This is a genomic window from Clostridium sp. UBA1652 (genome assembly GCF_002320975.1).
Taxonomy (GTDB): Bacteria; Bacillota; Clostridia; order Clostridiales; family Clostridiaceae; genus Clostridium_T; species Clostridium_T intestinale.
This window is the reverse complement of sequence record NZ_DCLI01000067.1, coordinates 1-57671: the sequence shown is the minus strand read 5'-3', so window position 1 is coordinate 57671 and position 57671 is coordinate 1. Positions and strand designations below refer to the sequence as shown.

Annotated in this window: 55 protein-coding genes (1 of these 55 running past the window's edge); 48 read left to right on the top strand and 7 right to left on the bottom strand. The window is 31.1% G+C overall.

Features of this window, described 5'->3' with window-relative positions; genetic code table 11:
- The 26 genes from fliF to B3N22_RS13650 all read left to right on the top strand — a co-directional run.
- Positions 1–1522, top strand: partial view of a flagellar basal-body MS-ring/collar protein FliF gene (fliF, locus tag B3N22_RS13780; RefSeq protein ID WP_286908007.1) — the 3' portion only. It extends 41 nt beyond the left edge of the window; only the last 1522 of its 1563 coding nucleotides appear in the window; the start codon falls outside the window, past its left edge; it ends in the stop codon at positions 1520–1522.
- A 4-nt stretch (positions 1523–1526) separates the two neighbouring features.
- The gene (fliG, locus tag B3N22_RS13775; RefSeq protein ID WP_073018650.1) at positions 1527–2540 is read left to right on the top strand and encodes a flagellar motor switch protein FliG; all 1014 of its coding nucleotides are present in this window, start codon (positions 1527–1529) and stop codon (positions 2538–2540) included.
- The gene (locus B3N22_RS13770) at positions 2524–3288 is read left to right on the top strand and encodes a FliH/SctL family protein (RefSeq protein WP_286908006.1); all 765 of its coding nucleotides are present in this window, start codon (positions 2524–2526) and stop codon (positions 3286–3288) included. Before fliG ends, B3N22_RS13770 begins: the two co-directional genes overlap by 17 nt.
- A gap of 8 nt (positions 3289–3296) precedes the next feature.
- The gene (gene fliI, locus B3N22_RS13765) at positions 3297–4601 is read left to right on the top strand and encodes a flagellar protein export ATPase FliI (protein WP_286908004.1); all 1305 of its coding nucleotides are present in this window, start codon (positions 3297–3299) and stop codon (positions 4599–4601) included.
- A gap of 11 nt (positions 4602–4612) precedes the next feature.
- Complete coding sequence (gene fliJ / locus B3N22_RS13760) at positions 4613–5053, top strand: flagellar export protein FliJ (protein ID WP_286908002.1); 441 nt, start codon at positions 4613–4615, stop codon at positions 5051–5053.
- A gap of 7 nt (positions 5054–5060) precedes the next feature.
- Positions 5061–6614 (top strand): flagellar hook-length control protein FliK, encoded by a 1554-nt coding sequence (locus B3N22_RS13755; protein WP_286908000.1) that lies wholly within the window; start codon positions 5061–5063, stop codon positions 6612–6614.
- An 11-nt stretch (positions 6615–6625) separates the two neighbouring features.
- Positions 6626–7300 carry a flagellar hook assembly protein FlgD gene (locus B3N22_RS13750; protein WP_073018661.1) on the top strand — a complete coding sequence of 225 codons (675 nt, stop codon included), beginning with the start codon at positions 6626–6628 and terminating at the stop codon, positions 7298–7300.
- Between the two features lie 12 nt (positions 7301–7312).
- The gene (locus tag B3N22_RS13745; RefSeq protein WP_073018663.1) at positions 7313–7699 is read left to right on the top strand and encodes a TIGR02530 family flagellar biosynthesis protein; all 387 of its coding nucleotides are present in this window, start codon (positions 7313–7315) and stop codon (positions 7697–7699) included.
- A 78-nt stretch (positions 7700–7777) separates the two neighbouring features.
- Positions 7778–10072, top strand: coding sequence for a flagellar hook-basal body complex protein (locus B3N22_RS23640; RefSeq protein WP_414632234.1), 2295 nt, complete (start codon positions 7778–7780; stop codon positions 10070–10072).
- A 111-nt stretch (positions 10073–10183) separates the two neighbouring features.
- Positions 10184–10375, top strand: coding sequence for a flagellar FlbD family protein (locus B3N22_RS13730; RefSeq protein ID WP_021800938.1), 192 nt, complete (start codon positions 10184–10186; stop codon positions 10373–10375).
- A 10-nt stretch (positions 10376–10385) separates the two neighbouring features.
- On the top strand, positions 10386–11195 hold the full coding sequence (locus B3N22_RS13725; RefSeq protein ID WP_286907994.1) for a motility protein A: 810 nt from the start codon (positions 10386–10388) through the stop codon (positions 11193–11195).
- Positions 11195–11917, top strand: coding sequence for an OmpA family protein (locus tag B3N22_RS13720; protein WP_286907992.1), 723 nt, complete (start codon positions 11195–11197; stop codon positions 11915–11917). The genes B3N22_RS13725 and B3N22_RS13720 overlap by 1 nt, the downstream gene beginning before the upstream one ends.
- Entirely contained in the window at positions 11904–12365 is a 462-nt protein-coding gene (locus tag B3N22_RS13715; protein ID WP_286907990.1) for a flagellar basal body-associated FliL family protein, read from the top strand. Before B3N22_RS13720 ends, B3N22_RS13715 begins: the two co-directional genes overlap by 14 nt.
- Before the next feature lie 10 nt (positions 12366–12375).
- A complete protein-coding gene (locus tag B3N22_RS13710; RefSeq protein ID WP_286907988.1) occupies positions 12376–12726 on the top strand; it encodes a flagellar biosynthetic protein FliO in 351 nt (116 codons plus the stop codon).
- A complete protein-coding gene (gene fliP / locus B3N22_RS13705) occupies positions 12726–13478 on the top strand; it encodes a flagellar type III secretion system pore protein FliP (RefSeq protein WP_286907986.1) in 753 nt (250 codons plus the stop codon). The genes B3N22_RS13710 and fliP overlap by 1 nt, the downstream gene beginning before the upstream one ends.
- 9 nt (positions 13479–13487) lie before the next feature.
- Positions 13488–13757 carry a flagellar biosynthesis protein FliQ gene (fliQ, locus tag B3N22_RS13700; protein ID WP_286907984.1) on the top strand — a complete coding sequence of 90 codons (270 nt, stop codon included), beginning with the start codon at positions 13488–13490 and terminating at the stop codon, positions 13755–13757.
- Between the two features lie 11 nt (positions 13758–13768).
- Positions 13769–15598: a fused FliR family export protein/FlhB family type III secretion system protein gene (locus tag B3N22_RS13695; RefSeq protein ID WP_286907982.1), complete on the top strand. Its 1830-nt coding sequence runs from the start codon at positions 13769–13771 to the stop codon at positions 15596–15598.
- Positions 15599–15617: 19 nt separating this feature from the next.
- Complete coding sequence (gene flhA, locus B3N22_RS13690; RefSeq protein ID WP_286907980.1) at positions 15618–17681, top strand: flagellar biosynthesis protein FlhA; 2064 nt, start codon at positions 15618–15620, stop codon at positions 17679–17681.
- A complete protein-coding gene (gene flhF / locus B3N22_RS13685) occupies positions 17682–18836 on the top strand; it encodes a flagellar biosynthesis GTPase FlhF (protein ID WP_286907978.1) in 1155 nt (384 codons plus the stop codon). It begins immediately after the preceding gene.
- The gene (locus B3N22_RS13680; protein ID WP_286907976.1) at positions 18830–19684 is read left to right on the top strand and encodes a MinD/ParA family protein; all 855 of its coding nucleotides are present in this window, start codon (positions 18830–18832) and stop codon (positions 19682–19684) included. The genes flhF and B3N22_RS13680 overlap by 7 nt, the downstream gene beginning before the upstream one ends.
- A gap of 8 nt (positions 19685–19692) precedes the next feature.
- Positions 19693–20331 (top strand): flagellar brake protein, encoded by a 639-nt coding sequence (locus tag B3N22_RS13675; protein WP_238902562.1) that lies wholly within the window; start codon positions 19693–19695, stop codon positions 20329–20331.
- An 18-nt stretch (positions 20332–20349) separates the two neighbouring features.
- The gene (locus tag B3N22_RS13670) at positions 20350–21075 is read left to right on the top strand and encodes a FliA/WhiG family RNA polymerase sigma factor (protein WP_286907973.1); all 726 of its coding nucleotides are present in this window, start codon (positions 20350–20352) and stop codon (positions 21073–21075) included.
- Positions 21076–21086: 11 nt separating this feature from the next.
- On the top strand, positions 21087–21563 hold the full coding sequence (locus B3N22_RS13665; protein ID WP_286907971.1) for a hypothetical protein: 477 nt from the start codon (positions 21087–21089) through the stop codon (positions 21561–21563).
- Positions 21564–21598: 35 nt separating this feature from the next.
- Positions 21599–21757 (top strand): hypothetical protein, encoded by a 159-nt coding sequence (locus tag B3N22_RS13660; RefSeq protein WP_021800952.1) that lies wholly within the window; start codon positions 21599–21601, stop codon positions 21755–21757.
- Positions 21754–22536, top strand: a complete 783-nt coding sequence (locus B3N22_RS13655; RefSeq protein ID WP_286907969.1) for a flagellar hook-basal body complex protein — start codon at positions 21754–21756, stop codon at positions 22534–22536. The genes B3N22_RS13660 and B3N22_RS13655 overlap by 4 nt, the downstream gene beginning before the upstream one ends.
- Before the next feature lie 18 nt (positions 22537–22554).
- Positions 22555–23328 (top strand): flagellar hook-basal body complex protein, encoded by a 774-nt coding sequence (locus tag B3N22_RS13650; protein WP_286907967.1) that lies wholly within the window; start codon positions 22555–22557, stop codon positions 23326–23328.
- Between the two features lie 31 nt (positions 23329–23359).
- On the opposite strand, the gene B3N22_RS13645 is transcribed toward B3N22_RS13650, so the two are convergent.
- Complete coding sequence (locus B3N22_RS13645) at positions 23360–25003, bottom strand: putative manganese-dependent inorganic diphosphatase (protein ID WP_286907965.1); 1644 nt, start codon at positions 25001–25003, stop codon at positions 23360–23362.
- A 186-nt stretch (positions 25004–25189) separates the two neighbouring features.
- Here B3N22_RS13645 and B3N22_RS13640 point away from each other — a divergent pair, with 186 nt between their 5' ends.
- Positions 25190–27736, top strand: a complete 2547-nt coding sequence (locus tag B3N22_RS13640; protein ID WP_286907961.1) for a calcium-translocating P-type ATPase, SERCA-type — start codon at positions 25190–25192, stop codon at positions 27734–27736.
- Positions 27737–27922: 186 nt separating this feature from the next.
- Here the strand turns inward: B3N22_RS13640 and B3N22_RS13635 are convergent, their stop codons facing one another.
- Entirely contained in the window at positions 27923–29257 is a 1335-nt protein-coding gene (locus tag B3N22_RS13635) for an aminotransferase-like domain-containing protein (protein ID WP_286907959.1), read from the bottom strand.
- A gap of 176 nt (positions 29258–29433) precedes the next feature.
- Here B3N22_RS13635 and B3N22_RS13630 point away from each other — a divergent pair, with 176 nt between their 5' ends.
- From B3N22_RS13630 to B3N22_RS13560, 15 genes are all read left to right on the top strand, one after another.
- Complete coding sequence (locus B3N22_RS13630; RefSeq protein WP_286907957.1) at positions 29434–30747, top strand: 6-phospho-beta-glucosidase; 1314 nt, start codon at positions 29434–29436, stop codon at positions 30745–30747.
- Between the two features lie 156 nt (positions 30748–30903).
- Positions 30904–32517: a Na/Pi cotransporter family protein gene (locus B3N22_RS13625; protein WP_286907955.1), complete on the top strand. Its 1614-nt coding sequence runs from the start codon at positions 30904–30906 to the stop codon at positions 32515–32517.
- 309 nt (positions 32518–32826) lie between these two features.
- Positions 32827–34071, top strand: coding sequence for an ammonium transporter (locus B3N22_RS13620; RefSeq protein WP_021800960.1), 1245 nt, complete (start codon positions 32827–32829; stop codon positions 34069–34071).
- Positions 34072–34084: 13 nt separating this feature from the next.
- The gene (locus B3N22_RS13615; RefSeq protein WP_073018703.1) at positions 34085–34447 is read left to right on the top strand and encodes a P-II family nitrogen regulator; all 363 of its coding nucleotides are present in this window, start codon (positions 34085–34087) and stop codon (positions 34445–34447) included.
- 203 nt (positions 34448–34650) lie between these two features.
- Entirely contained in the window at positions 34651–36057 is a 1407-nt protein-coding gene (gene trkA / locus B3N22_RS13610) for a Trk system potassium transporter TrkA (protein WP_073018704.1), read from the top strand.
- Positions 36008–37450, top strand: coding sequence for a TrkH family potassium uptake protein (locus B3N22_RS13605; RefSeq protein WP_238902553.1), 1443 nt, complete (start codon positions 36008–36010; stop codon positions 37448–37450). Before trkA ends, B3N22_RS13605 begins: the two co-directional genes overlap by 50 nt.
- 308 nt (positions 37451–37758) lie before the next feature.
- Complete coding sequence (locus tag B3N22_RS13600; RefSeq protein WP_286907951.1) at positions 37759–38085, top strand: ATPase; 327 nt, start codon at positions 37759–37761, stop codon at positions 38083–38085.
- Entirely contained in the window at positions 38072–40024 is a 1953-nt protein-coding gene (locus tag B3N22_RS13595; RefSeq protein ID WP_286907949.1) for a V-type ATP synthase subunit I, read from the top strand. The genes B3N22_RS13600 and B3N22_RS13595 overlap by 14 nt, the downstream gene beginning before the upstream one ends.
- 17 nt (positions 40025–40041) lie before the next feature.
- Positions 40042–40530 (top strand): V-type ATP synthase subunit K, encoded by a 489-nt coding sequence (locus tag B3N22_RS13590; RefSeq protein ID WP_238902551.1) that lies wholly within the window; start codon positions 40042–40044, stop codon positions 40528–40530.
- A 16-nt stretch (positions 40531–40546) separates the two neighbouring features.
- The gene (locus tag B3N22_RS13585; RefSeq protein ID WP_286907946.1) at positions 40547–41146 is read left to right on the top strand and encodes a V-type ATP synthase subunit E; all 600 of its coding nucleotides are present in this window, start codon (positions 40547–40549) and stop codon (positions 41144–41146) included.
- Between the two features lie 13 nt (positions 41147–41159).
- A complete protein-coding gene (locus tag B3N22_RS13580) occupies positions 41160–42161 on the top strand; it encodes a V-type ATP synthase subunit C (RefSeq protein WP_073018714.1) in 1002 nt (333 codons plus the stop codon).
- Positions 42154–42465 (top strand): V-type ATP synthase subunit F, encoded by a 312-nt coding sequence (locus B3N22_RS13575; protein ID WP_073018928.1) that lies wholly within the window; start codon positions 42154–42156, stop codon positions 42463–42465. The genes B3N22_RS13580 and B3N22_RS13575 overlap by 8 nt, the downstream gene beginning before the upstream one ends.
- A gap of 18 nt (positions 42466–42483) precedes the next feature.
- Positions 42484–44259, top strand: coding sequence for a V-type ATP synthase subunit A (locus B3N22_RS13570; protein ID WP_286907945.1), 1776 nt, complete (start codon positions 42484–42486; stop codon positions 44257–44259).
- Positions 44252–45634, top strand: coding sequence for a V-type ATP synthase subunit B (locus tag B3N22_RS13565; RefSeq protein ID WP_286907943.1), 1383 nt, complete (start codon positions 44252–44254; stop codon positions 45632–45634). The genes B3N22_RS13570 and B3N22_RS13565 overlap by 8 nt, the downstream gene beginning before the upstream one ends.
- 3 nt (positions 45635–45637) lie before the next feature.
- A complete protein-coding gene (locus B3N22_RS13560; protein ID WP_021800972.1) occupies positions 45638–46279 on the top strand; it encodes a V-type ATP synthase subunit D in 642 nt (213 codons plus the stop codon).
- A 47-nt stretch (positions 46280–46326) separates the two neighbouring features.
- Here the strand turns inward: B3N22_RS13560 and B3N22_RS13555 are convergent, their stop codons facing one another.
- Positions 46327–46734, bottom strand: a complete 408-nt coding sequence (locus tag B3N22_RS13555; RefSeq protein ID WP_021800973.1) for a hypothetical protein — start codon at positions 46732–46734, stop codon at positions 46327–46329.
- 154 nt (positions 46735–46888) lie between these two features.
- A complete protein-coding gene (locus B3N22_RS13550) occupies positions 46889–47101 on the bottom strand; it encodes a DUF1450 domain-containing protein (protein WP_238902547.1) in 213 nt (70 codons plus the stop codon).
- 194 nt (positions 47102–47295) lie between these two features.
- Between B3N22_RS13550 and B3N22_RS13545 the strand changes: the two genes are divergently transcribed.
- Both B3N22_RS13545 and B3N22_RS13540 read left to right on the top strand, forming a co-directional pair.
- Positions 47296–47922 carry an NUDIX hydrolase gene (locus B3N22_RS13545; RefSeq protein WP_286907940.1) on the top strand — a complete coding sequence of 209 codons (627 nt, stop codon included), beginning with the start codon at positions 47296–47298 and terminating at the stop codon, positions 47920–47922.
- An 80-nt stretch (positions 47923–48002) separates the two neighbouring features.
- Positions 48003–49103, top strand: a complete 1101-nt coding sequence (locus tag B3N22_RS13540) for a patatin-like phospholipase family protein (RefSeq protein WP_286907939.1) — start codon at positions 48003–48005, stop codon at positions 49101–49103.
- 17 nt (positions 49104–49120) lie between these two features.
- Here the strand turns inward: B3N22_RS13540 and nadC are convergent, their stop codons facing one another.
- Genes nadC through nadA form a run of 3 tightly spaced genes read right to left on the bottom strand, consistent with a single transcriptional unit; the run spans position 49121 to position 52222 of the window.
- Complete coding sequence (gene nadC / locus B3N22_RS13535) at positions 49121–49978, bottom strand: carboxylating nicotinate-nucleotide diphosphorylase (RefSeq protein ID WP_286907936.1); 858 nt, start codon at positions 49976–49978, stop codon at positions 49121–49123.
- Positions 49953–51260, bottom strand: coding sequence for an L-aspartate oxidase (locus B3N22_RS13530; protein ID WP_286907935.1), 1308 nt, complete (start codon positions 51258–51260; stop codon positions 49953–49955). The genes nadC and B3N22_RS13530 overlap by 26 nt, the downstream gene beginning before the upstream one ends.
- 59 nt (positions 51261–51319) lie before the next feature.
- Positions 51320–52222 (bottom strand): quinolinate synthase NadA, encoded by a 903-nt coding sequence (gene nadA, locus B3N22_RS13525; RefSeq protein ID WP_286907933.1) that lies wholly within the window; start codon positions 52220–52222, stop codon positions 51320–51322.
- A 239-nt stretch (positions 52223–52461) separates the two neighbouring features.
- Between nadA and B3N22_RS13520 the strand changes: the two genes are divergently transcribed.
- From B3N22_RS13520 to B3N22_RS13505, 4 genes are all read left to right on the top strand, one after another.
- On the top strand, positions 52462–53349 hold the full coding sequence (locus tag B3N22_RS13520) for a DUF4003 family protein (protein WP_238902541.1): 888 nt from the start codon (positions 52462–52464) through the stop codon (positions 53347–53349).
- A 12-nt stretch (positions 53350–53361) separates the two neighbouring features.
- Complete coding sequence (locus B3N22_RS13515) at positions 53362–54405, top strand: DNA polymerase IV (protein WP_286907930.1); 1044 nt, start codon at positions 53362–53364, stop codon at positions 54403–54405.
- 104 nt (positions 54406–54509) lie between these two features.
- Complete coding sequence (gene deoC / locus B3N22_RS13510) at positions 54510–55184, top strand: deoxyribose-phosphate aldolase (RefSeq protein WP_286907928.1); 675 nt, start codon at positions 54510–54512, stop codon at positions 55182–55184.
- A gap of 159 nt (positions 55185–55343) precedes the next feature.
- On the top strand, positions 55344–57626 hold the full coding sequence (locus tag B3N22_RS13505) for an AAA family ATPase (protein ID WP_286907926.1): 2283 nt from the start codon (positions 55344–55346) through the stop codon (positions 57624–57626).
- Positions 57627–57671: the final 45 nt, after the last annotated feature.

The following is a 57671-nucleotide window of genomic DNA, read 5'->3' as shown; positions in this document are numbered from 1 at the left end:
ATTTAAGTCTCTTTCAAAAGGAGTTAAAATTTCTCTGATTATTGCCCTAGTTGCATTAGTAGTTGGTATTATAAGCTTTAGTTTTTACTCTAGTAAAAATAAGTATGGTATTTTATTTAGCGATTTGGAAGCAAGTGATGCACAAACTATAACAGCTAAGCTTAAAGAAGCAAAAGTTGATATGAAGATAGACGGGCAAAGCATTTTAGTACCAAAAGAGAAGGTAAGCGAACTTAGATTAGAACTAGCAACAGAAATTAAGTCCGGAAGTAAAGGCTATGAACTTATGGACCAAAGTAGTTCTTTTGGTATGACAGATGAGGAATTTCAAGTAAAGAAAATACGAATGCTTCAAGGGGAATTAGAAAAAACTATAAAAAGTTTTTCTCAGATTGAAGCTGCGAGAGTACATATAACCCCTGCACAAAGTTCAGTATTTGTTAAGGATAAAACACCTGGCAAGGCTGCTGTTTATATACAGTTAAAAGCAGGAAAAACCTTAGAAAGTGATCAAGTGAAAAGTATAGTAGCATTAGTTTCAGGAAGTACAGAAAATATTCCAAACGAAAATGTTGAAGTTATGGATTCAGATATGAATCTTTTATCTAAGGGATTGTTTGATGATAATGGAGTTGAAAGTGCAACTTCAGTAGATAAACAAAGAGCAGCTGAAAAGCAGTTTGAAAAAGAACTACAACAAGCAATTATAGCTTTATATGAGCCAGTTTTAGGTAAAGGAAAAATATCAGCTCAAGTTAATGCTGATTTAGATTTTGATTCAAAAGCTCAAACACAAACGATTGTAGATCCAAACAAGGTTATAGTGAGTCAAGAAACATCTAAAGATGTTAACCAAAATGGAACTACAACAGATGGAGCAAGTCCAGTTGATAATAATACAAGTAACACAATTGATACAAATAATGGTTCGGGTACTTCATCAAGTGAAAAACAAACCACAAATTATGATTATGGGAAAACAGAAACTAAAACTGTAAGTGCACCAGGTGGAATAAAAAGAGTTACAGCATCTGTTATGGTAGATGGAAACTTAGATGCAGCTACTCAAGAGCAGATGAGCAAATCTATAGCTAATGCTATAGGGCTTAAAGCAGATAGAGGAGATGAAATATCAGTTATCGGTATGACATTTGATCCAAGTGCAAACCAAGAAGCTAAAGCTCAACTAGATGCTATGCAAGAAGAGATAGCTAAACAAGAAAGAATGACTTTAATAAGAAATATTGCTATAGGAGCTGGTATAGGAATTATAGCTATAATAGCACTTATCCTATTCTTAAGAAGCAGAAGAAAGAAAGATGCTACTGATGAACCACATATCCTAGACATTGTTGTAGGAGAACAAATAAAACCTAAAGAACCAGTGGTTTATAATCCAATCGATTTTGAACCTAACGATGAAGCAAGTCACATAGAAAGTGAAGTTAAAAAATACGCAAAGGAAAAACCAGAACAAGTAGTTGAAATACTTAAGTCTTGGCTTAATGAAAGAGAGAGGTGATTGAGTGGCTAAAGATACAAAACTAACTGGAGTTCAAAAGGCTGCAATACTTTTTATTACTTTAGGACCAGAGGCATCCTCATCCATAATAAAAAAGTTGCCAGAAAGTGAAATTCAAAAAATAACTTATGAAATAGCTAACATAACCTCAGTTACATCTGAACAAAGACATGGTATATTAGACGAATTTGTAGAGATGAATAAAGCTAGAGACTATCTTTTAGAAGGTGGTATGGATTATGCAAGAGTACTACTTTCTAAAGCTTTAGGTGCTCAAAGAGCTGAGGAGATATTAGAGAAGGTTTCTGATGCTACAGCTCAATATAGACCTTTTGCAATAGCAAGAAAAGCAGATTCACAACAGCTTTTAAATGTAATAATCAATGAGCATCCTCAAACTATAGCTTTAATATTATGTTATCTTCAGGCAGATAAGTCAGCTCAAGTTTTAGCTGAACTACCAGAAGAGATACAATCAGAGGTTGCGTATAGAATAGCTACAATGAGTAATACTTCTCCAATGGTAATTAAAGAAATCGAAAAAGTTCTAGAAGGTAAGTTATCATCTGTAATTAGAACAGAAATGACTACCTTAGGTGGAGTAGATACCCTTGTTGATATATTAAACCAAGTTGATAGAACTACTGAAAAGAATATTACAGAAAGCTTAGAGAGAGAAGATGCAGAGTTAGCTGATAGAATTAAGAGTTCTATGTTTGTATTTGAAGATATCATTACTCTTGATGATGTATCTATTCAAAGAGTTCTTAGAGAAACAGATGCTAAAGAACTTGCACTTGCTCTTAAAGGATGTTCAGAAAGCGTTGCTGAAGCTATATTTAGAAATCAATCTAAGAGAGCCGCTGCTTCATTGAAAGAAGATATGGAATTCTTAGGACCAGTAAGACTTATGGATGTTGAAAAGGCTCAACAAAAGATCGTTTCAGTAATTAGAAGACTAGATGAAGCCGGAGAGATAATAATTTCAAGAGGTGGAGAAGATGCGCTCATCTTATAGTGTAATAAAAAAAGATAACTTAAAATCAGGTGAACAAAAAGTAATAACAACTAGCTATACTTCTGTTTCTAGAGCTTCCTTTAGTGAGGATGGCTCTGGAGCGGACAATAGAGATGACATAATGCAAAGCTTCAATTCTATAGGAGAAAACATTGTAAAAAATGCTAGAAGAGAAAGAGACAATATTTTATATAAGGTTATGGAAGAGGCAAAAACTATAGAAAAAGAAGCTTATGAAAAAGGATATGCACAAGGCGAAAGTAATGGCTATGAAGATGGTCACGAAAAAGGCTATAGAGAAGCTTATGATGGAACTATAGTAAAGGCACAAGAAGAAGCAAACAGATTAATAAGTGAAGCTAACGAAGTTCTTTTAAAGTCTAATGATGTTTATACAACGTATTTGGAAGATAAGAAAAAAGAAATAGTCAATCTGGCTATAAATATTGCAGAGTCAGTTTTAAAAAGAGAGTTAGGAAAAGAAAGTGGTATAGATGAATTAGTCAAAGAATACATAGAAGCTTCAAAAGGAAATAAAGTCTTTTTAATAAAGTGTAATAAAAAACATAGTGAAAGTATAAAAGCTCATGTTCAAGAGTGGAAAAGTTATTATGGTATTGAAGAAATTCATCTAATTGAAGATGAAAGTATTCCAGAAGGAAATGCTGAGATACATAAAGATAACGGTAAATGTATAGTTGGAATTGATATAGGTATGGAAAAGATTAGAGATGCTTTAATTGGGTAGGTGAATATATGATTTCAATAGATTTTGAGCTTTTAAATAAAAAAGTTAAGGGATTATCCCCTACATACATAGAAGGAAAAGTTAAAAAGATTATAGGATTAACAGTTGAAGTTGAGGGCATTAAAGCCTTTGTAGGTGAACTTTGTACAATCTATAATGAGAGAAATATTCCTATAAAGTGTGAAGTTGTAGGATTTAAGGATAATGAAGTTATACTTATGCCACTTGGAGAACTTAGTGGGATATCACCAGGCTGTAAAGTGGTTCCAGAAAGAAAACCTCTTAGTGTAAAGTGTAGCGACAATCTTTTAGGTAAGGTATTAGATGGATTAGGAAATCCTCTAAATGAAGATGAAATAGGTTTTGGAGAAGATTATCCTTTAGATAATTCTCCACCAGATCCATTAAAAAGAAGAAGAATAAAAGATGTTCTTCCAACTGGAGTTAGAGCTATAGATGGATTCTTAACTTGCGGAGAAGGTCAAAGAATTGGAATATTTGCAGGTAGTGGAGTTGGTAAAAGTACAACCTTAGGTATGATAGCTAGAGAAGCTAAGGCAGATGTGAATGTTATAGCATTAATCGGAGAAAGAGGTAGAGAGGTTTTAGACTTTATTCAAGCTGACCTTGGAGAAGAAGGAATGAAAAAGTCAGTAGTAGTATGTGCAACCTCAGATAAACCTGCACTTATAAGATTAAAAGGAGCACTTACAGCTACAGCAATAGCTGAATATTTCAGGGATCAAGGTAAAAAGGTTATCCTTATGATGGACTCTGTTACTAGATTTGCCATGGCTCAAAGAGAAGTAGGGTTAGCTATAGGAGAACCTCCAGCAACTAAAGGCTATACTCCATCAGTTTTTGCGAAACTTCCTATACTTATGGAGAGATCAGGAACTTCAGATAAAGGTTCAATAACAGCTTTTTATACAGTTTTGGTTGATGGTGATGATTTTAATGAACCTATTGCCGATGCGGTAAGAGGTATATTGGATGGACATATAGTTTTATCTAGAGCGTTAGCTCATAAAAATCACTACCCAGCTATTGATATTCTTAACTCAGTTTCAAGACTTATGCCATCTATTGCAGACGATAATCATAAAGATGCTGCATCGAAGGCTAGGGATTTGTTAGCTACTTATAAGGAAGCGGAGGATCTAATCAATATAGGTGCCTATGTCAGTGGAAGTAACAAAAAAATTGACATAGCAGTTCAATATAATCCTTACATTGAGAAGTTCTTAAAGCAAGGAATAAAAGAAAAATGTGGGTTTGATGAAAGTGTTAGAACATTAACATCAATGTTCTAGATGGAGGAAAGATGGCTGATAGATTTGTTTTTGGTCTAGAAAAATTGTTAGACATAAGAGTTAAAAAAGAAGAAGAGTCTATAAGAGAGTTTCAAGAGGTAACAAGACAAAAGAAGATTGTTGAAGACCATCTAACTTCTCTCAAAGATGATTATGAAAAACATAAGGGAATTAAAAAAGGCGAAAGTGTAGTATACCAAAAGATAAAAAGAAACTATCTAATGGCACTTACTCAAGGAATAGACCAAACTGAAAGAGAGTTAGTTGATAAAAGTAAACAAGTTGACTACAAAAGAGAGATAGTAAAACAAAAGACCGTAGATAGAAAAACTGTAGAACTACTAAAGGATAAAAAGTTTCAAACCTTTAAACAAGAGCAAGATAGGATAGAGAGAGTTAGTAATGATGAATTCGCTCTATATTCATATTTTAGAAATAGTGAAAGGGGGTGAGAAATAAGTGAATATTAGTCAAATAAACTATACGCCAGACTTTAAAGTTGATAATACTTCTTATAAGGCAACTACTGAAAGTAGTGACAAAAAGAGTTTTAAGGATACTTTAGATAAAAGCACAGGTGTAGATAAAACTACTAAGAAGGTTGAAAACAATGAATCAAGTAAACCTAAAGATGTTGAAAGTACAAATGAGGCTAAAGAAGCAGTTAAAAATGATGAAACTAAAGTAGAAAACAACGTTGAAAACAAAGTTGAAACAACATCAAATAAAAAATCAACAGAAACTTCAAAAACAGATGAAGTTTCAAAAGAAGAAATCAAACCAGATTTCCTGGGAAATAAAGATGAAGAAGTTAACGATGTTGTGATATCTACTTTAAGCAGTTTATTGAACCTACTTAATACAATTAAAAATCAAATTACTACTTCGGAAATAAAACCGGGGGAAGTTTCTACAGAGTTAAGTAGTTTAGTAACCAACATAGTAAAAGGAGAAGTAACTTTAAAGGATGTATTATCTAATCCAAAACTATCATCAGATTTAAAAGAAGTGTTTAAAGCTAACAACTTTGACAACCTACTTAATGAAAAAGATGGCAAGTTAGGTCAAGAAGCTATGAAACTTTTTAACTTAGAATTAACTGATGAAGTTAAAACAAGTGATATAAAAACTATAGTGAATAATTTAGTAGCTAAGGTTTCAGAAGTTTTGGATAATGCTTCAACTAATAAGATGGTTAAAAACTTAGATCAAAAACCAACAGTATTAGATAAGTTAACTACACTAATTAGTAAAGAGTTAGAAGTACCTGTAACTAAAGTTGAAACTAATACTAAAACAAATGAACTTCAAAGTTTGTTAAATGAACAACCTAAAAAAAGTGATTTTGATGTATTAGAACCAAAAGTTCAATATAGAACTACTGAAACTAACTCAAACTCAGTTAAAGTTAGCCAAGAAGATAAAGCTAGCTATACAAAGTCAGAAACTACTGCTAAAGAAGATAAGTTTTTAAGTGGACTTCTTAGTGATAACAGTAAAGATGAAAAAGCTTTACCAAAAGTAATTCAATTTACGCCAATTAGCAGTACAACTACAGTAAGTAATGTTTCAAATGAAACACCTGTAGTATCTAAAAATACAGTTGTACAAGATGTAATAAAGACTTTTAAGTACATGGAAGACAATAGTTTAAAAGAACTTACTGTTAAGATTAAACCTAAAGAGTTAGGAGAAATAACTATAAAATTAATAACTCAAGGTGAAATTATGAAAGCAAGTATAAATGCATCTAATAAGGAAACTTATGATTTATTAAGTTCCAAAGTTCCAGAAATAAAGCATGCATTAAATACTCAAAACATTAAAATTGAAGATGTAAATATAGATTTTAATGATAGTTTTCAATCATTCCAATCCGGAGAAGGTAATTTTTCTAGAGAAGAAAGGAACAGTTCACAAAACACTACTAAATACTCTGCTAAGGATAGTATAGAAGCTACAGATGCAGAAGATGATTTAGAAACTTTAAATAATTTAAATATTTTAGCATAGGAGGGAAAAGAATGGCTTCAACAAGTGCAATTGGATACAATGGATCAGCTACTGCAACGGATAGAGGAACTAAGATAGTGAAAGCTGGTAGTGATTTAAATAAAAACTCGTTTCTAAAGATATTAGCAGCAGAGTTATCCAATCAAGATCCAACAGCTAATGTAGATTCAACTCAATACATATCACAGATGGCTCAGTTTACATCAATGGAGCAGATGGCAAATCTTAATACTACAATGTCAGGCTTTGCTAATCAATCATTAGTTGGAAAAGGTGTAACAGTAAATGTATTAGATAGTGAAGGTAATCCTTATACAGGAGTTGTTAATGCGGTTACGACTCAAAATGGCTCTACAACATTGTCTGTAACAGTAAATGAAAAAGGAACTAATGTTGAAAAGAATTTTGATTTAAACACAGTGGTAAGTGTTGTAAATGTACCAGACTACTCATTACCTGTTCTTACTAATTTAAATGGAAACATGAGCTTCTTATTAGCATCAGGTTTTATAGGTAAAAATGTTGAGTTAACTGAAAAAGATAGCAGCGATAAAAATATTAAAGGAACAGTTATTGGTGTAAGTAAAGACAATGGAGTTGTAAATATAAAGCTAAAAGTAGATGGCAGTGATGAAATATTGACAGTAAGTGTTGATAAAGTAAGCAAAGTAGAAAATAAAGAATAGAAGTGATTAAAGATGGGCTATAGAATAATTAATGGCAGAGCCTATCCTGTAGGAAATTTCCCAGAATATAAAGATCCTGTTACTAAAAGTAGTAAGGTAACTGGAGAAACTTTTAAAGAAGTTTTAGATAGACAAATAGAAAAAACAAGTGGAGGGTTTACACTTTCCAAACATGCCGCAGAAAGATTGGACAATCTTAATTTTACAAAAGATGATTACAAGGAAATAGAAAGAGGATTAGGTAAGGCTAGAGAAAAAGGCTCAAAAAATACTCTTATGCTTTATAAAGATGTTGCTATAATAGCTTCAGTTCAAAATAACACCGTAATAACTGCTGTTGATAAAGAAAGATCAAAAGAAAATGTATTTACAAACGTAGATAGCGTAGTAATTTTATAGGCTGGACCTTAAATAAGGAAGCCTTCACCTGCTGAATGATAGATGCAGGAAAATAAAAAAACTTGGAGGTAAGAAAATATGTTAAGATCAATGTATTCTGGAATATCTGGAATGAAAGCAAATCAAACAAAATTAGATGTTATAGGTAATAATATATCAAACGTTGGAACAACTTCATTTAAAGCTTCAAGAGCTAAGTTTCAAGATATGTTATATCAAAATGTTAAAGATGCTATGACTCCTTCAACAAATCAAGGTGGAGTTAACGCTAAGCAAGTAGGACTTGGAGTTCAACTTTCAAGTATTGATAGAATAATGACACAAGGTATGATGCAACCTACTAATAGAGCACTAGATGTTGCAATAGATGGTAATGGATACTTCATGGTAAGTAGTGGTCCAGCTGTTTTAGGTGATAATACTTTAGAAGTTTCACATACAGCAGGCTCACATAATATAACTGATCAATCTTTATCAAGTTCAGGATCTAAGATAATGTACTCAAGAGATGGTGCATTTACATTAGATGAAAGTGGAAACTTATTAACTTCAGATGGATATAGAGTATTAGGATATACATTAACTAATGATGATAATGCTCAAGCTGCTACAGCTATATCTCCAGATGGAATGAATTTATCAAGTATAAACTTCAGCTTTGGTCCAGGATCTCAGCTAAATGGTTATAAGATAGCATTTGGAAAGATTTCACCAGGAACAGTTGCCTCAGCAGAAGTTGATAAAACAAATAAAGTAATAGTTATAAATGGAGATTTTTCAGAAACCTCAACTTTAACTACTGCTCAAGTGGAATCAGCAGTTAATAAAGCTGTATCATCAGCAGGAATATCTCAAAGAGTAAAAGCTTCAGGTGAAATACCAGCTTATGCTTCTATAGGAACTAAAGCTATAGAAGGTGGTTCAGATGCTACAGCACCAGATTCAGTTAGACTAGTAGGAGTTCAGATAAACTTTGAAAAAGGTGAAGAACTTAACGGATACTCATTTAAAATTGACCAAATAGCTAATGGTGGTACAACTACAGCTGCAATAGATACAACTAACAAAGTTATAACAATTTCAACTGATTTATCTAGTGCAACCCCAGATGATATAGTTAATGCTATTAATGCACAGTTAAGTTCTACAACTAACCCAGAAACAACAGCATTATTTGCACAAAGACTTAAATCAGGAACAGGAGTTGTTTCACCAATATCAGGTACAGAGGTTACTGCAGCTGGTGCAACAGCAACAACAGCTCCAACAGCTACAATACAAGGATTAAATATAACTTTACCTACTGGAACCTTAACTGATTATAAGATTTCAATTAATAGAGTAAATGGACCTACTCCAGCTACAGCAGCAGTAGATGCAACTAATCATGAAATAGTTATTAACGGAGATTTCTTAACACCGTCAACTACCTTAGCAGCTGATCTTCAAGCAGCAATTGCAGCTGTTTTACCTGGAAGTACAGTTACTGGAAATGGGAAAGCTTTAACAGGATTAGATAGTACTAATATACAAGGTGGAGCAAAAGATAGTAAACCATCTGATCAAGAAGCTTTTGGTATGAAGTTTACTTTTGCAGAAGGTGGATCTTTAAATGGGTATAAGATTCAAATAGGAAAAATAACTAAGGGTACAGAACTTTCAACTGTGGTAGATGAAAAGTCAAAAACAATAACAATAAATGGAGATTTTACAACAACTCCATCGACAATAGACAATACTAAAATACAAAACTCAATCCGTAAATCACTTACTGATAAAGGAATAACTCAATTAGTTACTGTAGCTAATGCACCTAAAACTATATCAGAAGCTATAACAGCAACTGACATTACAGGTGGAACACCAGTACAAAGTTTAAATGCTGATGGAACAATATCATTTGTTGATGCTACTAAAGACTTAAAATCCTATGATGGAGCTTTAAAATCTTTGAAAATTCCAGAAACGGTTGTAGTTCCAGGAACTGATCAAGAATTAAAGGTTAAGTCTTACACTATTGATAAAACTGGAGTAATAAGTGCAATTTTAGAAGATGGTTCAGTTGCAGCTTTAGGACAAATTGCTATGGCAAGTTTCAGAAATCCAGAAGGTCTAACTTCTTTAGGTAAAAACCTTTATGAAGCTTCAGCAAACTCAGGTGGAGCTACTATAAAGAGCGGGCTTGAAACTACTGGAGAAGATAACTCTAAAGGTTATGGAGACAATGTTCAAGGTATGCTTGAAATGTCAAATGTTGACCTTGCTGAACAATTTACAGATATGATAGTAACAAACAGAGCTTTCCAAGCAAGTGGAAAGATGATAACAACTGGAGATGAAATTCTTCAAGATATAATAAACCTTAAGAGATAATTAATTAGTTGAGAATTGAAGGTTGAGGGTTGAGAGTTAATGAAGAAATTCAAGTATAACTCTCAACTCTCCACTATACACTCTCAACATAACTAAATTGGAGGGCGTTATATGGTTAATTTAACAGGTATGAATGGAAAAGAACTTATACTTAATGCAGAACACATAGAGAAGATTGAAGAAGTTCCAGAAACTATAATTACTCTAACTAATGGGAAGAAGTATATTGTTTTAGAAACACCAGAAGAAGTAGTGGATAGAGTAATCAGATACAAGAATAGAATTTTTAATATGAAGCTGTAGGAGGAACAACATGAAGAGGACAGATATATTAACCATAGCAGGGCTAGTGGCTGCTATAGTTTTAACTATATGGGGAATGGCTATGGGAGGAACCAACATGATAATTTTCTGGGATGCAGCGTCAGTTGCTATCACAGTGGGTGGTTCCTTTGCAACAGTAGTAATTACTGCATCTTCAGAAGACTTTAAAAATTTGTCTAAGGTTTTTATGCAAAGTTTTAAAGAATCAAAAGAATCAAGAATTGATTTAGTTAGTAGATTTTCTGGACTTTCCAAAAAAGCTAGAAGAGAAGGTCTATTATCTCTTGAAGATGAAATAAATGGAGTAGAGGATGAATTTCTTAAAAAAGGGCTTCAGATGGTTGTAGATGGAATAGAGCCAGAGGTAATAAAAGAAATAATGGAGCTTGAAATAGGAGAAATGGAAAACAGACATGAAAGAGGAATAAATTTACTTCAACAATGGGCGGCTTATGCGCCTGCATTTGGTATGATAGGAACTTTAATAGGTCTTATTCAGATGCTTGCAGCTCTTGATGATCCTTCAAACATAGCTTCAGGTATGGCAAAGGCATTAATAACAACATTTTATGGATCAGTTTTGGCTAATATATTCTTAGTACCTATAGCAAATAAGTTAAGTACAAGAAGTGGAGATGAAGCATCTTTTAGAGAAATGATGATTGAAGGAGTTTTAGCAATTCAATCTGGAGTAAACCCTAGAATAATAGAAGAAAAGTTAAACACATATCTTACACCTAAGGAGAGACTAGCGTATTTACAAAAATCAATAAGTGCTAATGAAGGAGTTGCTGAGTAATGGCTAGAGAAAAAAAACCTAAAAAAGAAGTTAAAACTGATGCATGGCTAGCAACTTATGGGGATATGGTTACCCTAGTATTAACTTTCTTTGTTTTAATGTATTCTTTTTCTAGTGTTAATGAACAAAAATTAAAAGATATAAGTATTGCTTTGACAGATCTATTAGGTGGAGGAACGTCTGGTAAATCAATTTTAGATGGTGGAAATGGAGTATTAGAAGAGGTGGTTCCAGAAGGTGGAGATGTAGAAGGATCTACATTTAGTAAGGTAAGTGAATTTCTTGAGGATAATGGACTAGAAGATATTGCACAAATAAAAACTGATGAAAGAGGAGTAATAATAGAGCTTAATGATAAAATACTTTTTGAATCTGGAAAGTCAGAATTAATTCCTGAAAGTAGAGAGGTACTTGACAAAATAAGCGGATTATTAGCTACTTTAGATAACACTTTTATAATTGAAGGGCATACAGATAACGTACCTATAGATACTTATAAATTTAATGATAACTGGGACTTGTCTTCTTCAAGAGCTAATAGTGTAATTAGATATTTTACTAAGGTAAAAGGACTTGATGTTAATAAATTCAATTCAGCGGCTTATGGCGAGTTTAAACCTCTAGTAGATAATTCCACAGAAGAAAATAGAGCAAAAAATAGAAGAGTAAATATATTAATTGTGGCTACTGAAAAGGAGAATAAAGAAAATGGCGGAAAATAAGGATAAGAAAGAGAAAAAAGGTGGAAAAGGAAAGTTTCTAATAATAGGACTACTTATTATTGTTTTTGGTGGAGGAGGAACCTTTGCTGGAGTTTATTTTTATATGCAAGCTAAAAATGCTGCTGTAGAAAAGCATGTTGAAAAGGCTTATTTTGTTTGTGGTACAGATGCACTTTTAATAAACCTTAAAGATGCTGGTGGTAAAAGATATGTTAAAGTAAAGGTGACCTTAGGTTATGATTCTTCGGTTAAAGAATTACCTAAAGAGCTTGAAACTAACCTTTCATTAATAAGGGATAGAATAATTACAAGCTTTAATGCAAAAACTGCTGATGAAGCATTAGGAAATAAAGTTGCTATCCAAAAAGAAATAATGGACAGTATAAATTCAGAACTTAAAAAAGGTCAGATATTAGAAGTGGTTTTTTCTGATTTTACAGTTCAGTAAGGATGAGTATATGGAAAGTGTGGATCTAATATTTAGATTTATAATTGTTTTACCTATAATTATTTTTCTATTAATATTAACTTTAAGGTTTTTAAACAATAAATCTGTATCTTTAGCTAAGGCTAATTATTTAAATGTAATTGAAAAAATTCAACTTACGAAAGAGTGTACTTTAGCTATTATAAAAACAGGGGAAGATGCTTTAGTTGTAGCTATAACTTCTGGTGGGGTAGAGACTTTAAGAAAGTTATCTAAAGATGAACTACAAACTATCTTGGATAATAAAGAAGAACATAGAAAAGATCTAGTAGAAAGTTATCAAAAATATTTAGATAAGATTAAGTATAGAGGAAAGAAGTAATGAAGAAAAAAAGAGTAATTATATATACAATTATGTTTTTAGCAATATTTTTTACAATTAGTCAGAAGGCTTTTGCAGCACCGAATTTAAGTGTTTCTCTAGATGGTGGAGGTACGCCTACAGACTATGTAACAAATATAAAATTATTAATATTCTTAACCATTTTGACTTTGCTGCCTTCCTTTATAGTGATGGTGACTTCTTTCACTAGAATAGCTGTAGTTTTATCCTTTCTTAAAAATGCTATAGGAGCTCAGCAGGCAATACCATCTCAGGTTATGGTTGGACTAAGTTTATTTCTAACCCTTTTTATAATGCAACCAGTTTATAATGAGATAAATACAAATGCTCTTCAGCCTTATATGGAAAACAAAATAACTCAAGAACAAGCAATAGAGGCAGGTTCAAAACCTTTAAGAGAGTTTATGATAAAGCAAACAAGAGACAAGGACTTACAGCTTTTTGTAGAAACGTCTAAAATAGATACTACTGATTTAACAGAGGAGAATGTTCCTTTATATGTTGTAGTACCAGCTTTTGTTATAAGTGAATTAAAAACAGCTTTTACTATAGGATTTTTAATATTTTTACCATTTTTAATAATTGATATGGTTGTAGCCTCTGTACTTATGTCTATGGGGATGTTTATGCTTCCTCCTGTCATGGTATCTCTTCCATTTAAATTACTTTTATTTGCTATGGTAGATGGTTGGTATTTAATAGTAAAATCTCTTATTATGAGTTTTGCGTGAGGTGATTAGATGAGTGAGAGTATGGTTCTAGGTATAGTTAAAGATGCAATAGTAACTGCATTAACAGTTGCAGCACCATTTTTAGTTATAGCCTTAGTTTTAGGTTTAATTATAAGTATAATACAGGCAACCACACAGATACAAGAACAAACCCTTACCTTTGTTCCTAAGCTTATAGGAGTAGCGGTAGTAGGGTTATTACTAGGTAGTTGGATGTTTCATAAGTTATTAGGATTTACAGAAAGAATTTTTCAAATAATAGCTAATATAACCAAGTAGGAGGAAAAATCTTGATTAACATAGATTATTTTTTAGCAATTTTCTTGATTTTCCTTAGAGTAGGTGCTTTCTTAATGCTTGGAAGAATTTTTTTTCCTTCAGGAACTCCAGGAACTGTAAAAGCATTTTTTGCTTTTATTCTTTCTTATATGATAATAGGAGGAATTGACTACTCTGTAGTAAATAGTATAGATAATAATTTTCTTCTTATGTTTTATTGTGTAAATGAAGTAATGACAGGAATAATTTTAGCTATGATAGTCAACATATGTTTTGACTTCATTAAATTTGCAGGAGCATGGATGGATACCCATATAGGGCTTAGTATGATAAGTCTTTTTGATGCTTCATCTCAAAGTACATCAACTCTTTTAAGTAATATATTTCATTGGATTGGCATAATGGTATTTTTCCTTATAGATGGACACTATATGCTAATTAAATCTTTAATAGAAAGTTTTCAAGTTGTATCATTAGGAACAACTATAATCTATCAAGAAACAATAAATCAAGTTTTTTTAAGTATTTCACAGTATTTTATAATAGGTTTGAAAATAGCAATACCAATAGTATTGATTATTATAATAGCAGATGTCTGCATGGGATTAGTTTCTAGATCTGTTCCACAGTTAAATGTAATGATTTTAGGAATGCCTCTTAAGATTTTAGTTGGATTTTTATGTATAATAATAGCAATGCCTATATTAGTAAAGTTTATAATAAGTGCATTCAATTTAATACCCGAAATATTTAGAGGTATTTATGGAGCTATACCTTTGGTTTTTATCTTTGCAGATGATAAGACTGAAGAAGCTACACCAAAGAAAAAAAGTGAATCAAGAAAAAAAGGTCAACTTCCAAGAAGTAAGGATGTAGGTTTAGCTTTTACTTTACTTATATGTACATTAGTAATATCTCTATTTAGCGGATTTATTGCAGGTAATTTTAAAAGTGATATGATATATTTTTTATCTTCAGATTTTAGGCAGGAGATTACAGAAATTTCAGCTAAAAACTATGGAATGTTTGTGATGCTTAGAATGGCTATGGGAATATTTCCTGTGGTAATACCTATAATGGTAGGAGGAGTGGTTGCTTCTTTAATGCAAACAGGATTTTTGCTTACAGGGGAACCTCTTAAACCATCTTTAGGAAAGTTAAATCCTCTAAAAGGTATAAAAAATATGTTTTCTAAAAGAAGTCTTTTAGAACTTGTAAAAAATCTAATTGTCATAAGCATTATAGGATATCTAGCTTATGACTTTGTAATGGTCAACTATAAAAGTATCTTATCTATGGGGAATGTATATTTTCCAAGTTTGGGTTTAGAAATTAAAAATCTAGTTATGGGTATATTTACTAAGATAACCATGTTAATGATTGTTTTAGCTATAATAGATTATGTTCTTCAACGAAGAATTTTTAGTAAAGAAATGAGGATGAGTAAACAAGAAGTTAAAGAAGAGTTTAAGCAAATGGAAGGAGATCCTCAAGTTAAAGGTAAAATAAAACAAAAGCAAAGAGAAATGGCAACAAGAAGAATGATGCAGGCTGTACCTGATGCAACTGTTGTAATCACAAACCCAACACATATTGCAGTAGCATTAAAATATGAAGATGGTGGAATGAATGTACCAAAAGTTACAGCGATAGGTGCAGATAATATTGCTATAAAGATTAAAGAAATTGCAAAAGATAATGACATACCTATAATAGAAAATAAACCCTTGGCAAGGGCTATATACGATACTCTAGATATAGGTTCAGAGATACCAGGAGAAATGTATCAGGCTATTGCAGAGATTCTTGCTTTAGTTTTTAAGATGAAGAAGCAGAAATAAAAAGGATGGATGAGTACATATGGAGGTCTTAGGCAAAAGAAATTTTAAGAAGAATTTTGATATATTAGTAGCTTTTGGAGTAATAGGAATAGTAATGATGATAATTATTCCTTTACCAACATGGCTGTTAGATGTATTTTTAGCTTTTAATATAACATTATCTATAGTAATTTTATTAATTACTATGTTTACAACAAACGTTTTACAATTTTCTGTATTTCCAACATTATTGCTTGTAACAACGCTATTTAGGTTAGGATTAAATATATCATCAACAAGGCTTATATTGTCTCAAGGAGATGCAGGAAATGTAATAGAGGCCTTTGGTACCTTCGTTGTAGGAGGTAATTATGCAGTAGGAATTATTTTATTTGTTATAATTGTTCTTATTCAGTTTATAGTTATAACTAATGGAGCTGGAAGAGTTTCAGAAGTTTCAGCTAGATTTACATTAGATGCTATGCCAGGAAAACAAATGAGTATAGATGCAGATTTAAATGCAGGACTTATAGACGAAACTGGAGCTAAAAAAAGAAGAGAAGATCTTCAGGCTGAAGCAGATTTTTATGGAGCAATGGATGGAGCTTCAAAGTTCGTTAAAGGAGATGCTATAGCCGGAATAGTAATTACTATAATCAATATTTTAGCCGGAATAGTTATAGGAATTCTTCAAAGAAATTTAGATGCTGCGCAAGCTGCATCAATATATACAAAATTGACAGTTGGAGATGGTCTTGTTTCTCAGATACCTGCACTTCTTATATCAACAGCTTCAGGTATTTTAGTTACTCGTTCAGGAAATGCAACTAACTTTGGAGAAACTTTAGGTAAACAAATAACTGCTTTCCCAGTGGTACTAGGAATGGCTGGAGTAATATCAGGTATGATGGCAATTATACCAGGATTTCCTAAGATACCGTTTTTAGTGGCAGGAGCTGCTTTAGGTTCTGCATCATATTTCTTAATTAAAGATCAAAATGAGCAGATAGAGCAAGAGTTTACAAGAGAAGAAGAAGAACTTATGGAGATAGAAAAAAAGGAACCAGAGAATGTTATGAATTTAATTTCTGTGGAACCTATGGAAGTTGAAATAGGTTATGGTCTTATTCCTTTAGCAGATGAATCTATAGGTGGAGATTTACTTCAAAGAATAGCTTCTGTTAGAAGACAGTGTGCTATAGAAATGGGTATAATAGTTCAACCTATAAGAATAAGAGATAATCTTCAACTTAAAACTAATGAGTATGTTATAAAAATAAGAGGAACTGTAATAAACTCATCAGACTTAATGCCTAACATGCTTTTATGTATGGATCCTTCAGGAGATACAACTGATATACCAGGAATTAAAACTATGGAGCCAACATTTGGACTTCCAGCAGTCTGGATTAATAAGGATCAAAGGGAAGAAGCTGAAATAAGAGGACTTACTGTAGTTGATCCTACAACTGTTATGGTTACTCACTTAACTGAGACTATAAAAGCTCATGGTTATGAACTACTAGGAAGACAAGAAGTTAAGATGATAGTTGACAATACTAGAGAAAGATACTCAGCAGTTGTTGATGAACTTATACCAGACTTAATGACTATAGGAGAACTTCAAAAGATATTACAAAATCTTTTAAAGGAGAAAGTTCCAATAAAAGATATGGTTACAATATTAGAATCTTTAGCTGATAACTCAAGAAATACAAAAGATGTTGAACTTTTAACTGAGTATGTAAGATTTTCTTTAGCAAGAACTATTTGTAATGGACTTATAGATGAAAATAGAGCAATAACAGTTGTAACTTTAGACCCACAAATAGAAGATCTAATTGCAAATAATACACAAAAATCAATACAAGGTTCATTCCCAGCAATCGATCCTGATACTACAACAAGGATATTTAATGGAATTAGGGATGTAGTAGAAAGAGTTTATTTCTATAATAATCAACCAGTTGTTTTAGTATCACCAAAGATAAGACCGGTTTTTAGAAAACTTATTGAAATGGTGTACCCTCATATTATGGTAGTTTCTTTAAATGAAATACCTAATGATGTGGAAATAAGAACTGAAGGAGTAGTGACAGTATAGATGGTTATAAAAAAGTACATAGTGAGTAGCATGAATGAAGCTATGACTAGAATTAGATATGAACTTGGAAAAGATGCAGTTATACTTAGTCAAAGAAAAATAAAAAGACCAGGTTTTAAAGGATTTTTTTCTGCGAAGCTGATAGAAGTAACTGCTGCTGTAGAAAAAATGGCAGAACCTAAAAATGAGGTTAAAAAAGCTAATGAATTTGAAAGTTCTATAGATTCTATAAAAAAACTTATGGAACAAGAGTTAAAGAATAAAAGTACTAAAATGGATGTTAAAGCTGATACTCCAAAAGAAACTGCTGTATCCACTTCTTCAGATAATGAATTAAAAAAGGAAATGGGAGAAATTAAAGATCTTTTATCTAAGGTTTTAGAAAAGGAAGAAATAATAGAAGAAGATAAATTCATTTCTTTTCTAAAAGATAGAGATATAGAAGAAGTTTTCATAAAAGACATTATTAGAGACATAAAGGCAACTCCAGCTTTTGAAGAGAAAAAAGAGATTTTAAGGAATTATTTAAGTAATTTAATAAAAATAGATACAAACAATTTAAATGGAACAGTGGTTTTTGCAGGACCTACAGGGGTTGGTAAAACTACAACAATAGCTAAAATAGCTGGAAAACTTGCTTTAGTTGAAAAGAGAAAAGTTGGACTAATAACTATAGATACATATAGAATAGGTGCTGTTGAGCAATTAAAAACCTATGCAGAAATTATGGGAATAGCTTTAGAAGTTGTAATAACTTTAAAGGAAATGGAAGAAGCTATTGAGAAGTTAAAATACTGTGACACCATATTAGTAGATACCACAGGAAGAAGCTCTAAAAATACGATGCAGATTTCAGAACTTAGAGCATTTGTTGAAAAAGCCTCTCCAGATTCAATATATTTAGTAATGTCTTCAATTATAAAAAATAAAGATATTGATATAATTTTAGAAGGATATAAACTTTTAAATTATGATGGAATAATAATAACAAAACTTGATGAAACTTCAGTTTATGGGGGATTAGTTAAGATAATAAAGGAGTCAAACAAACCTATAGTTTACGTAACTACAGGGCAGTCTGTTCCAGAAGATATTAAAAAGCCTACAAAAAGAGAACTATTAGAACTTATTCTTGGGGAGGATAGTGTATGCTAGATCAAGCTGTTAAGTTAAGAGAATTAGCTTCAAATGGTGGAAATAAACCTAGATGCAAAATCATTACTATTACCTCTGGAAAAGGTGGAGTTGGGAAAAGTAATATAGTAGTTAACTTGGCCATATCTCTTAGAGAACAAGGAAAAAGAGTTTTGGTTTTTGATGCTGATATAGGAATGGGAAACGATGATGTTTTGATGGGAGTTTTTCCAAAACATAATTTGTTTGATATTTTAGATGACAGTAAAGATATACATGAGGTGTTAGCTGATGGTCCCTTAGGAGTAAAACTTCTTTCAGGGGGATCAGGAATTAATAAGGTAGAAGATCTTACAGAGAGAGAAAGAAATAAGTTTCTAGAAAAAATTCAAACCCTAGAAGATTATGATTATATATTAATAGACACTGGAGCCGGCATAAATAGAAGTGTATTAGCTTTTATATCCTGCTGCGAGGAATTAATAGTGGTTACTACTCCAGAACCTACCTCTTTAACCGATGCATATAGCTTGCTTAAAGCAACAAAACACTTTAAAATTAAAAGTAAAGCGAATATAATTGTAAATAAAGCATTTACTATAAAAGAAGGAGTCGATACATTCTCTAAATTTAAAAGTGCAGTAGATAAATTTTTAGGATTAGAACTAGCTCATTTAGGAACAGTTTTAGAGGATAGAAAACTAGTGCAATCAGTAAGAGAACAAAAGCCATTTACTTTAGCTTATCCTAATAGTGATGCTTCAAGATGTATAAAGGAAATAGCAACTAAACTTCAAGGACAAGAAGTTAGAAATGAAAGCATAGGTGTGCAAGGGCTGTTTAAGAAAATATTTAGTATTTTTTCATAGGGGGAGAAATGGAAACATTAGAAATAGGGTTAAACAGAATTATATCTATATTTTGGGATGATAAAAAAGTATATAAGTCAACGGTTCAAGAGGAAGATGAAAAGACTTTTTCTATTACTATACCTGTTGCAGAAGGAAATTACCTTTTTATAAAAGAAGGTGAATGGATTTCAGCAACCTTTCATGAAGAAAATGGAATAGTATATAAATTTACAACTATGATTATAAAAAGAAAAATTGAAAATAATATACCTATGTATGTTTTATCTATTCCAGAGAAATATACTAAGGTACAAAGAAGAAACTATGTTAGAGTTACAACTATGTATCCAGTAGAATACTCAATTTTTACAGTTGATACTCAAACTGTATTTAGTAGTTTTAAAACTGCAACTCTACTAGACTTAAGTGGTGGAGGTTTAAGGTTTAAAACTAAAGAAAGAATAGAGCTTTCAGAGAAAGTTGCATTAAAACTTAAGTATGAGGAAGAAGAAGTTTTAATAAAAGGGAAAATAGTAAGAGTTGATAAAACAGAAGATAGCCAATATATTTATGGAGTTTCTTTTTCAAATCCTTCAGAAAGAGAACGAGATAAGATAATTAAGATAGTATTTACTATAATTAGAAAACAAAGAAGTGTAATATAAAATAAGGGGGACAAAGTCATGACAATAGCCAATGCTAGACCATCTAAAGAGCAGCTAGCAGAAAAATATATACCATTAGTAAAGTATATAGCATCGAGAGTAATATTAGGTAAAACAAAGTATGTTGAATACGATGATTTATTAGGCTATGGCATGGTTGGTCTCATGGATGCTATTAATAAATTTGATTATGAAAAGGGAATGAAATTCTCAACCTATGCATCTATAAGAATAAGAGGATCAATGATAGATGAGATAAGAAAAAACTCTCCTATTACAAAGGGTGCAATTGATAAATTAAATAGATTTAATGATGCAGTAGAGCATCTTCAAAGAACTCTTCTTAGAGAACCATCTACAGAAGAGGTAGCTAAGGAGCTTGGAGTTACAATAAAGGAAGTTGCAGAGGTTGAGAACTATATTAATTATATATCTATTCAGTCTTTAGATGACGTAATATTTTCAGATGATGAGGATATGTCTATAAAGGGAATAATAGAAGATAAGAATAGTCCTTCCCCTGAAAAAACTCTAGAAGAAAAAGAAGAACTTGAGATGCTTGAAAAAGCTATAGAGCTTCTAAATGAAAAAGATAAAATGATATTAAGTTTATATTATTATGAAGGATTAACATTGAAAGAAATAGGTAAGGTTCTTGAGGTATCTGAGTCAAGAATCTGCCAATTACATAGTAGAGCAATTAGAAATTTAAGAACTAATATGAAAAAATTACATTATACATAAAGAGGGATTATATGCCAATACTTATTATTTTAGCAGGAGTGCTCTTGATTTATTTTAACTATAAAGGTTTAAAAAAAGAGGATAAGAGTTTTTTGAGTATATTACATAATGAAGAAGAGAATATTTCAGATACTGATTTAGAAATAGGAAAGCTTAGAAGAGAATTTTCCGAAACTATCCTAGAACTCCAAAAAGAGATTATTGAATTAAAAGAAGTAAAGCAGTATAATTATCCAAAGGACAATAGTTATCAGTTAGAGGATAACATTAATGATGAAAACTATACTAAAATAGACACACTTATAGATGATGAAATTGATATAGTTGAAGAAGAGAATGGAACAGAAAATCAAGTAATTAGTAGAATGAATGTAATTAAGGATCTTATAGATAAAGGATATACTGACGAAGATATATGTGAAAGCCTTTCAATGGGAAAGGGGGAAGTACTATTAATAAAAAGTTTATTAAAACAATCAAAAATTTAATCAATTTTTTAAATGATAGAAAATTATTAATTGGTATGGGAATAGGATTAATTTTAGCTACTATTTTAATGCTTGGATATAATTCTAATCAGCAACTTTCACAAGCAAGGATTGAAGAAAAAGCCAGAGAATATGGTATGAAATATCCAGATGAAGTAAAAGTTATTTTTGATAAAGAGGATGTGGAGAAATGATAAGAGGTTTATACACGGCAGTGACAGGTTTAGTTACTTTAGAGGCTAAACAAGATGTAATTACTAACAATATAGCAAATGCTAATACAACTGGATTTAAAGGTGATAATTTATCTATAAAGAGCTTTGAAGATGTACTTTTAGCTAATAAAGAGAAACTTGCAAATGGAAATACAGTTAAAAACACTTTAGGAAAGTTAAACCTAGGAGCTAAGATAGACGAAACTAATACTCTTTGGACTCAAGGAACTTTAAATGAAACTGAAAAAAAGACGGACTTTGGAATACAAGGAAGTGGATTTTTTACAGTTAGAAAAAATACTGCTGAAGGTGTAAAAGAATATTATACAAGAGACGGTAACTTTAGAGTAAATACTCAAGGATATTTAGTTACTAATACTGGTGATAGTGTATTAGGAGTAAACAATGCTACAGGTGCAAGAGAACCTATATACGTAGGAAACAACGAACCACAGTTAGATGCAAGTGGTAATTTGTTTATTAATGGAGTAAGTACATATAAATTCGCAACAGCTGATTTTGAAGATTATAATTCACTTAAAAAAATTGGAGACAACCTTTATGAAGGACAAAATCCTAACTATGGTGGTGAAGTTTCTGTACAGCAAGGTGTTTTAGAAAAAAGTAATGTTAATATAATAAATGAAATGGTTAATATGATGACAATAATGAGAAGTTTTGAAACTAACCAAAAAGTAGTACAAACTATGGATGAGACTTTAGGAAAAGCAGCTAGTGAAATAGGTGCAGTAAGATAATAAGGAGGGGAAAGCTTTATGATGAGAATTTTATGGACGGCTAAAAGTGCAATGAATGCTAACCAAGAGAAACTTGACAGCATTTCTAATAACTTAGCTAATGTTAATACCACAGGATATAAGAAAACAGAAACAGCTTTTAAAGACTTGTTATCTGAGTCCTTTGATAGACTAGGTTATCCTATTTACGACAAAGATTCCTATACAGGAACTGGAGTAAAAACTACAGAGTGGACTAGAAACGGTAAGCAAGGAAACTTAATGGAAACAAAACAACCAACTGATATAGCAATAGATGGACAAGGTTATTTTAGAGTAACCAAAGCTGATGGAAGTTATGCTTATACTAGAGATGGAAGTTTTAAAATTGATGCTTCAGGAACCTTAGTAACAGCTCAAGGGGATAAGTTATCTATTCAATATGCGAATGGATATGGAGAAGGTAATCCAGCTCTTACAACTAACACAACTAAGATCGATACAGACGGTAGTATATATATACAAAATGGAAGTACATATAATAGGATAGGAAATATTCCTCTATATAATGCAGTTGGAGACAATGCCTTTATTTCAGCTGGCTCTAATCTTTATGTCCCAGCAGAAGGAATACAAGTTAATGAAGAAACAGATGCAGATATATACCAAGGTTTCTTAGAAGGATCAAATGTTGACATGGCTCAAGAGTTTTCAGAGATGATAATTACGCAAAGAGCATTTCAACTTGCATCTAAAGGAATAACCACAGCAGATGAGATGTGGGGAATGGTTAATAATATGAGAAGTAGATAAAAAGCTTTGGCGAAATGCCAAAGCTTTTATTTTACATTGAAGTTATTGTATTAGTTAAAGGTGGTATAACTTGCTTCTTTCTAGATAAAACTCCAGGTAAGAAAGCAGTGTGATCAACTAAGCTAACCTTAAATGCATTCTCAACTATTTCTGGTCTGCCACCAGCAACTAGTACTTGAGAACCTTCATTTAATATATCAGTTAATAGAAGAACTACAACCTCTAAACCATTATCGATAGCTTTTTTGCTCATATATTCAAGCATTGAATCCTTTAATGGCATAAAGCCTTCAATATCCATAGTATTAACTTGAGCAACACCTATTTTAGTGTTTTCTATAGTGAAAGGTTTGAAGTCTTGATTAAAGATTTCTTCTACAGTTTTACCTTTTAAAGATGTACCTGCTTTGAACATTTCTTTTGCAAACTCTTCAATATTTATTTCAGCTATACTTGCAAGTCTCTTACAGATATTTTTATCTTCTTCAGTACAAGTTGGACTTCTGAATAATAATGTATCAGAAATGATAGCACCACATAAAAGTCCAGCAGCTTCTCTAGATGGTCTTATGCCATTTTCGAAGAATCTCTTAGCAACTATTGAAGAAGTTGAACCTATAGGCTCATTTCTAAAGTAAATAGGGTTACCAGTTTGAATGTCTGCAACTCTATGATGATCTATAATCTCAAGAATTTCAGCATCTTCAAGTCCATTTACTGATTGACCTCTTTCGTTGTGGTCAACTTGAATAACTTTCTTTTTGTAGTTAGAAATCATGTGATATCTTGAGAAAGTACCAACAACTTTGTTACTAGAATCTAAAACTGGATAGTTTCTGAATCTAGTTTCAACCATGATACTCTTTAAGTCATCTACTAAGTCTTCAGTAGAGAAAGCAATTAAGTTATCTTTAACCATTACATACTCTACAGGAATAGATTGAACTATTAATCTAGAAGCAGTAAATGAATCATGAGGAGTAGATATTACAGTTATACCAAGTTCACGAGCTTTTTCTAATAAAGCATCATTTAGTGTATGTGAACCTGTCAATATCATTAGAGATACTTTAGCATCCATAATGGTTTCTTGAGCATCAGCTCTATCTCCACCTACAATAACAATATCTCCTTCATCAATATATTCCTTTAAACCTTCTGGTTGCATAGCAGCCACTATTATTTTCCCGGGAAATACACTAACAGCTTCATTTATGTAAATTGATTTTGCAGATAAAGTGTCAACTATATTATCAATAGTAGTTTCACTTTTTGATAATATTTTGTTATCCCAAATATCCATATAACTAGATACTATGTTTGAAATAGATAAAACTCCTATTAAGTGAGTATTTCCATCAACTACTGGAATAGATTTAATGTTTTTTTCTTTCATTAAATTCCAAGCAGTTTTTAAAGATATATCAGCTGCAAGAGGAGTAATTTTATCAAAGGCAAGATCTCCAACCTTTAACTTTACTGTCTCTAAGTACATTGGCTTTTCAACTTTAAAATAATCTAATATAAATTGAGTTTCTTGATTTACATTTCCTAATCTTACTGGAATAGCTGGTATAGTGCCTGTTTTGTTTTTAAATTCCGCATAAGCTAAAGCTGCACATATGGAATCTGAGTCAGGATTTTTATGTCCAGTAACATAAATAACATCTTTCATTAAATGGCCTCCTTTATTGTCTTTGTTCCTAGTAATATTCTAATTTTAAAAGCCCTAATTGTAAAGAGCTAGTTAATATTTTAAATGTTTACACAATTATTAATATTATTATTGTAAATTTATTTCATAATTTATAGGTAGAGTTACATATATTAGGATAGAGACAATATAAAAGGAGGAACTCAATTGATAGAGGAGAAAGTAGTTACTTTAGGATTAAGTAGTAGAGAAGCTGAAAATAGAAAAAAGAAATTTGGAAGCAATGAGCTTATAAAAGAAAAAAAGAAATCAGCACTTATGGTATTTATCTCTCAATTTAATGATCTAATGATTTGGGTGCTTTTAGCATCAACTGTTGTTTCCGCTTTAATGGGAGATATTGCAGATGCCATAACTATTGTTATAATAGTAGTCGTTAACGCAATTTTAGGATTTGTTCAGGAATATAGAACTGAAAAGTCTTTAGAAGCATTAAAAAATCTAGCTGCACCTACTTGTAAGGTAATAAGAGATGGAGATATGAAGGTTATAAATGCTGTAGATTTAACTATTGGAGACTTAGTTGTTTTAGAAGCAGGAGATAGAATTCCAGCTGATGGAACCTTAAGTGGAGGTAGTGGACTAACTATAGATGAATCTCTATTAACAGGTGAATCTGTAGGGGTAAATAAAGATACAAGACAAGGACACTCTTCAGTATTCATGGGGACTACTATATTAAAAGGAAAAGGAACCATGAAGGTAACTGCAATAGGAATGGCTACAGAAATGGGCAAGATAGCTAACCTACTTCAAAATATTGAAGAAGAAAAAACACCGTTAAAGCAGAAGCTAGAATCTTTAGGAAAGGTTTTAGTATTTTTATGTTTAGGTATATGTGCAATAGTAACAGTTGTAGGAGTTGCTAGAGGTAATGATATAGGGGAAATGTTTTTACTTGGAGTAAGCTTAGCAGTTGCTGCTATACCAGAAGGACTTCCAGCGATAGTTACAGTAGCCTTAGCTTTAGGCGTATCAAGAATGATAAAAAGAAACGCCTTAGTAAGAAAACTTCCTGCGGTAGAAACCTTAGGATGTACCTCAGTTATATGTTCAGATAAAACTGGTACCTTAACACAAAATAAAATGACACTAAAGGAAATCTATATTGATAATAAGGTATATAATTTAGATAAAGATAATCCACCGAATAATATTGTACTAACGAAGTCATTAGTTTATTGCAACGATTGTAATTATAATTTTTCAGAAAAAAACATGGACAAAGTTCTTCATGGAGATCCAACAGAAACAGCATTAGTTAAAGGACTTTTTAAAGATGTAAAAGCCCTTAAAAACTTTTTGAGTTTCCATAAAAGAGTTTTTGATTTACCGTTTGATTCTAATAGAAAGATGATGTCTGTAATAGTTAGTGAAAATGGTAAGGAAACCTGCTATGTAAAAGGTGCACCAGAAAGAATTATGGATAGATGTAGCCACATATTAGAGGATGGAAAAATAAAGCCATTAACTCAAACTAAGAAAAAGGAAATCTTAATGACAGTTGATGGCATGTCTAATAGAGCGCTAAGATGTTTAGGGGCAGCTTACAAGGAAGGCTATTTAGTAAAGGATGAAAGTTTAGAAAAGGGTTTAACCTTTATTGGTATAGTTGGTAGCATAGATCCTCCAAGAGATGAAGCAAGAGATGCAGTATTACAATGTAAGCTTGCAGGAATTAGACCTATAATGATAACTGGAGATCATAAAAATACAGCCTTTGCTATAGCAAAATCATTAAGTATATGTAATTCTAATGATATAGTTTTAACTGGAGAAGATTTAGAAAGATTAACTGACAAAGATTTAGAGAGAGAAGTTAAAAAAGCAAAGGTATTTGCAAGGGTAAGTCCTAACCATAAACTCAGAATTGTAAAGGCATTAAAGAAAAATGGTAATATAGTTGCTATGACAGGAGATGGGGTTAATGATGCTCCTGCAATTAAAGAAGCAGATATTGGAGTTTCTATGGGTATATCAGGTACAGATGTTACTAAAGAAGCCTCTTCAATGATATTAATGGATGATAACTTCGCAACTATAGTGGCTGCTGTAGAAGAGGGAAGAGTAATATATGATAATATAAGAAAGTTTATAAGATATCTTCTTTCTTGTAACCTAGGAGAAGTATTAACTATGTTCCTAGCATCACTTTTTTACCTTCCAAACCCACTTACACCTATTCAAATACTTTTTGTAAACCTAGCTACAGATGGTCTTCCTGCAATTGCTTTAGGTGTAGACCCAGCTGACAAGGATATAATGTCACAAAAACCAAGAAAAAAGGATGAAAGTATATTTGCAAGAGGGTTAACTGAAAAGATTTTAGTAAGAGGTACTTTAATAGGTATATGTACTTTGACTTCATTTATAGTTGGGCAGTACTTTGGCTTTAATTTAAAGACTTCTAGAACAATAGCTTTAGCAACTCTAGTAATGTCACAATTGATTCACGTATTTGAATGTAGATCAGAAAGACACTCTATAATAGAGATTAAACTACTAAGTAATCCTTACTTAGTAGGTGCAGTTCTAGTTTCTATAACTATGATAATGAGTATAATGTATATACCATTTTTACAAGGTGTATTTCAAACTCAAGCTCTAAACTTATTAGAGTGGGGGATAGTAATGTTTTTCTCAGGAATAATAGCTACTATAAACTCAGTATTCCTCTATTTTAAAACAAGATAGTGAGAGTAGTTTAGAGTTAAAACATAAGAGTTAGTAAGTTAGAGAAGAAGTTACTCAATTTTGCTGAGGTTCTTATTTAACTGCTAACTCTTAATTAGTTTTGCTGACTTACTTAAAACTAGGTTCTCTAACTCTGTTAAACTTTAAGCAACTTAATTGAAGTTTGTTAAACTTATAGAAACTTAGCTAAACTTTGTTAAGTTCATCAATCAATATTCTCATACCTGCTCTAATCTGATTTTCATCAGTTCTAGCTATACTAACTCTAACCCCTTTTTTATAGTTGAGATTAGAAGCAAAGTAGTTATATCCTGCTGAAACCAAAACTCCCTTAGTTTTTAAGGAGTAAACTAAAGAACTTTCACTTACTCCTTCAGGTAAATAGATATAGCTATATAAAGATGTATCTAAAGAAGAAACTTTAACATTTGTGTTAGTTAGATTTTTAAGTTCATCACTAAAAGCTTTTAATCTAGACTTTTGTTGTTTTTTAATTAGTTTAACATGTTTAGATAAAATATTGCTTTTAAGATATATTTCTAAAGTAGCTTGAGAGATTAAAGATGGAACAAAGTATGAATAATAATAAGAATAACTTGCTTGTCTATTAAACTCATCTATAAGTTCAGTTGGAATAACAGCTAATCCTATCTTTATCCAAGGTATTATCTTAGTAAAACTTTTTAAATATATGAAGTGAGAGTGATCTCCATAAGCATATATAGGATCAAACTTAGAATCAAACTCTATATCTCCAAAGTAGTCATCTTCAACTATGTACACATCATACTTTATAGCTAACTCAGCTATAGCTTTTCTTTGAGTTTTTGAATACTTAGTTCCTAAAGGATTGTGATTTCTAGGAGTAGTATAAAAAAACTTTATGTCTCCAGTTTTAAATAAATTCTCTAGTTCATTTAAATCAATTCCACTAGGAGTTCTATCTATAGAAATAAAGTCTATCTTAGAGTATTTCAAGAAGTCTAAAAAGTATTTATAAGTTGGGTTTTCCAGTAAGATTTTTGTTTTTCCATTAGGAAAAGGCATGTTTGTAAGTAAACTTAATATTTGTTGTATTCCTAAATTGATAAAGATATTTTCTTTAGGTACAAAAACTTGAAAGTTTGATAAATAGTTTGGAAGTAGAGACTTTAGAGAATCAATTCCCATAAGATGAAAGTCTACAGGTTGATTACCATATATATCAACAGCCCTATCTAAACAATGTTTTAAATCAGGCGTTAAAATCCTGCCCATATTAAGATTACCATTAGAAAAATCTATAATATTAGGATAGGATAAATTATTTAAGTGTTCCTCAACTACATAATATCCGCTTTGGGGTATTGAATATATTAAGTGCTCATTAATTAAACTTTCATAAGCTTTTATAGAGGTACTTTTACTACAGGAATATTCGCTACACAAACTTCTTATAGAGGGAAGTTTTTTAGATGAGGTGTATTTTTTATTATAAATATCAGATTTTATATCTAAAGCTATCTGTTTATATATATCCATAATTTCCTCCATGATTATAAAAATGTAAAGGGATACGAACAGCCTATTCCACAAAGGTTACCATTATTAAAGAATAAAAACTGTACTGGTACAGTTCCATTTTATCATAATTGAAAACATTATCCTACTGAGATATTATTAAATTGTACACTAAAACCATGCAAGGAGGGTAAGCTATGGATGGTATAAAAATAGTTACTATAGGTGGAGGATCAAGTTATACACCTGAATTGATTGAAGGGTTTATCAAAAGATATTCACAATTACCTGTAAGAGAATTATGGCTTGTGGACATAAAAGAAGGTGAAGAAAAACTAAAAATTGTTGGAGACTTAGCAAAGAGAATGGTTAAAAAAGCAGGTCTTCCAATAGAAGTTCATACAACTCTAGACAGACGAGAAGCTTTGAAGAGTGCCGACTTCGTAACAACTCAATTAAGAGTTGGCTTATTGGATGCTAGAATAAAAGATGAACGAATACCACTTAGTCACGGTTTTATAGGACAAGAAACAAATGGTGCAGGTGGAATGTTTAAAGCATTAAGAACAATTCCTGTATTATTAGACATTGATAAAGATATGTCAGAGCTTTGTCCTAATGCTTGGCTTATAAACTTCACAAATCCAGCAGGTATAGTTACGGAAGCACTTCTTAGACATGGAAAAAATAAAAAAATAATAGGTCTATGTAATGGTCCTATAGGTATGGAGATGGCTGTTGCTAACATGCTTGAAGTTGAACATAGCAGAGTGAGAATGGACTTTGCTGGTTTAAATCATATGGTATTTGGACTAAACATATATCTAGATGGAAGAAATGTTACAGATGAAATAATAGAATCCATGGTAAATGGGAATCCAGGTGGTATAGCTAAAAACATTAAAGATATGCCATGGACTCCAGAGTTTATTAAAGCTTTAGGAGTAATGCCTTGTGCCTACCATAGATATTATTTCCAAAACAAAAAGATGCTTGAAGAAGAACTAAAGGAATTTGAGAAGGGTGAAACAAGAGCAGAAGTTGTTAAGAGATTAGAAGACTCTTTATTTGAACTTTATAAAGATCCTAATCTTGATATTAAACCACCTCAACTTGAAAAAAGAGGAGGAGCTTATTACAGCGATGCCGCTTGTCGTTTAATTACATCTATATACAATGATACTGGAGATATACAACCTGTAAATACCAGAAACAACGGTTCAATTGCAGATTTACCACAAGATTCAGCAGTTGAGATAAGTTGTATAATTACTAAAGATGGACCTAAACCAATAAACATGGGACATTTACCAGTAGCGGTAAATGGATTAATACAACAGATTAAATCTTTTGAAAGAACTGTAGTGGAAGCAGCTGTTGAAGGAAGTTATGATAAAGCTGTACTAGCTTTAACAATAAATCCATTGGTAGCTGATGATAAAGCAGCAAAAATGTTAGTAGACGAACTAATAGAAGCTCATAAAAATTATTTACCACAGTTTAATAAATAACATATATAATGAAAGATTCTTCCGATTATGGAAGAATCTTTTTTGCAGCTTATGTTAAGAACGTGTAAAAAATGTTGAAAGTCTATTAACATTTGTTAATAAATGTAGTAAGCTAATCAAGGGCAAAAAAATAATTTTTTTTCGGAGGAGATTAACTTGAGTAGTGTAGAAATCATTATATCTGTAATAGGTGGATTAGGTTTATTTATTTACGGTATGAAACTTATGGGAGATGGATTAGAAAATGCTGCAGGAGAAGGATTAAAAAGTATTTTAGAAAAAGTTACATCTAATAAAATAGTTGCAGTATTAGTAGGAGCAGCAGTTACCGCAGTAATTCAAAGTTCATCAGCAACTACAGTAATGGTAGTTGGGTTTGTAAATGCAGGATTAATGAATTTAATTCAAGCAACTGGTATAATAATGGGAGCTAACATAGGTACAACAATAACAGCTCAATTAGTGGCATTTAAGTTAGATGCAATAGCTCCAGTATTTGTTGGTATTGGTACAGCTGTAGTTATGTTTGCTAAAGGCAAAAAGAGAAGAGAAATAGGAAACATAATACTTGGTTTCGGTATACTATTTATGGGTATGGGAATAATGAGTTCTGCATTAAAACCATTATCAGATTCGCCGGCTTTTGGACAATTAATTTTAGCAATAGGTCATAGATGGTATATAGGCATATTAGCAGGTTTAATAATGACGGGAATAGTACAAAGTTCCTCTGCAACAACAGGAATACTTATAGCTTTAGCAACAACAGGAGCTATAGATATAAAATTAGCTATTCCAGTACTATTTGGATGTAATATAGGTACATGTGTTACTGCTTTATTAGCTTGCATAGGTACAAGTAAAACAGCGCGTAAGGCAGCACTTATACATTTAATATTTAACACTTTTGGAACTTTAATATTCATTCCTTTTATAACCATATTAGGAGATGTAGTTAGTGGATTAACACCAGGAGATATAAAAAGACAAATTGCAAATGCACACACTATTTTTAATGTTATAAATACCTTAATTATGTTACCACTTACTGGTTTATTAATAAGTATTGTAAATAAAATTATTCCAGGTGAAGATGAAATTGAAAAAGCAGCTCCAAAATACATTGATGATAGACTTCTAGAAACTCCAGTTATAGCAGCTGGTCAAGTTGCAAAAGAAACCTTAAGAATGGCAAACAAGGCTAGAAAAAACTTAGAGATTTCTATGGATGCCTTATTAAAAGGTGATGAAAAATTAATTTCAAAAGTAATGGAAAATGAACATATAATAAATATATTAGAAGAAGCGATAACTTCTTATTTAGTTAAGTTATCAAAACTAGAGTTGTCAGATAAAGAAAAAAATCTTGTGGCAGCAACTTTTCATGTAATAAATGATATCGAAAGAATTGGAGATCATGCTGAAAATATAGCAGATTTAGCTAGTCAAAAAATACATAAAAACTTAAAATACACTGATGAAGCAATAGAAGAACTTCAAAATATATATAACTACACACTACTTGCATTAGAGATTGCCATAGAGAGTTATGCAAATAGAGACGTAGAAAAAGCATCAACTATAATGGAATATGAATCAAAAATCGATTCATACGAAAAAGAATATAGAGATAATCATATTAAAAGATTAAATAAAGGGCAATGTAATGCATATTCTAGTGCATTTTTCTTAGAAGTATTAAGTAACTTTGAGAGAATAGGGGATCACGCAACGAATATAGCTGAAAGTGTAATAGAAAGTAATTCATAATAAAATTAAAAAGTTAATTTCAGAGTGTGGATAAAATCCACACTCTGTTACTTCCTCAAAATAACAATTTAATAACAGAATACGTTTAAAATTAAAATGTTTATATTTTAACTTAAAAAAGCTAGACAAATTGAAATAAGCATGTATAATTTAAATATAAATTAAATATTAAATTCTTGTGCGCAATGAGGTCACAGTAGATATGTATATAACTACTCGTGAGCTCTTTTTTTATATTAAATTTTATAAATATATTTTTCTGCAGAAAAAATATAAAAAAGAAATTATAATTTAAAGGGGGACTTATTTATGGATACAAAGGCACTAGACACGTTATGGGTATTACTTGCAGCGGTATTAGTATTTTGGATGCAAGCAGGATTTGCTATGGTAGAAACAGGATTTACAAGGGCTAAAAATGCTGGAAACATAGTAATGAAAAATCTAATGGATTTTGTAATTGGATCGTTAATTTTCTGGGTTTTAGGTTTTGGACTTATGTTTGGTACTGACGTTGGTGGGTTTATAGGAGCACCTAACTGGTTTTCGGCAGGGAGCATAGAACATTTAGGATTAACTATTCCTAAAGAAGCGTTTTTAATATTCCAAACAGTTTTCTGTGCTACAGCAGCTACTATAGTTTCAGGTGCTATGGCTGAAAGAACTAAGTTTATATCATACTGTATTTATAGTTTTGTTATAAGCGCATTTATTTATCCTGTAGTTGGACATTGGATATGGGGTGGCGGATGGTTATCTCAATTAGGTTTCCATGATTTCGCAGGTTCAACAGTAGTTCACTCAGTAGGTGGATATAGTGCATTTGTGGGGGCATTAATTTTAGGGCCTAGAATAGGTAAATATACTAAAGATGGAAAATCTAATGCTATTCCTGGACACAGTATAACATTAGGTGCCTTAGGGGTATTCATTCTATGGATGGGATGGTTTGGATTTAATCCTGGTTCATCTTTATCAGGAACAGCTGTTGATTTAAATTCAAGAATATTTATTACCACCAATTTAGCAGGAGCTGCAGCAGCATTAGTAACGATGATAATAACTTGGGTACGTTACAAGAAACCTGATATAAGTATGACTTTAAATGGGGTACTAGCTGGTTTGGTTGCTATAACAGCAGGATGTGATGTTATATCACCAACAGGAGCAGTTATTGTAGGTATAATAGCAGGCTTTGTAGTAGTATATGGTATTGAATTTATAGATAAAGTACTTAAAATTGATGACCCTGTTGGAGCTATAGGGGTTCATGGATTATGTGGTATAACTGGTACACTAGCAGTTGGATTATTCGCTGCTTATGGTGATACATTAGGATTATTCTACGGTGGTGGATTTGGATACCTTGTAACTCAGCTTATAGGGATTGTAGCAGTAGGAGCGTGGACTGTAGGTACTACTTTCATATTATTTAAAGTAATAAAAGCTACAGTTGGATTAAGAGTTTCTAAAGAAGAGGAAATTAAAGGACTTGATCCAGAAGAGCATGGTCTTGAAAGCAGTTATGCTGATTTCCAAACTATAGATCTATAAGGGGGACAATAGCATGGAAGATAAAATTACCAAAATTGATATTATTACAAGAAAAGATAAATTTGATGCACTTAAAGATGCTTTGAATAATATTGGAATTACTGGAATGACAGTAACACAAGTTTTAGGTTGTGGAGTTCAAAAAGGTGATACTCAATATTATAGAGGAGTACCTATGGAGTTAAAGCTACTTCCTAAGGTTAAAATAGAGATAGTTGTATGTGAAGTTCCTGTTGATCTAGTTGTAAAAACAGCTCAAGATGTACTTAGAACAGGAGAAATTGGGGACGGAAAAATATTTATCTATGAACTAGCAAACGCAATAAAGATAAGAACTGGAGAAGAAGGCAAAGCAGCATTGGCTGATGAAAAATAGAATATTAAAAAAATTAAGTGCAGAATCATAAGATTCTGCACTTAATTTTTTTGGAAATAACTCTTGATTATATGTAGCTAAGAGTTGTAATATACTATTTAAGAACGTAAAACTAAGAAAAGTATAATTTAACAGAAATACATTAACAGATGATGGGAAAAGTATTGTTTTAAATAACTAATAGACCTATGTAGGAGGAATATATGAAGGTTATTATAATTGGTGCTGGAAAAGTTGGATATACATTGGCAGAATGTTTAGCTAATGAAAATAAAGACGTGACTATAATAGATACAAGGGTACAAGCTCTTCAAAAAATTGAAGATAACTTAGATGTATTGAGTATAAATGGAAATGGAGTTAGTACAAGCATCTTGTTAGAAGCTGGGGTAGCTAGTGCAGACTTACTTATAGCTGTTACAGGAAGTGACGAAGTTAATATGGTATGTTGTTTAACAGCTAAAAAGCTTGGTGTGAAACAAACAGTAGCTCGTGTAAGAAATCCAGAATATTCAGATGAACTGTCTCTTATAAAAGATGAGTTAGGTCTTGACTTTATTATAAATCCAGAATATACAGCAGCAGAGGAAATAGCAAGTACAATAAATTTTTCATCTGCAATTAATGTAGAAAGATTTGCTAGTGGAAGAGTTAGAATGGTTGAACTTAAGATTACTTGTGGAATAGATATTATTGGCAAAAAAATTAAGGATATAGATAGACAATCTAATTCTTCTGTACTAATAGGAATAATTGTTAGGGGAAATGAAGTAATAGTTCCAGATGGAGATGAAGAAATAAAGGAAAATGATATAGTATATGTAGTAGGCAAGATGTCTAACATATATAAGTTCTGCAAAATATATGGAAGATATCCTGATAAAATCAAAAATTTGATGATAGTTGGAGGAGGCAGAATTACATATTATTTGTACAAGCTATTAAATGACATGAATATAAAAATGAAGATTATAGAGATAGATAAAACAAGATGTGAAGAGTTATCAGAAAAATTACCTAATGCTCTTATTATTAATAGCGATGGTACAGATGAAGAGGTGCTTATGTCAGAAAACATAGAACACATGGATGCATTTTTATCTGTTACTGGTATAGATGAGGAAAATTTTATGTCTTCTCTTATTGCAAAAAGAGCAGGTGTTAAAAAAATAATTACTAAACTAAGCAGAACTAATTATATAAACATTGTTAGGGATGTTGGATTGGATGGTATTGTTATTCCTAAAAGAATAACCACCAATAAAATTCTTAAGTTTACAAGAGGTGCTGATTTACAGTCTTTACGTAGAATACTTGAGGGAAAAGTTGAAATATTAGAGTTTGTTGTAGATAATTCTAGTAAGTTAATAAATAAAGAAATTAGAAAATTGAATATTTCTTCTAATACAGTTATTGCAACTATTGTAAGAAAACAGGAAGTGGTTGTGCCTCATGGAAATGATATTATTAGAAGTGGAGATAGAATTATTGTTATAACAATGGAGGCAAACATATCAACTTTAAGAGAACTAGAATCGGCTGTAATTGGAGGAAATCAAAATGAACTTCGCAATGGTATTAAAAAACTTGGGAAAATTATTAGTATGTGAAGCACTTTCTATAGTGCCAGCTGCATTAGTTTCTATATATTATAAAGAAAATGAATTTTGGTCATTTTTATACACAATAATCATATTAATAGTTTTAGGGGTTATTCTAATTAGAATAAAAGCTAAAAATAAAAATATATATTCTAGAGATGGCTTTGCAATAGTAGCAATAGGATGGATATTGCTTTCATTTTTTGGAGCTTTACCATTTTATTTTAGTGGAGCAATTCCATCATTAGTAGATAGTTTTTTTGAAGCTAGTTCAGGATTTACAACTACTGGAGCAACTATACTTGGAGAAATTGAAAGCCTGTCTAGAGGGATATTGTTTTGGAGAAGCTTCACTCATTGGATTGGAGGTATGGGAGTCTTAGTTTTAGTTATGGCTATATTACCATCTGCTGGTGCTGGAAGTATGCAAATAATGAAAGCTGAGAGTCCAGGGCCTAACCCAGGAAAACTTGTTCCAAAAGTTAAGGAAACAGCAAAAATTTTATATGGTATTTATTTAATAATAACTTTAGTTCAGCTAATACTACTTAAGGTTTCTGGATTACCTCTTTTTGACTCAATTATCCATACTTTGGGTACAGTAGGTACAGGTGGGTTTTCAAACAGAAATATTAGTGTAGGAGCTTATAACAATATAGCTGCCGAAATAATTATAACTGTTTTTATGCTTATATGTGGTGCTAATTTTGCCCTACATTATCAACTATTAAAGGGGAATATAAAAGGCTTTTTTAAGGATGGAGAGTTTAAACTATATCTCTTTATTGTAACTATGTCTATAATACTTATTACCTTTAATCTTAATGGTAATATATATAATTCGGTTAAAGAGTCCTTAAGACATGCCAGTTTTCAGGTAGCATCAATTATAACAACAACAGGTTATGCAACTGTAGATTTTAATACCTGGCCATCACTTAGTAAACTAATATTACTGTTACTTATGTTTGTTGGAGGATGTGCAGGTTCAACAGCTGGAGGGTTAAAAAATATAAGGATTTTGCTTCTATTTAAGGCGGCTAAAAGAGATCTTTTAAAGATAATACATCCTAAAGCAGTATATACAGTTACTCTTCAAGGAAAGGCTGTAAATGAGCAGACCCTTTCAGAAGTTCTAGGGTTTTTCTTTATGTATGTTATTATTTTCTGCTTTTCAGTATTAATAGTATCCTTTGAAGGAAAAGATATTGTTACTACCATTAGCTCAGTAGCAACCACTTTAGGAAATGTTGGACCGGGATTAGAAATAGTTGGACCTATGGGGAACTTTTCGAGTTTTACTGTATTTAGCAAACTTATATTTTCTTTTTGTATGATAGTAGGAAGATTAGAAATATACCCTATGATTTTATTACTTATGCCTAGATTTTGGGCAAAGTAGCTATATTATATATTTAAACAAAAGATACAATGGCGTTTATTATTTCTTTAATTATTTTTCAGTAATTTAGAATAATAACGTCTTTTTTACTTAAAGTATTAAATTTTCTTGAATTTTTTACGAAAATAAAAATAGAATAAAAACTTAGAAAAAAGGAGAAATCTAAAGTATGTTTATGTGTAAACATTGACAACGATAAATATGTAGAATATTGACAAAATTCATTTTATACTACATAATAAAGAGTAATGAATACTATATAAAACATTAAAAAATATCTTTGATATGCATTAAAAGGTGGTGATAAAGTGGCATTAGAAGCATTAAAAGAAATTAAGGAAGCTGAAGAAAAAGCAGAAAAAATTATTAAAGATGCAGAAATTAGAAAAAAGGATATTATTTTAAATGCTCAAAAAGAGGCTAAAGATAAGTATAATGAAATCATAAATTTAGCTAAAGATGAGGCAGGTAAATTAATTGAAACTGCTACAAATGAGGCAAATAAAAGAGCTACGCCTATCTTAGAGCAGGGTAAAAAAGAAATCGATGAAATTTCAAGTATTTCTGAAGAGGAAAAAGGGAAAGTTATAAATTTAGTAATTGAGAGGATAGTGAATATTCATGGCAATAGTTAAAATGAATAAATTTACTTTGCTAGCCTTTGAATCTGATAGAAAAAAACTATTAGAAGAACTTCAGAAACTTGAGGAGGTTCAATTTATAAACCTTCAATCACAAGACGTACTTGAAGATCAAGAAGATTTTGTTGGGTTAGATAAAGTTTCATTAGATTCTAGTTATGCAAAGTTTGAAGAAGATTTATCAAAGATTAAATTCACCATGGAATTCCTTAAGCCATATATTTCAAAAAAATCTGAACTTGGAGAGATGCTTTCAGATAAAAAGCAGATGTCTTATGAGGAAATTAATAAATATATGACTAATAGCTCATGGAAGGTAATTTATAATGAAATAAAGGGAAAAGAAGAAAGGTTAAATTCAATTAATAATGAATTAACTAAAATTGAGTCTGAAATAGATTTATTAAAAGCTTGGATTAATTTTGATGCACCTTTTAAACTTCTAAAGAATTTAAAAAGTGCATATTTTTTAGGGTCATTTCCTAAACAATATGAAGAGGAATTAATTGATAAACTTAATAAGTCAGAATATCCAACTTATTACGAAGTAATAAGTAAAAATAATTCGGATGTTTCAATATTAGTTATAACTAATATTGAAAGTAGAGAAAATATCTCAGAAGAGTTAAAGCAAGTAGGATTTTCAGCTTTCCCAGTAATTTATGATGAAACTGCTTCAGAAAAAATAAACAGTTTAAATAGTAACCATAAAAACCTCTTAGACGAGGAAAAAAGTATTAAAGAATCATTAATAACTTATAATGATAAAATAGAAGAATTAGAAATAGCTTATGAGTTTTTTAATAGTTTGATTGTTAGAGAATTAGCATCTAATAATTTCTTAAAAACTAGTAAGATAATTGCTATATCAGGTTGGATTAAAAAAGACTCTAATGAAATATTAGAGAAAGCTGTAGGAAATATATTAGATAATAACTATTATATGACTTTCAGTGAAGTTGAGGATAAGGAAATTGAAAAAGTTCCTATTAGGCTTAAAAACGGTTCTTTTTCATCAAACTTTGAAGGTTTAGTTGAAATGTATAGTTTACCTAAATATTCAGAAGTTGACCCAACTCCAATATTATCAATCTTTTACTTTATATTTTATGGGATGATGCTTTCAGATGCTGGATATGGACTAATTATGGTTTGTGCAACTTCATATGCGTTATGGAAGGTTAAAGACCCAGAAAAGAGAAAGTTTTTCAAATTACTTTTTTTTGCAGGTATTTCTACAGTGATTTGGGGAGCAATATATGGATCTTGGTTTGGGGATTTATTCCCAGAGTATTTTGGAATAAATGTTCCATATTTATTAAATCCAACAACTGGAATAATGGAGATTTTCATAATGTCCTTAGTTTTTGGGTTTGTGCATGTATTTGTAGGATTAGGTATAAAAGCATATATACTTATTCGTGCAGGTGCTATAAAGGATATGGTATATGATGTTTTAACTTGGTATTCAACGCTAATTGGAGCTGTGCTTATGCTTCTTGGTATTGGAGGAGTATTAGGTAAGGTTCTTCTTTTTGGTGGATTAATAGCTTTATTGTTAACTCAAGGAAGAGCATCAGAAAGTATAGGTGGTAAAATAGGTGGAGGAGTTTATGGAGTATATGGAATAACAGGATATTTAGGTGATATTGTTTCATATTCTAGACTTCTAGCTTTAGGGCTTGCTACAGGATTTATAGCAAATGCATTAAATCTTATAGTAAACTTAATTCCATCACCATTTAGTTATATTATTTCGCCAATTTTATTTATTGGATTACATTTGTTCAATTTATTGATAAATGCGTTAGGTTCCTATGTACATGCAGCGAGATTGCAGTACCTAGAGTTCTTTGGTAAATTTTATGAAGGTGGAGGACGAAAGTTCACTCCATTTAAATTAAGTGATATTTTTATTAAAATAACAAAATAATTAGGAGGATTTAAAACATGAGTTGGATAGAATTTTTTGTTGATAAAGGTGGATTAGTTTTTGCATTATTAGGGGCTGCTTTAGCAGTAGGCTTAGCAGGTATAGGATCAGCTAAAGGTATAGGTATAGCTGGAGAGGCTGCTTCAGGGTTAATGACTGAAGAACCAGAAAAGTTTGGTAGTACATTTATATTAGTTGCATTACCTGGTACTCAAGGGTTATACGGATTCGTTATAGCACTTCTATTATTCACTAAAATAGGAATATTTGGTGGAGATGCACCAACTTTTGAATTAGGATTAAAATACTTAATGGCTTGTCTTCCAGTAGCATTAGCAGGATGGCAATCAGCTATAGCTCAAGGTAAAGTTGCAGCAGCTGGTGTTCAAATATTAGCAAAGAGACCAAATGATGTAATGAAGGGTGTTATATATGCTGTTATGGTTGAAACATATGCAGTTTTAGGATTCGTTGCTTCATTATTCATGGTACTATTCATAAAATAGTTTGGAGTGATGGCAAATGTCTAATATTAAAAATCTTACAGAAAAGATTCTGGAAGAAGCAAAGCATAAAGAAAAAGAAATAGCTGCTTATGCAGAAAGTGAAAAAGAAAAAATTCTTTCTTCAAAGATAAAGGAAGCTGACGATGAAAAAAGATTAATTCTTTTAAAAGCAGAAGAAGAGGCTAAAACTAAAAAAGAAAGAATTATATCTAGCACAACTTTAAAGGTAAGAAATGAAAAACTTGAAATAAAACAAAAGCTTATTAGTGAAGTTTTTGATAAGGCATTAGAAGAACTTTGTTCAATGAATTCTAGCAAATTAAAAAACTTCATAAAACATACAATTTTAGATTTAGACATAGAGGGTGATGAAACAATAATTCTCAATGAAGATGGAAAATCAAAAATTGATGATAAGTTTATAGAAGATTTAAATTTTATTTTCCTTGCTAGAAATAAAAAAGGAGAGTTAAAGGTTAGAGAAGAAAATGGAAGCTTTAAAGGTGGATTTATTGTAGAGAAAAATGGAGTTGAAATAAACAACACATTTGAATCTCTAATGGACTCTATGAAAGATGAACTAGAGTATGAAGTATCTAAAGCATTATTTAATTAAGGAGGTTTAGCGTATGGATTCAATGGTATTTACCCAAGTTATACCTAGAATTAGGGTGTTAGAGACTAAACTTCTTGATAAAACTAAACTTGAAAGAATTATAGATTCAAGTTCAGGGGAAGAAGCTTTAAAAATACTTGGTGAAACTGAGTACTCTAACGTTATGGGAAATGTCAAAAGAATAGAAGATTATGAAGAAATATTAAGCTCAGAGTTAAAGAGAGTTTATAAACTTCTATATGAAATATCTCCTATAAAATCTGTAGTAGATGTTATGAGTATAAAATATGATTACCATAACATTAAGGTGCTTATTAAAGAAAAGATATTAAATAAAGATTTTTCAAATATGTTAGTTCCAGTAGGAAAAGTTGATATTTCTAAACTTAAAAATGCTATAGATAATGATTATTATAGAGACTTAAATTCTGTAATGAGAAAATATATAGAAGAGGTTTTTAAAGATTACGAAAATACAAAAGATCCTCAGAGAATAGATATTATATTAGATAAAGGTATGTTTGAAGAACTTCTTATTTTAGATAAAGAAATAGAAGATAAGTTTTTACACAAATATATAACTACGCTAATTGATACAACTAACTTAAAGACTTTGCTTAGAGTAAAAAAACAAGGTAAGGGAAGAGAATTCTTTAGTGAAGTATTAATTTTAGGGGGAACTATTGATAAAGATAAATTATTTGCTTTATTAAATGATTCTGCTGAAAATATAAGCTCAAAACTTTCCTACACAGATTATAGTGAGATTTTAAAGATTGGAATTGAAGCCTATGTTAAAAATGGTTCTTCTGCACTTTTTGAAAAATTAAGTGAAGACTATATTATGAAGCTTATGAAAAATGCTAAATATGTAAGTTTTGGAGTAGAACCTATTTTAGCGTATGTTTATGCTAAAGAAACAGAAATAAAGTTGCTTAGAATTATTATGGTTGGCAAGCTTAATAATATTGCTAGTGAAGTAATAAGAGAAAGGCTGCGTGATAGTTATGTATAAGAAGATAGGAGTAGTTGGAGATAAAGATTCAGTTTTAGCATTCAAGGCATTAGGAATTGAAGTTTTTCCTGTTGTTGAAAAAGAAGAAGCTAGAAAAACTATCGATAGGTTAGCTATGACTGATTACGCAGTTATATTTGTAACGGAGCAGGTTGCAAAGGATATTCAAGAAACTATTGAAAGATATAACAGAATGCTTCTACCTGCTGTAATATTAATTCCAAGTAATCAAGGATCATTAAATATAGGAATTCAAAGAATAAGTGACAACGTAGAAAAAGCAGTTGGCGTTAATATTTTATAGGAAGGTAGGTTTTAGAAGGTGAAAACTGGAAGTATTATAAAAGTTTCAGGTCCTTTAGTAGTTGCTGAAGGAATGGATGAAGCTAATGTATATGATGTATGTAAAGTTGGAGCAAAAGGCCTTATCGGAGAAATCATTGAAATGAGAGGAGATAAGGCATCTATACAGGTATATGAAGAAACGTCAGGAATAGGTCCAGGGGATCCAGTAGTAACTACCGGAGAACCTCTTTCAGTTGAACTTGCACCAGGATTAATAGAGTCAATGTTCGATGGAATACAAAGACCTCTTGATGCATTCATGGAAGCTGCGAACTCATCATTTTTGGTTAAAGGTGTTTCAATACCAAGTTTAAATAGAGAAAAAGTTTGGGGCTTTAATCCTACAGTAAACGTAGGAGATGAGGTTCACGCTGGAGATGTTATAGGAACAGTTCAAGAGTCTCCTGTAGTACTTCATAAAATAATGGTTCCATATGGACTTAAAGGTAAAGTTAAAGAAATAAAAGAAGGGGAATTCACTATTACTGATGTTGTTTGTGTTCTTGAAACTGAAAAAGGTGATAAAGAAGTTTCAATGTTACAAAAATGGCCAGTAAGAAAAGGAAGACCTTATGAGAGAAAGCTAAATCCAGTTGAACCAATGGTTACAGGACAACGTGTTGTAGATACATTTTTCCCTGTAGCTAAAGGTGGAGCAGCAGCTGTTCCAGGACCATTCGGAGCAGGTAAAACTGTAGTTCAACATCAAATAGCAAAGTGGGGAGATACCGAAATTGTTGTTTATGTTGGATGTGGAGAACGTGGTAATGAAATGACAGACGTTCTTAATGAGTTCCCAGAGCTTAAAGATCCAAGAACTGGTGAAAGCTTAATGAAGAGAACAGTACTTATAGCTAACACATCAAACATGCCTGTTGCAGCTAGAGAAGCTTCTATATATACAGGAATAACGATAGCTGAATATTTTAGAGACATGGGATATTCTGTAGCTATAATGGCTGACTCTACATCAAGATGGGCAGAGGCTTTAAGAGAAATGTCAGGTAGACTTGAAGAAATGCCTGGTGATGAAGGCTATCCAGCTTACTTAGGATCGAGACTTGCTGATTATTATGAAAGAGCAGGTAAGGTTGTATGTCTAGGTAATGAGGGAAGACAAGGTGCTATTACAGCAATAGGAGCAGTTTCCCCTCCAGGTGGAGATATATCTGAACCAGTTACACAATCTACTTTAAGAATAGTTAAAGTATTCTGGGGACTAGATGCACAACTTGCATATAGAAGACATTTCCCATCAGTTAACTGGCTAAGTTCGTATTCGTTATATCTAGAAAAGATGGGAGTATGGATGAATGATAATGTTGCACCAGATTGGTCAGCACTTAGAACTGATGCAATGGCACTACTACAAGAAGAAGCAAGTTTAGATGAAATAGTAAGACTTATAGGAATAGATGCTCTTTCAGAGAAAGATAGATTAAAACTTGAAGTTGCAAAGTCTATTAGAGAAGATTACTTGCAACAAAATGCTTTCCATGAAGTAGATACTTATGCTTCATTAGGTAAGCAATATAAGATGTTAAAACTTATACTTAAGTTTTATGACGAAGCAAATAGAGCTTTAGAAGTTGGAGTTTATTTAGATAAAATACTTGCTCTAGAAGTAAGAGACAAAATAGCAAGAAGTAAGTATATAGCAGAAGATGAAATAGCAAAAATAGATGATATTTCTAACGAGCTAAATAAAGCAGTAACTGATTTAATCAACGAAGGAGGGGTTCTAAATGCTTAAGGAATATAGAACAGTTAGAGAAGTAGTAGGACCACTTATGGTTGTTGATGGAGTAAGTGGAGTCAAGTATGATGAACTAGTTGAAATAGAGATGCAAACAGGTGAAAAAAGAAGAGGAAAGGTTCTTGAAGTTAATGGAGAAAAAGCTATGGTACAGCTTTTTGAAGGATCTTCAGGAATAAACCTAAAAGGAACTAAAGCTAAATTTTTAGGTAGACCTCTTGAACTTGGAGTATCTGAGGATATGTTAGGTAGAGTATTTGATGGAATGGGAAGAGCTAAAGATAATGGTCCTAAAATACTTCCTGAAAAAAGAAATGATATTAATGGTGAGGCTATAAATCCAGTAGCAAGAAACTACCCATCAGAGTTTATTCAAACTGGTATATCCGCTATAGATGGATTAAATACGTTAGTTAGAGGACAAAAGCTTCCAGTATTCTCAGCTTCAGGACTTCCTCATGCTGAACTTGCAGCTCAAATAGCAAGACAGGCAAAAGTTTTAAATTCTGATTCAAAGTTTGCTGTTGTATTTGCCGCTATAGGAATAACTTTCGAAGAAGCTGAATTCTTCGTAGAGGAGTTTACTGAAACAGGAGCAATAGATAGATCAGTTCTATTTATGAATCTTGCATCAGACCCTGCAATAGAAAGAATAGCAACACCTAGAATGGCGTTAACTACAGCAGAGTTTTTAGCTTATGAAAAAGGAATGCATGTACTTGTTATAATGACAGATATAACTAACTATTGTGAAGCTTTAAGAGAAGTTTCAGCAGCTAGAAAAGAAGTTCCAGGAAGAAGAGGATATCCAGGTTACTTGTATACTGACCTTTCAACTTTATATGAAAGAGCAGGAAGACTAAAAGGAAAAGAAGGTTCAATAACACAAATACCTATATTAACTATGCCAGAAGAGGATAAAACTCACCCTATTCCTGACTTAACTGGATATATAACAGAAGGGCAGATAATATTATCTAGAGAGTTATACAAAAAAGGTATTACTCCTCCAATAGATGTATTGCCATCTCTATCAAGACTTAAAGATAAGGGTATTGGTAAAGGTAAAACAAGAGAAGATCATGCTGATACTATGAACCAATTATTCTCTGCATATGCACAGGGAAAACAGGCAAAAGAATTAGCAGCTATATTAGGAGAATCAGCTCTATCAGATGCAGACAAAAAATATGCTGAGTTTGCTGAAGCTTTTGAAAAACTATATGTTAATCAAGGTTTCACTACTAATAGATCCATAGAAGAAACACTTAATTTAGGATGGAAGCTTCTAAAAATACTACCAAAAACAGAACTTAAGAGAATCAGAGATGAATTCCTTGAAAAGTATATGCAAGCTAGAGAGGAAGTATAGCATATGGCAAAGTTAAATGTTAATCCTACAAGAATGGAGTTAACAAAACTTAAGAAGAGATTAACCACTGCTGTTAGAGGTCATAAGCTCTTAAAAGATAAACAAGATGAATTAATGAGGCAGTTTATAAGTCTTGTAAAGTATAACAATGACTTAAGAAAAGATGTAGAAGATAAACTTCATGGTTCATTGAAAGACTTTGTTATGGCTAGAGCATTAATGAGTTCTGAGTTTTTAGAAGAAGCTATTGTCTATCCAAAAGAAAGTATATCTGTGGAAGTAGGAAACAAAAACATAATGAGTGTTAATGTACCACTTATGACGTTTAAAAGAAAACTTGAGGGTGATACAGGAAGTATATACCCTTATGGGTTTGCAAACACTTCCTCAGAGTTAGATGACTCTATAAAAGGATTGTATGAAATACTACCAAAACTTCTAGAGTTAGCTGAAGTTGAAAAGAGTTGTCAACTCATGGCTGATGAAATTGAGAAAACTAGAAGAAGAGTTAATGCATTAGAATATATGACAATTCCTCAACTTCAAGAGACTATAAAGTATATTAGAATGAAGCTTGATGAAAATGAAAGAGGAGCTTTAACTAGACTTATGAAAGTTAAGGCTATGATTGAACAAAGAAGCTAAATTAAAAAAGAAGCTATCTCAAAATATTTGAGATAGCTTCTTAAATTTTATCCTCTACTCTTTGGAGTAGGTTGCTTCATTTTCTTTAATTGAGAATGGTCTATTGGAACTAAATCTGTTTTATTAGTCAGATTTAATACATTCATGATAGAGATGTGTTCATTCTTCTCTTTATCACCTTTAAGACCCATAACAATAACTTTATGTCCTTGATTAACTTGAATAAAAGAAGGTTTCTTAAACCAAGAATTTTTCTTATAAACGCATTTAATAACCATTTTACCTGCATCAGGTTTAACTATTAAAGTTGCAGTGATCTTGTGAAAAATCCAAAGAATAGTTTTTGTTTCTATCTTAGATGATAAAACGCTACCTTGAAATTGCGTCATTCTATCGCCATATTTCTTTATGTAAGAATCAGTATAATATTTTGAAATCTTTTCTTTAAAACCCATAATTATAACTCCTTTGTATTTATAATATTATGACATATATTTATTAAACGTAAAAATACAAACTAATTATAACATAATAACATATCTATTCAAATAAAATTTTTATTAGGATTGATTTAATTAAAAAAATCACCCGAAAGCAGGTGATTTTTAATTAGTTTAAGTTTTTTCTAATATCTTCTAGAAGCTCCTCTAAAGAATCTCCAGTAGCATCATTACCATTTACGATAGCTATTCCGCTACAGAAACATTCTCCACATCTTCCAAGGCAACCTTCAACATTAATCTCGCTTTCAGGTATATCCTTTTTTAATACCTCTATTGCTGCATCTGTATATTCATTGTTTTCACAAAAATGTAGTGCCATTTATAAATCCTCCATAAATTAAAGTTAATATAAAGCAATTATAAAATGAGAATTGATATCAGTCAATAGTTATTATTTGTTAACTTTGAATTAAAGACTTTTACTACTATTATGTGGAAGCTTCTCTTAAGGCTTCATAAAATTCCTTTACTGTAGTAAAATAAGATTAAAATAATTTAGAAACAGGTGATTAAATGGGAGCAAGGAATAGCTTAGGACAAACGGAAGAAGAGTTTTTAAAAGAATATGATAGTTCAAAGTATAAAAAGCCATCAGTAACTACGGATAATGTAATATTTTATGTAAAAGAAAATGTTATAGAGGTTTTATTAATTAAGAGAGGGAATCATCCGGATATAAATAAGTGGGCATTTCCAGGTGGATTTATAGAGATGGATGAGAATCTTGAAGTTGCAGCCCTTAGAGAGTTAAAAGAAGAAACAAATCTAGAAGGAATAGAGTTTGAACAGTTACATACTTTTGGAGATGTAGATAGAGATAAGAGAGACAGGATAATTACTGTAGTTTATTTTGCTGTAATTGAGGAAAAAAAGAAAGCTGTAGCAGGGGATGATGCTGGGGATGCAAAGTGGTTTTCTGTAGGTTATGAAAAAATAAGCATAGAGAATTCAGAAGAATATATATTAGATATAAAACTTAAAAGTGATGACTTAGAATTAAATCCACAAATTAGAGTTAGTCAATCTAAAGGTAAATATATAGCAAAAAAGAAATATACACAGATAAAAAAAGATAATATGGCAGGAGATCATGGAAAGGTATTAGCTGTAGCTTTAGAGAAGTTTTTAGAAAAGTTCTAAACAAATTATACATTTATAAGACAGAAAAATAAATATAGCATATTATATATGATAATAAATTAATTTGTATGGAGAAAAAAGTGTTTAATAAAGGAACAAGAATTGGATTAGCTCTTTCCGGAGGAGGTATTCGTGCTCTAATTTTTCATTTGGGTATTTTGAAGTTTTTAGCTGAAAATGGTGATCTTGAAAATGTTAAGACAATTTCTACAGTATCTGGTGGAAGCATTTGCATAGGGCTTATATTGTCTATAAATGATTATAAGTGGCCAACCAGCAAGGAATATTTAGAAAAGGTTTTGCCTGAATGTAAAGGTATAGTTCTTAATAATGATATTACTAGTGGAATGATGAGGCTTAAGGAGAAGTATCCTGAGTATGATACAGTGATGCTATTGGCTAAGGCATTAGAAGAAGAGTGGGGAGTACATGGAGATTTGCAGACTATCCCTTCTTCACTTAATTGGGAAATTAATTGTGCTACTTTTGAAACTACAAAAAATTTCAGGTTTAGCAAAAGACGCATGGGAGATCCTTTATTGGGCTATACAATGAATCCAGATTTTCCAATTTCAAATGCTGTTGCTGCTTCAGCCGCCTTTCCAGAGATCATAGGGACATATAGATTAGATATGAGTTTATATAAGTGGTATAAAGATGAGTTAGGAAATACCCCTTTAACTGATACACGGGATTTTTGTAATTTGTGGGATGGGGGTGTTTATGATAACCTTGGTCTTGAAGTATTATATAGACCAGGATTTGGACTTAAAAAAGGAATTGATTTTTTAGTTGTAAGTGATGCATCTTCTCCAATTTATGAACAAGAATACTCTAGGGAGAACAGATTAGAAAATCTTCAACGTATTTGGGATATCAGTGTTAAAAAATTAAATGAATTAGTAGTTAGAAGCTTATTTAGAGATGTGATAAATAAGGGGAAAGGCGCTTATTTAAAAACAGGTACTTTTGTTTTGGATGTTCTAAAGAAGTTACCTATTCCCCACAAAATCATAATAAAACTTGGTGAAACATCTCTATCTCATGAGAGAGTAATACTTGCAATGAATTATCCTACAACTCTAATAGCTCCAACTTCTGAAGAATTTGAGCTGATTTTAAGACATGGTTATGAAACAGCATCGTGCATTAGGATAAAATCCATATTTGAAAAGTTATAGATATTTTTATCTTTAAGCTAACTAAGTGGAACAAGATTCTTCATACTTATATCTAAACATGGAGAAGAGTGAGTAAGTGCACCTAAAGATATAAAATCAACCCCCAAAGAAGCATATCTAGAAATATTGTCTAAAGTGATATTCCCGGAACATTCAACTAGAGCCTTGTCCTTAATTAAGCTCAAGGCTTCTTTTATGTTATCAAGGGACATATTATCTAACATTATAATATCTGCTCTTGCCTCTAAGGCCTCTTTTACCATATCTAAGGTTTCAACCTCAACTTCAACTTTTCTAACAAAAGAAGAATTTTCACGAGCTTTAGTTACAGCAGCTTTAACTCCCCCTGCAAAAGCAACATGATTGTCTTTTAAAAGTATTCCATCAGATAAATTGAATCTATGATTTTGTCCACCTCCAATTTTTACAGAATATTTTTCTAAGGCCCTTAGATTAGGAGTGGTTTTTCTTGTATCTAATATCTTTATTTTTGAATCTTTTATAATGGATACAACTTTATTTGTATAAGTTGATATACCACTCATTCTTCCTAAAAAATTTAAAGCAACCCTTTCACCAGATAATATAATTCGTGTACTTCCAGTAAGTTCACCTATTTTTTCTTTATTATAGACCTTATCTCCATCTTTTTTATATAAATCAACTTTAACCGAAAATTCAGAGTTTAAAGAAAGAAGTTTAAATACTCTTTTAAAAACCTCAAGTCCAGCTAAGACTCCATCTTCTTTTGCAATCAAATCAACTTTGCTTTTTGATTCAAGGGGTATAATAGCTTCTGTAGAAATATCTCCATTTGGAATATCTTCAATTAAAGCATCTTTAATTATTTTATCCAGTATAAGCAAATTCAACATTTATATTTCCTGCCTTTCTTTTAAATTCCTCAATTGTACTTATTCGATTTCTTGACAATATTTCCATAGGGGTACCTTTTATTTTAGGTGGATTGAAATTTATAAGAGACATGCTATCTATTGAAAGATTAATTGAGTTAGCAGCTCTTCTAGAAAACACAAGTGCTTCAAGAATAGAGTTAGAAGCAAGTCTGTTTGCACCATGAACTCCAGTACAACTGGTTTCTCCTACAGCATATAAATTTCTAAGAGAAGTATAGGAATTTAAATCAACCTTTATTCCTCCCATAAAGTAATGCTGTGCTGGAGATACTGGTATTGATTCTTTAGTAATATCTATTCCCTTATTTAAGCAATTTTCATAGATAGCTGGGAATCTATTTATTAAGTAATTGCTGTTTAAAAAAGATATATCCAAATACACATGAGAACTATTTGTTTTCTTCATTTCCTCATATATAGCTTTTGATACCACATCTCTAGGCAAAAGTTCATTTACAAATCGTTCTCTTTTAGAGTTTAGTAAGATTCCTCCTTCTCCGCGCACAGATTCAGAGATTAAAAATCTTCTTTTAGAGGCATTCATCTCATATAAAGCTGTGGGGTGAATCTGGATATATTCTAGATCTTTAAGTTTTATGTTGTGTTTTAAAGCAATGCTTATAGAATCTCCAGTTAATGCACGTTGATTTGTAGAATTTACAAATAGGCCACCTATACCACCAGTAGCTAAAATCACAATCTTTGAATGAATAAACAATTGAGAACTATCATTTAGAAAAATACCACCTACACAAGTTTCTTCCTTTTCCATTAAATCTATAAGAGTAGTTTTTTCTAAAATAGTAACGTTATCTAGGGCTTTCACCTTATGGATTAAAGTTTCTTGAACTGATTTACCTGTAGTATCTTTTACATGTACTATTCTATTAACACTATGAGCACCTTCCTTTGTGAATTCAAAAGAAGAATCTTCCTTAAAGTCAAAAGGAACTCCTAAGGATTTTAGATTAAGAATGTTTTCTATGGATTCTTCTGCTAAAACCTTCACGGCTTCTTTATTGTTTTTATATTGTCCAGCTTTTAGGGTATCCTCAATAAATAAAGGAATATCTTCTTTAGATAAGGCAGTGGAAATTCCTCCTTGAGCTAAAAAACTGTTTGTATCTGCTATACTTTCTTTTGATACAATAGTTATATTTAAATCTTTTCTTAGATTTAAGGTTAGGTAAAGTCCCGAAATTCCGCTACCAACTATTAAAACATCAGTGAATAACTCCATATTAATCCCTTCTTTTAGATAATTTGTGTATTTAATTTAAGACAATAGGTATAAGGAACTTAAGACAATTTGTGCATGTTTTCTAGCGCTTTATAAGCCTTCATTCTGACATCTTCATCTAAAATTATTTCATTGGTTTCTTCTTTTAATGTAATATAGATGTCTTCTAATGTGGTTTTCTTCATATTAATACAAGTCATAGTAGTTCCAGGAACATAGAACTTTTTATGAGGACTTCTTTTTTTCATTTCATGAAGAACTCCAGATTCAGTTAACACTATAAATTCATCTTTAGGGGAGCTTACTGAATAATCTATAATTTCACCTGTACTTCCTAAAAAGTTTGCCATATCCCTTATTTCTTTTTCACACTCAGGATGAACTAATACTTCTGCAAGAGGACGTAAATCTTTCAAGGCTTGTACAGTTTCTTTTTTTACTTTCTTATGAGTAATGCAATAACCATCCCAAAGATAAAACTTTTTATTTGGAAACTGTTCCGCTATATATTCTCCAAGATTTTTGTCAGGTAGAAAAATAATTTCTTCATTAGGTATGTTTTTCATGATGTTTAGAGCAGAAGATGAAGTAACACAAACATCACACAAGGCCTTAACATCTGTATTTGAATTGATGTAGCTTACAACTAAAGCATTAGGGTGTTTCTCTTTTAGTTTAGCTAAGCTTTGAACATCTGCCATGTCAGCCATAGGACAGCCAGCATCTGAGTTTGGTAAATATACTTTTTTATTTGGAGATAAAATTTTAGCGCTTTCAGCCATAAATTTTACGCCACAAAAAATTATAGCTTGCTCAGGACTATTCATAGCTATCTTACTTAAATAATATGAATCGCCAACATAATCAGCTATATCTTGAACTTCATCTCTTTGATAATAATGGGCTAAAATCAAAGCATTTTTTTCTTTTTTAAGATTTTTAATTTCATCTACTAGATTCATAAGTTAAACTCCTAAATAAATATTTTGTTAGTGTATATACAGCAGTATACTCCTAAAGTTTTGATAATTCAACCTAATAATAATTCACTGAATTTTGTTAAAATGTCAGTGTTTATATTATCCCATTAAGTTCACACTAGAAGTTAATAGTTTATTCATTGACCAAAAGTAGGAATTATGGCATAATATGAGGTATAAGATAACCTTTAAAATAATATGATTAACTGGGATGGGATAAGATGAGTACGATTGAGAATATTATAAATACATATAACAATATTAAAAACAAGTTAAGATTTGATGGAGAATATTTAAATTATTTTGCTTCAATACTTTCTACTGTTAATAAAAATATAATTAATTATGATAAAATAAAATATATAAGAAGATTTTTTTCAGATAGAACAGCTTGGCATTCATCTTTTAGAGGGACAGGACTTTATACAATATCAATAATTCTTTCTTTTGAAGAGGACTTAGATGAAAAAATGGAGAAGATTATAGAGATAGAGCAGGAGTTAGTATCTAAGGGTTTTAGAGAAAGTTCTTATTTGGCTTTAGCAAGTTATATTTTACATAAGAGTAAGGATAGCAATGTTATTCAAAGATTTATAGATATGTATGATGTTATACATGGTAAAAGTGATAAGATAACTTGTGAAGAAGATTATCCAATGATAGCGCTTGTTGTATACAAAAATATAAGTGGAGAAATTCTTACAAGTAAGTATGATGACTATTTTAGTGTGTACAAATTTGTTGAAGTTAAGAGTAATGACATCACTCAGGATATGGTGATTTCTTCTATAATTTTTAATAATGGAATAAACCTTAATGATAATATGATGAAGGAAAAGATTGAAGCACAATATGCTATTTTATATCCTATATTTTTTAATAAAACTGAAAATACAGTTAAGATGTTAGATATATGGGAGGGAAAACTTGAAGAGCATGTGGAGCTTCAGTTATTTATGGATGGAAGCTTTAGAAGATTTTTAGCCATGGTTTTAATATTACAAAACAACAAGGATATATCAAATGAAGATCTAGAAATGCTCATATCTTTATGCGTATTAAACTTTACTAAAACTCAGGAAACATCAATATTAAGTGATCTAGTGTAATGAGGGATAAATATGAATAAAAAGATTATTCATGTGGATATGGATGCGTTTTTTGCATCTGTAGAAGTTATGGATAACCCAAAACTTAAAGGGAAACCAGTAATAGTTGGAGGAACAAGTGAAAGAGGAGTGGTAGCTACTTGTTCTTATGAAGCTAGAGCCTTTGGAGTTCATTCAGCCATGCCTTTATTTATGGCAAAGGAGAAGTGTCCTCATGGGGTATATCTGCCAGTTAGATATGGAAGGTATAAGGAGATATCAAGAAAGGTTTTCTCTATTTTAGAAGAGATTACGTCTATAATTGAACCAGTATCTATAGATGAGGCGTATTTAGACGTTACAAACAGTAAATTAACTGCTATGGAAGCTGCTTTATATATTAAAAAAGCTATTAGAAGAGAACTTGGAATTACTATTTCTGCAGGAATTTCTTACAATAAGTTTTTAGCTAAAATAGCTTCCGAATGGAACAAACCAGATGGAATAAAGGAAATAACTGAAGATATGGTTCCAGAAATACTTTTTCCACTATCAGTTTCCAAAATTCATGGATTAGGGGAGAAGTCTGTAAAAAAATTAAATAACATAGGAATATTCAGGGTAAAGGATTTATATGCTTTACCCAATGAGCTTTTCACTTATTATTTTGGTAAGTATGGAGATGATATATATAACAGAATAAGAGGAATAGATAACAGAGAAGTTAAGATAAATCATGATAGAAAATCTATAGGAAAAGAAACAACTTTAAGAAAAAATACAAATGATAGAGAAGAACTTTTAGAGTATATAGATAGATTTTCTAAAGAAATTTCAGATATTTTAATAGATAGAAATCTATCAGGAAGAACCTTAACTATAAAATATAAAACCTGGGATTTTAAATCTCATACTAAAAGTAAAACCTTAATGAACTATGTAGATAAATATGATGAGATATTTAAAAATGCAGTAGATATATTAACTGATGAATTAATTGAAGAAGAACTTAGACTAATAGGATTATCTATATCTTCTTTAAAAGAAAATAAAATACAGCAATTAAGATTATTCTAGTAAAAGAATAGACATAAATTAATATATAATTTATAATCACTTAATGTAGAGAGAAATTAGTAAACCAATTCTTTTGAAAAAGTTTACTCAGGAGGAATGTATATATGAATAATAATGAATTATCAAAATTTATTGACCACACTGTATTAAAGGCTGAAACTTCAGAAAAAGCTGTAGAGAAAGTTTGCAAGGAAGCTTTAGAGTATAAATTCGCCTCTGTATGTATTAATCCTTGTAATGTTAAGTTAGCTTCAAAGCTATTAGAAGGAAGCGAAGTTAAGGTATGTACAGTTATAGGATTCCCTTTAGGTGCAAATACTTCAAAGGTTAAAGCATTTGAAACAGAAGACGCAATAGCAAATGGTGCTCATGAAGTGGATATGGTTATAAACATAGGAAAGCTAAAAGATAAGGACTATGACTACGTTAGAGAAGATATAAAAGCAGTTGTAAATGCAGCTAAAGGTAAAGCGCTTACAAAAGTTATAATAGAAACTTGCTTACTTACAGATGAAGAGAAAGTAAAAGCTTGTGAACTTGCAAAAGAAGCTGGAGCAGATTTTGTAAAAACTTCTACAGGATTTTCTACAGGTGGAGCAACACCTGCTGATATAAAGCTTATGAGAGAAACAGTAGGACCAGAGATGGGAGTTAAAGCATCAGGTGGAGTTAGAAATATAGATGATGCAGAAGCTGTTATAAAAAATGGTGCTACAAGAATAGGGGCATCATCATCAATTGATATAGTTGAAGGAAGAACATCAAAAAGCAATTACTAAAATAAAAGAAGTACTCTTAAAGAATATGCATCTTTAGAGTACTTTTTTATTATTTTAATTGAAAAAAACTATTCCTAAAATTGGCTAATAAGAATATTTATATATTAAACAATTAAATAAGGAGGAAACTACTCTACCTTAAGAAGAGTGGTAAATTTTATGAAAAGAGAGTTAACTCCAAAAGAAGTAATTTACAATATTGATTTAAATCAAGCCTTTCCCTTTAATAATAGGAATAATGTACAACAATACTCAGATGTTTATAAAAAAATTCAGTTAGCCTTTGGAATTAATAAGGAAGGATATAATGTTTATGTTGTAGATACTTTTTCAAAAGATAAAATAGATGATATAACAAACTTTATTAAAGATATTCTAAAGAAAAGAGAAAAACCTAAGGATATTTGTTACGTGATTTATGAAGATCCTAGATATCCAACAGGTTTATTTTTAAGTAATGGCAATGGATTAAAAATGAAAAAGGTAGTTGAAGAGATAAAAGAATTATATTATGATTCTATAATTGATTTTTATAACTCATCTAATAATAAAGATAAAGAGGATATATTAGATGAGGTATACAAAAAAAGAAGCGAGCATATTGGAACTTTAGTAGATATGGCTAAGGAGGAAGGTTTTGATTTAAAGGCAACCACTCAAGGATTTGTGTTTATCCCACTTAAAGAGGGGGAGGCCATGAGTGAGAAGGACTATGACAATCTTATACAAAATGATAAAGATAATATTATTACAAGAGCAAGTAAACTCAAGACTGGGGCAGAAGAAATTCTAGAAGAACTTAAAGAGCTAGAACTAGATTCTATAGAAAAGATCAGAGATATTTTAGAAAAATATCTAGAAGATGTTATGAAAAATAACAGAGAAAGGTATTGTAATATATTTAAAGAAGATGAAGCTGCCTTAGAGTATTTAGAGTTTATTTATAAACATGTAGAAGAATCTATAATAAATAGCTATACAATTAACTTAGAAGATGATGAGGGAAAGATAGGAGAAATTCTTAATAAGTTTCAAGTAAATGTTATAGTTGATAACAGCGAAAATGAATATCCACAAGTAATATTTGAAGAAGATCCAACCGTAAATAATCTTCTAGGAAATATAGAGTATGAAAACCATAATGGTGTATATTCTACCGATGTATCATTAATAACTTCAGGTTCTATTTTAAGAGCAAATGAAGGTTGCCTTATAATAAGGATGAGTTCATTAATTAATAGTCCAGGTAGTTATTTTTATCTTAAAAAAGCACTTCTAAATAAAAAGGTATCCTATGATTATAACAGAGGATACTTTGAATTTCTTTCATTAAATGGATTAAAGCCGCTACCAATAAATATGAATTTAAAGGTGATATTAATAGGAGATTTTGAAATCTATGATTTGTTATACTCAAATGATGAAGATTTCAAAAATATATTTCCTATAAGAGCTCATATGAAATCAACAATAGATGTTGATAATGATGTAATAGCTCAAGTGGTGAATTTAATATTTAAAATAGTAGATAACAACAAACTGCTTAAGATAACTGAAGGTGGTATAAAGGAGATATTTAAATTTTTAGCTAGAAAAGCATCTTCGAAATCAGAAGTCTTGGTAGATGAGTTGGAAATAGAAAAACTTTTGTTTTTGGCAAATAATTCAGCAGCTTTAGATGGGGAGATTAATGCTAAACATATAATAAAAGCTTATTATAATGAAGAGCATATAGAAGAAGAGATTTTTAAGATGTATAAAAGTAAAAAGATGATAATAAACGTAAAAGATAAGATTGTAGGTTCAATTAATGGGCTTGCAGTAATAGATTTAGGATATTTGAGTTTTGGAAAACCCATGAGAATTACTTGTGTATGTACAAAAGGAGAAGGCAGAATCATTGATGCTCAACGAGAAAGTAATTTAAGTGGTAAAATTCATGGTAAATCTTTAGGAATACTAAAGGCAGTTTTAAATAAATTTTTTTCACCTTATGAAAGAATACCTGTAAATTTTCACTTGAGCTTTGAGCAAACTTATGGAATGGTTGAAGGAGATTCAGCATCAGTAGCCGAGATAGTAGCTATAATATCATCTCTAAGCAAAAGAGGAATAAAACAATCTATAGCTGTTACAGGCTCTATAAATCAATTTGGAGAGATTCAGCCTATTGGCGGTGTAAATGAAAAGATAGAAGGATTTTTTAAGGTATGTGAGATTCTAGATACAGTAAAAGGTAAGGGTGTTGTTATACCAGCTGCTAATAAAGATGAACTAGTTTTAAGTCCTAAAGTTGAAGAAGCTGTAACTCGGGGAGATTTTAAAATTTATACAATGGATGATTTAACGGATGCCATAAAAATCCTTATTCAAGAAGAAGGAGAAACATTAGAAGAGTTATTAGCATTTATGAAACAGGAATTGAATAAGTATGGAAAGTAATGATTTAGAGGGCGTAAGGCCCTCTCAGAGTGTCGACAAAGTCGA

Excerpts from the sequence above, each read along its gene's own strand:
- B3N22_RS13770 (WP_286908006.1), top strand. The coding sequence starts at position 2,524 with ATGCGCTCATCTTATAGTGTAATAAAAAAAGATAACTTAAAATCAGGT.
- fliI (WP_286908004.1), top strand. The coding sequence starts at position 3,297 with ATGATTTCAATAGATTTTGAGCTTTTAAATAAAAAAGTTAAGGGATTA.
- fliJ (WP_286908002.1), top strand. The coding sequence starts at position 4,613 with ATGGCTGATAGATTTGTTTTTGGTCTAGAAAAATTGTTAGACATAAGA.
- B3N22_RS13750 (WP_073018661.1), top strand. The coding sequence starts at position 6,626 with ATGGCTTCAACAAGTGCAATTGGATACAATGGATCAGCTACTGCAACG.
- B3N22_RS13745 (WP_073018663.1), top strand. The coding sequence starts at position 7,313 with ATGGGCTATAGAATAATTAATGGCAGAGCCTATCCTGTAGGAAATTTC.
- B3N22_RS23640 (WP_414632234.1), top strand. The coding sequence starts at position 7,778 with ATGTTAAGATCAATGTATTCTGGAATATCTGGAATGAAAGCAAATCAA.
- B3N22_RS13730 (WP_021800938.1), top strand. The coding sequence starts at position 10,184 with ATGGTTAATTTAACAGGTATGAATGGAAAAGAACTTATACTTAATGCA.
- B3N22_RS13725 (WP_286907994.1), top strand. The coding sequence starts at position 10,386 with ATGAAGAGGACAGATATATTAACCATAGCAGGGCTAGTGGCTGCTATA.
- B3N22_RS13720 (WP_286907992.1), top strand. The coding sequence starts at position 11,195 with ATGGCTAGAGAAAAAAAACCTAAAAAAGAAGTTAAAACTGATGCATGG.
- B3N22_RS13715 (WP_286907990.1), top strand. The coding sequence starts at position 11,904 with ATGGCGGAAAATAAGGATAAGAAAGAGAAAAAAGGTGGAAAAGGAAAG.
- B3N22_RS13710 (WP_286907988.1), top strand. The coding sequence starts at position 12,376 with ATGGAAAGTGTGGATCTAATATTTAGATTTATAATTGTTTTACCTATA.
- fliP (WP_286907986.1), top strand. The coding sequence starts at position 12,726 with ATGAAGAAAAAAAGAGTAATTATATATACAATTATGTTTTTAGCAATA.
- fliQ (WP_286907984.1), top strand. The coding sequence starts at position 13,488 with ATGAGTGAGAGTATGGTTCTAGGTATAGTTAAAGATGCAATAGTAACT.
- flhA (WP_286907980.1), top strand. The coding sequence starts at position 15,618 with ATGGAGGTCTTAGGCAAAAGAAATTTTAAGAAGAATTTTGATATATTA.
- flhF (WP_286907978.1), top strand. The coding sequence starts at position 17,682 with ATGGTTATAAAAAAGTACATAGTGAGTAGCATGAATGAAGCTATGACT.
- B3N22_RS13680 (WP_286907976.1), top strand. The coding sequence starts at position 18,830 with ATGCTAGATCAAGCTGTTAAGTTAAGAGAATTAGCTTCAAATGGTGGA.
- B3N22_RS13675 (WP_238902562.1), top strand. The coding sequence starts at position 19,693 with ATGGAAACATTAGAAATAGGGTTAAACAGAATTATATCTATATTTTGG.
- B3N22_RS13670 (WP_286907973.1), top strand. The coding sequence starts at position 20,350 with ATGACAATAGCCAATGCTAGACCATCTAAAGAGCAGCTAGCAGAAAAA.
- B3N22_RS13665 (WP_286907971.1), top strand. The coding sequence starts at position 21,087 with ATGCCAATACTTATTATTTTAGCAGGAGTGCTCTTGATTTATTTTAAC.
- B3N22_RS13660 (WP_021800952.1), top strand. The coding sequence starts at position 21,599 with ATGGGAATAGGATTAATTTTAGCTACTATTTTAATGCTTGGATATAAT.
- B3N22_RS13655 (WP_286907969.1), top strand. The coding sequence starts at position 21,754 with ATGATAAGAGGTTTATACACGGCAGTGACAGGTTTAGTTACTTTAGAG.
- B3N22_RS13650 (WP_286907967.1), top strand. The coding sequence starts at position 22,555 with ATGATGAGAATTTTATGGACGGCTAAAAGTGCAATGAATGCTAACCAA.
- B3N22_RS13645 (WP_286907965.1), bottom strand. The coding sequence starts at position 25,003 with ATGAAAGATGTTATTTATGTTACTGGACATAAAAATCCTGACTCAGAT.
- B3N22_RS13635 (WP_286907959.1), bottom strand. The coding sequence starts at position 29,257 with ATGGATATATATAAACAGATAGCTTTAGATATAAAATCTGATATTTAT.
- B3N22_RS13630 (WP_286907957.1), top strand. The coding sequence starts at position 29,434 with ATGGATGGTATAAAAATAGTTACTATAGGTGGAGGATCAAGTTATACA.
- B3N22_RS13620 (WP_021800960.1), top strand. The coding sequence starts at position 32,827 with ATGGATACAAAGGCACTAGACACGTTATGGGTATTACTTGCAGCGGTA.
- B3N22_RS13615 (WP_073018703.1), top strand. The coding sequence starts at position 34,085 with ATGGAAGATAAAATTACCAAAATTGATATTATTACAAGAAAAGATAAA.
- trkA (WP_073018704.1), top strand. The coding sequence starts at position 34,651 with ATGAAGGTTATTATAATTGGTGCTGGAAAAGTTGGATATACATTGGCA.
- B3N22_RS13605 (WP_238902553.1), top strand. The coding sequence starts at position 36,008 with ATGAACTTCGCAATGGTATTAAAAAACTTGGGAAAATTATTAGTATGT.
- B3N22_RS13595 (WP_286907949.1), top strand. The coding sequence starts at position 38,072 with ATGGCAATAGTTAAAATGAATAAATTTACTTTGCTAGCCTTTGAATCT.
- B3N22_RS13590 (WP_238902551.1), top strand. The coding sequence starts at position 40,042 with ATGAGTTGGATAGAATTTTTTGTTGATAAAGGTGGATTAGTTTTTGCA.
- B3N22_RS13585 (WP_286907946.1), top strand. The coding sequence starts at position 40,547 with ATGTCTAATATTAAAAATCTTACAGAAAAGATTCTGGAAGAAGCAAAG.
- B3N22_RS13580 (WP_073018714.1), top strand. The coding sequence starts at position 41,160 with ATGGATTCAATGGTATTTACCCAAGTTATACCTAGAATTAGGGTGTTA.
- B3N22_RS13575 (WP_073018928.1), top strand. The coding sequence starts at position 42,154 with ATGTATAAGAAGATAGGAGTAGTTGGAGATAAAGATTCAGTTTTAGCA.
- B3N22_RS13565 (WP_286907943.1), top strand. The coding sequence starts at position 44,252 with ATGCTTAAGGAATATAGAACAGTTAGAGAAGTAGTAGGACCACTTATG.
- B3N22_RS13560 (WP_021800972.1), top strand. The coding sequence starts at position 45,638 with ATGGCAAAGTTAAATGTTAATCCTACAAGAATGGAGTTAACAAAACTT.
- B3N22_RS13555 (WP_021800973.1), bottom strand. The coding sequence starts at position 46,734 with ATGGGTTTTAAAGAAAAGATTTCAAAATATTATACTGATTCTTACATA.
- B3N22_RS13550 (WP_238902547.1), bottom strand. The coding sequence starts at position 47,101 with ATGGCACTACATTTTTGTGAAAACAATGAATATACAGATGCAGCAATA.
- B3N22_RS13545 (WP_286907940.1), top strand. The coding sequence starts at position 47,296 with ATGGGAGCAAGGAATAGCTTAGGACAAACGGAAGAAGAGTTTTTAAAA.
- nadC (WP_286907936.1), bottom strand. The coding sequence starts at position 49,978 with ATGTTGAATTTGCTTATACTGGATAAAATAATTAAAGATGCTTTAATT.
- B3N22_RS13530 (WP_286907935.1), bottom strand. The coding sequence starts at position 51,260 with ATGGAGTTATTCACTGATGTTTTAATAGTTGGTAGCGGAATTTCGGGA.
- nadA (WP_286907933.1), bottom strand. The coding sequence starts at position 52,222 with ATGAATCTAGTAGATGAAATTAAAAATCTTAAAAAAGAAAAAAATGCT.
- B3N22_RS13520 (WP_238902541.1), top strand. The coding sequence starts at position 52,462 with ATGAGTACGATTGAGAATATTATAAATACATATAACAATATTAAAAAC.
- B3N22_RS13515 (WP_286907930.1), top strand. The coding sequence starts at position 53,362 with ATGAATAAAAAGATTATTCATGTGGATATGGATGCGTTTTTTGCATCT.
- deoC (WP_286907928.1), top strand. The coding sequence starts at position 54,510 with ATGAATAATAATGAATTATCAAAATTTATTGACCACACTGTATTAAAG.
- B3N22_RS13505 (WP_286907926.1), top strand. The coding sequence starts at position 55,344 with ATGAAAAGAGAGTTAACTCCAAAAGAAGTAATTTACAATATTGATTTA.